General features: G+C 64.3%; 49 protein-coding genes and 2 pseudogenes (2 of these 51 only partly in view). 29 read left to right on the forward strand and 22 right to left on the reverse strand.

Features of this window, described 5'->3' with window-relative positions; all coding sequences use genetic code 11:
• The 3 genes from GWK50_RS13375 to GWK50_RS13380 all read left to right on the forward strand — a co-directional run.
• Positions 1-4,629, forward strand: partial view of a DEAD/DEAH box helicase gene (locus tag GWK50_RS13375; protein ID WP_162016923.1) — the 3' portion only. The gene continues 432 nt to the left of window position 1, outside the view; 4,629 of the gene's 5,061 nt are visible here — the last part of the coding sequence; the start codon falls outside the window, past its left edge; its stop codon occupies positions 4,627-4,629.
• A gap of 552 nt (positions 4,630-5,181) precedes the next feature.
• Positions 5,182-5,358: a hypothetical protein gene (locus tag GWK50_RS19655; protein ID WP_197905015.1), complete on the forward strand. Its 177-nt coding sequence runs from the start codon at positions 5,182-5,184 to the stop codon at positions 5,356-5,358.
• A 2-nt stretch (positions 5,359-5,360) separates the two neighbouring features.
• Entirely contained in the window at positions 5,361-5,585 is a 225-nt protein-coding gene (locus GWK50_RS13380; RefSeq protein WP_063460634.1) for a hypothetical protein, read from the forward strand.
• On the opposite strand, the gene GWK50_RS13385 is transcribed toward GWK50_RS13380, so the two are convergent.
• Complete coding sequence (locus tag GWK50_RS13385; protein WP_060984120.1) at positions 5,556-5,786, reverse strand: hypothetical protein; 231 nt, start codon at positions 5,784-5,786, stop codon at positions 5,556-5,558. The two genes, GWK50_RS13380 and GWK50_RS13385, sit on opposite strands and share 30 nt — an antisense overlap.
• Before the next feature lie 122 nt (positions 5,787-5,908).
• Between GWK50_RS13385 and GWK50_RS13390 the strand changes: the two genes are divergently transcribed.
• A complete protein-coding gene (locus GWK50_RS13390; RefSeq protein WP_108498253.1) occupies positions 5,909-6,421 on the forward strand; it encodes a hypothetical protein in 513 nt (170 codons plus the stop codon).
• A gap of 91 nt (positions 6,422-6,512) precedes the next feature.
• Here GWK50_RS13390 and GWK50_RS13395 read toward each other — a convergent pair whose 3' ends face one another.
• Positions 6,513-6,725, reverse strand: a complete 213-nt coding sequence (locus tag GWK50_RS13395) for a hypothetical protein (protein WP_060984118.1) — start codon at positions 6,723-6,725, stop codon at positions 6,513-6,515.
• A 641-nt stretch (positions 6,726-7,366) separates the two neighbouring features.
• Here GWK50_RS13395 and GWK50_RS13400 point away from each other — a divergent pair.
• Complete coding sequence (locus tag GWK50_RS13400; RefSeq protein WP_108497751.1) at positions 7,367-7,675, forward strand: hypothetical protein; 309 nt, start codon at positions 7,367-7,369, stop codon at positions 7,673-7,675.
• Between the two features lie 50 nt (positions 7,676-7,725).
• Here the strand turns inward: GWK50_RS13400 and GWK50_RS13405 are convergent, their stop codons facing one another.
• Positions 7,726-10,194: a DNA repair protein gene (locus GWK50_RS13405; RefSeq protein WP_108497750.1), complete on the reverse strand. Its 2,469-nt coding sequence runs from the start codon at positions 10,192-10,194 to the stop codon at positions 7,726-7,728.
• A 204-nt stretch (positions 10,195-10,398) separates the two neighbouring features.
• Between GWK50_RS13405 and GWK50_RS13410 the strand changes: the two genes are divergently transcribed.
• Positions 10,399-10,800 (forward strand): DUF6088 family protein, encoded by a 402-nt coding sequence (locus GWK50_RS13410; protein WP_108497749.1) that lies wholly within the window; start codon positions 10,399-10,401, stop codon positions 10,798-10,800.
• Positions 10,797-11,762, forward strand: a complete 966-nt coding sequence (locus tag GWK50_RS13415) for a nucleotidyl transferase AbiEii/AbiGii toxin family protein (RefSeq protein ID WP_108497748.1) — start codon at positions 10,797-10,799, stop codon at positions 11,760-11,762. Before GWK50_RS13410 ends, GWK50_RS13415 begins: the two co-directional genes overlap by 4 nt.
• 18 nt (positions 11,763-11,780) lie before the next feature.
• Here GWK50_RS13415 and GWK50_RS13420 read toward each other — a convergent pair whose 3' ends face one another.
• From GWK50_RS13420 to GWK50_RS13445, 6 genes are all read right to left on the reverse strand, one after another.
• Entirely contained in the window at positions 11,781-13,046 is a 1,266-nt protein-coding gene (locus tag GWK50_RS13420; RefSeq protein WP_108497747.1) for a metallophosphoesterase family protein, read from the reverse strand.
• A gap of 11 nt (positions 13,047-13,057) precedes the next feature.
• Positions 13,058-14,350, reverse strand: coding sequence for a hypothetical protein (locus GWK50_RS13425; protein ID WP_162016924.1), 1,293 nt, complete (start codon positions 14,348-14,350; stop codon positions 13,058-13,060).
• A gap of 140 nt (positions 14,351-14,490) precedes the next feature.
• Positions 14,491-15,918: a DUF1173 domain-containing protein gene (locus GWK50_RS13430; RefSeq protein ID WP_233250267.1), complete on the reverse strand. Its 1,428-nt coding sequence runs from the start codon at positions 15,916-15,918 to the stop codon at positions 14,491-14,493.
• Positions 15,919-16,018: 100 nt separating this feature from the next.
• Positions 16,019-17,563, reverse strand: a complete 1,545-nt coding sequence (locus GWK50_RS13435; protein WP_347339525.1) for a MarR family transcriptional regulator — start codon at positions 17,561-17,563, stop codon at positions 16,019-16,021.
• Positions 17,564-17,633: 70 nt separating this feature from the next.
• Complete coding sequence (locus tag GWK50_RS13440) at positions 17,634-18,584, reverse strand: site-specific integrase (protein WP_158276409.1); 951 nt, start codon at positions 18,582-18,584, stop codon at positions 17,634-17,636.
• Between the two features lie 316 nt (positions 18,585-18,900).
• The gene (locus GWK50_RS13445; protein ID WP_162016926.1) at positions 18,901-19,101 is read right to left on the reverse strand and encodes a hypothetical protein; all 201 of its coding nucleotides are present in this window, start codon (positions 19,099-19,101) and stop codon (positions 18,901-18,903) included.
• A gap of 295 nt (positions 19,102-19,396) precedes the next feature.
• On the opposite strand from GWK50_RS13445, the gene GWK50_RS13450 reads away from it, so the two are divergent.
• Entirely contained in the window at positions 19,397-20,437 is a 1,041-nt protein-coding gene (locus GWK50_RS13450; RefSeq protein WP_162016927.1) for an AraC family transcriptional regulator, read from the forward strand.
• A 159-nt stretch (positions 20,438-20,596) separates the two neighbouring features.
• Here the strand turns inward: GWK50_RS13450 and GWK50_RS13455 are convergent, their stop codons facing one another.
• The 4 genes and pseudogenes from GWK50_RS13455 to GWK50_RS13470 all read right to left on the reverse strand — a co-directional run bounded on the left by GWK50_RS13455 (position 20,597) and on the right by GWK50_RS13470 (position 25,866).
• On the reverse strand, positions 20,597-21,193 hold the full coding sequence (locus GWK50_RS13455; RefSeq protein ID WP_108497103.1) for a TetR/AcrR family transcriptional regulator: 597 nt from the start codon (positions 21,191-21,193) through the stop codon (positions 20,597-20,599).
• 456 nt (positions 21,194-21,649) lie between these two features.
• Positions 21,650-22,684: a zinc-binding dehydrogenase gene (locus tag GWK50_RS13460; RefSeq protein WP_108497102.1), complete on the reverse strand. Its 1,035-nt coding sequence runs from the start codon at positions 22,682-22,684 to the stop codon at positions 21,650-21,652.
• A gap of 113 nt (positions 22,685-22,797) precedes the next feature.
• Positions 22,798-23,667, reverse strand: a complete 870-nt coding sequence (locus GWK50_RS13465; protein ID WP_108497101.1) for an NmrA family NAD(P)-binding protein — start codon at positions 23,665-23,667, stop codon at positions 22,798-22,800.
• A gap of 638 nt (positions 23,668-24,305) precedes the next feature.
• Positions 24,306-25,866, reverse strand: a pseudogene (locus GWK50_RS13470) (long-chain-fatty-acid--CoA ligase).
• A gap of 220 nt (positions 25,867-26,086) precedes the next feature.
• Between GWK50_RS13470 and GWK50_RS13475 the strand changes: the two are divergent.
• Positions 26,087-26,317: a hypothetical protein gene (locus GWK50_RS13475; RefSeq protein WP_162016928.1), complete on the forward strand. Its 231-nt coding sequence runs from the start codon at positions 26,087-26,089 to the stop codon at positions 26,315-26,317.
• A 306-nt stretch (positions 26,318-26,623) separates the two neighbouring features.
• Here GWK50_RS13475 and GWK50_RS13480 read toward each other — a convergent pair whose 3' ends face one another.
• Positions 26,624-27,307, reverse strand: coding sequence for a TetR/AcrR family transcriptional regulator (locus tag GWK50_RS13480; protein WP_108497099.1), 684 nt, complete (start codon positions 27,305-27,307; stop codon positions 26,624-26,626).
• 344 nt (positions 27,308-27,651) lie between these two features.
• Here GWK50_RS13480 and GWK50_RS13485 point away from each other — a divergent pair, with 344 nt between their 5' ends.
• From GWK50_RS13485 to GWK50_RS13495, 3 genes are all read left to right on the forward strand, one after another.
• Complete coding sequence (locus GWK50_RS13485; protein ID WP_108497098.1) at positions 27,652-28,434, forward strand: enoyl-CoA hydratase/isomerase family protein; 783 nt, start codon at positions 27,652-27,654, stop codon at positions 28,432-28,434.
• 198 nt (positions 28,435-28,632) lie between these two features.
• Positions 28,633-29,604, forward strand: coding sequence for a nitronate monooxygenase family protein (locus tag GWK50_RS13490; protein ID WP_108497097.1), 972 nt, complete (start codon positions 28,633-28,635; stop codon positions 29,602-29,604).
• Positions 29,605-29,958: 354 nt separating this feature from the next.
• The gene (locus GWK50_RS13495; protein WP_108500050.1) at positions 29,959-31,362 is read left to right on the forward strand and encodes an aldehyde dehydrogenase family protein; all 1,404 of its coding nucleotides are present in this window, start codon (positions 29,959-29,961) and stop codon (positions 31,360-31,362) included.
• A gap of 71 nt (positions 31,363-31,433) precedes the next feature.
• Here GWK50_RS13495 and GWK50_RS13500 read toward each other — a convergent pair whose 3' ends face one another.
• Positions 31,434-32,204 carry an SDR family oxidoreductase gene (locus tag GWK50_RS13500; protein WP_108500051.1) on the reverse strand — a complete coding sequence of 257 codons (771 nt, stop codon included), beginning with the start codon at positions 32,202-32,204 and terminating at the stop codon, positions 31,434-31,436.
• Between the two features lie 264 nt (positions 32,205-32,468).
• On the opposite strand from GWK50_RS13500, the gene GWK50_RS13505 reads away from it, so the two are divergent.
• From GWK50_RS13505 to GWK50_RS13585, 17 genes and pseudogenes are all read left to right on the forward strand, one after another.
• A complete protein-coding gene (locus GWK50_RS13505; protein ID WP_242455375.1) occupies positions 32,469-33,512 on the forward strand; it encodes a helix-turn-helix domain-containing protein in 1,044 nt (347 codons plus the stop codon).
• Positions 33,513-33,566: 54 nt separating this feature from the next.
• Positions 33,567-34,712 (forward strand): acyl-CoA dehydrogenase family protein, encoded by a 1,146-nt coding sequence (locus GWK50_RS13510; RefSeq protein ID WP_162016929.1) that lies wholly within the window; start codon positions 33,567-33,569, stop codon positions 34,710-34,712.
• The gene (locus GWK50_RS13515) at positions 34,709-35,782 is read left to right on the forward strand and encodes a CaiB/BaiF CoA-transferase family protein (RefSeq protein WP_108498580.1); all 1,074 of its coding nucleotides are present in this window, start codon (positions 34,709-34,711) and stop codon (positions 35,780-35,782) included. The genes GWK50_RS13510 and GWK50_RS13515 overlap by 4 nt, the downstream gene beginning before the upstream one ends.
• A complete protein-coding gene (locus GWK50_RS13520) occupies positions 35,779-37,446 on the forward strand; it encodes a long-chain fatty acid--CoA ligase (RefSeq protein WP_162016930.1) in 1,668 nt (555 codons plus the stop codon). Before GWK50_RS13515 ends, GWK50_RS13520 begins: the two co-directional genes overlap by 4 nt.
• A gap of 42 nt (positions 37,447-37,488) precedes the next feature.
• Positions 37,489-38,670, forward strand: a complete 1,182-nt coding sequence (locus GWK50_RS13525; protein ID WP_042919595.1) for a thiolase family protein — start codon at positions 37,489-37,491, stop codon at positions 38,668-38,670.
• Positions 38,667-39,467 carry an enoyl-CoA hydratase-related protein gene (locus GWK50_RS13530; RefSeq protein ID WP_108500011.1) on the forward strand — a complete coding sequence of 267 codons (801 nt, stop codon included), beginning with the start codon at positions 38,667-38,669 and terminating at the stop codon, positions 39,465-39,467. The genes GWK50_RS13525 and GWK50_RS13530 overlap by 4 nt, the downstream gene beginning before the upstream one ends.
• 30 nt (positions 39,468-39,497) lie before the next feature.
• Positions 39,498-40,280: an SDR family NAD(P)-dependent oxidoreductase gene (locus GWK50_RS13535; RefSeq protein WP_108500010.1), complete on the forward strand. Its 783-nt coding sequence runs from the start codon at positions 39,498-39,500 to the stop codon at positions 40,278-40,280.
• A 58-nt stretch (positions 40,281-40,338) separates the two neighbouring features.
• A complete protein-coding gene (locus GWK50_RS13540) occupies positions 40,339-41,070 on the forward strand; it encodes a glutathione binding-like protein (RefSeq protein ID WP_162016931.1) in 732 nt (243 codons plus the stop codon).
• Positions 41,067-41,675: a 2-hydroxychromene-2-carboxylate isomerase gene (locus GWK50_RS13545; protein ID WP_016452535.1), complete on the forward strand. Its 609-nt coding sequence runs from the start codon at positions 41,067-41,069 to the stop codon at positions 41,673-41,675. Before GWK50_RS13540 ends, GWK50_RS13545 begins: the two co-directional genes overlap by 4 nt.
• 55 nt (positions 41,676-41,730) lie before the next feature.
• Positions 41,731-42,921, forward strand: coding sequence for an ABC transporter substrate-binding protein (locus tag GWK50_RS13550; protein WP_162016932.1), 1,191 nt, complete (start codon positions 41,731-41,733; stop codon positions 42,919-42,921).
• Between the two features lie 16 nt (positions 42,922-42,937).
• Positions 42,938-43,705, forward strand: coding sequence for an ABC transporter ATP-binding protein (locus tag GWK50_RS13555; RefSeq protein WP_108497942.1), 768 nt, complete (start codon positions 42,938-42,940; stop codon positions 43,703-43,705).
• Positions 43,702-44,418 (forward strand): ABC transporter ATP-binding protein, encoded by a 717-nt coding sequence (locus GWK50_RS13560; protein WP_233250342.1) that lies wholly within the window; start codon positions 43,702-43,704, stop codon positions 44,416-44,418. Before GWK50_RS13555 ends, GWK50_RS13560 begins: the two co-directional genes overlap by 4 nt.
• A 17-nt stretch (positions 44,419-44,435) precedes the next feature.
• On the forward strand, positions 44,436-45,308 hold the full coding sequence (locus tag GWK50_RS13565; RefSeq protein ID WP_108497940.1) for a branched-chain amino acid ABC transporter permease: 873 nt from the start codon (positions 44,436-44,438) through the stop codon (positions 45,306-45,308).
• Positions 45,309-45,310: 2 nt separating this feature from the next.
• Positions 45,311-46,312 carry a branched-chain amino acid ABC transporter permease gene (locus tag GWK50_RS13570; RefSeq protein ID WP_197905016.1) on the forward strand — a complete coding sequence of 334 codons (1,002 nt, stop codon included), beginning with the start codon at positions 45,311-45,313 and terminating at the stop codon, positions 46,310-46,312.
• A gap of 105 nt (positions 46,313-46,417) precedes the next feature.
• A complete protein-coding gene (locus GWK50_RS13575) occupies positions 46,418-47,206 on the forward strand; it encodes an enoyl-CoA hydratase/isomerase family protein (protein ID WP_108497939.1) in 789 nt (262 codons plus the stop codon).
• 29 nt (positions 47,207-47,235) lie between these two features.
• Positions 47,236-47,547, forward strand: a pseudogene (locus GWK50_RS19915) (AMP-binding protein); the annotation flags it as partial.
• 164 nt (positions 47,548-47,711) lie between these two features.
• Positions 47,712-47,903: a hypothetical protein gene (locus tag GWK50_RS13585; protein WP_108497937.1), complete on the forward strand. Its 192-nt coding sequence runs from the start codon at positions 47,712-47,714 to the stop codon at positions 47,901-47,903.
• 83 nt (positions 47,904-47,986) lie between these two features.
• Here the strand turns inward: GWK50_RS13585 and GWK50_RS13590 are convergent, their stop codons facing one another.
• From GWK50_RS13590 to GWK50_RS13620, 7 genes are all read right to left on the reverse strand, one after another.
• Complete coding sequence (locus tag GWK50_RS13590; RefSeq protein ID WP_108497936.1) at positions 47,987-49,678, reverse strand: electron transfer flavoprotein-ubiquinone oxidoreductase; 1,692 nt, start codon at positions 49,676-49,678, stop codon at positions 47,987-47,989.
• Between the two features lie 26 nt (positions 49,679-49,704).
• Positions 49,705-50,637, reverse strand: a complete 933-nt coding sequence (locus GWK50_RS13595) for an electron transfer flavoprotein subunit alpha/FixB family protein (RefSeq protein WP_108497935.1) — start codon at positions 50,635-50,637, stop codon at positions 49,705-49,707.
• Positions 50,638-51,387: an electron transfer flavoprotein subunit beta/FixA family protein gene (locus tag GWK50_RS13600; protein ID WP_108497934.1), complete on the reverse strand. Its 750-nt coding sequence runs from the start codon at positions 51,385-51,387 to the stop codon at positions 50,638-50,640.
• Positions 51,388-51,488: 101 nt separating this feature from the next.
• Positions 51,489-53,270, reverse strand: a complete 1,782-nt coding sequence (locus GWK50_RS13605; RefSeq protein ID WP_108497933.1) for an acyl-CoA dehydrogenase — start codon at positions 53,268-53,270, stop codon at positions 51,489-51,491.
• A gap of 24 nt (positions 53,271-53,294) precedes the next feature.
• Positions 53,295-54,662 carry an MFS transporter gene (locus GWK50_RS13610; RefSeq protein ID WP_108497932.1) on the reverse strand — a complete coding sequence of 456 codons (1,368 nt, stop codon included), beginning with the start codon at positions 54,660-54,662 and terminating at the stop codon, positions 53,295-53,297.
• Positions 54,663-54,990: 328 nt separating this feature from the next.
• On the reverse strand, positions 54,991-56,616 hold the full coding sequence (locus tag GWK50_RS13615; RefSeq protein ID WP_162016933.1) for a methyl-accepting chemotaxis protein: 1,626 nt from the start codon (positions 56,614-56,616) through the stop codon (positions 54,991-54,993).
• 103 nt (positions 56,617-56,719) lie between these two features.
• Positions 56,720-57,671, reverse strand: the end of a protein-coding gene (locus GWK50_RS13620) for an MMPL family transporter (RefSeq protein ID WP_162016934.1). 1,394 nt of this gene lie beyond the right edge of the window; only the last 952 of its 2,346 coding nucleotides appear in the window; its start codon lies beyond the right edge, outside the window — the gene reads right to left on this strand; the stop codon is at positions 56,720-56,722.

Here is a 57,671-nt window from a genome sequence, read left to right on the forward strand (position 1 = left end):
GGCTGGGGCAGCCTACCCGCCGCCTTCAACCTCGAAGGCACCGATCTGGCCTGGCGCCGCCGCGCCGAGGAACTGCAGGCGCTGCTGCCCGCCGAGGACTACGAGTCGGCCCGCGCCTCGGTCAACAACAGCCACTACACCGAGGTCCATGTGATCGAGGCCATGTGGCAGGCCGTGGAGCGCTTCGGCTTCACGGGCGGGCGCGTGCTCGAGCCCGCAGCCGGCGTCGGCCACTTCCTCGGCGCGATGCCGCGCGCGCTCGCCGAGCGCAGTTCGGTCACCGCCGTCGAGATCGACCAGTTGTCCGGCCGGCTCCTGCAGACGCTGTACGCACCGCACGGTGCCGACGTGCGCATCGCGCCCTTCGAGAAGGTGGCGCTGCCCGAGAACTGGTTCGACCTGGCGATCGGCAACGTGCCCTTCGGCAACTATCCGGTCGCCGACACGGGCCCAAAGCCTTACGCGCGCTTCCGCATCCACAACTACTTCTTCGGCCGCGCGCTGGATCTGGTCCGCCCTGGCGGGCTGGTGTGCTTCATCACCAGCACCGGCACGATGGAGGCGCGCGCGGACGCTGTGCGCGAATACGTCGCGTCCCAAGCCCAGTTGCTGGGCGCGATCCGGCTGCCGCAGGGCGCGTTCGCCGGCCTCGCGTCGACCGACGTTCAGACCGACGTCCTGTTCCTGCGCAAGCGCCGCCCCGGCGAAGCCGTGAGCGGCGCCTGGCTGGAGCGCGTGATGGTGCCCGATGCACTGCGGCACCCGCGCTGCGCGCAGAAGTACCTGCAGATCAATGCCTGGTACGCCCGGAACCCCGACTTCTGCATCGGGCAGGTCACGCAGGAGAGCAATGGCTACGAGGAAGTGCCGACCGTCGTGTTCGAGGGCGACCTCGAGCCGGCGCTAGCGGAGCGCATCGCGCTGCTGCCCAGTGGCGTGTATGAAGCGGCCAAGCCAGTGGCGTTGGCGTCCGTCCGGGCAACCGTGCCTGCCGAGCCTGGCGCGCGCCCCGGAAGCTACTGCGTCCATCACGGGCGCGTGCACCGGGTCGAAGGCACCGAGCTGGTCGACCTGCATGACAGCCTGAACGCCACGCAACGCGCCCGCATCACGGGCCTGTGCGCGATCCGGGACCATGCCCGGGCACTGCTCGACGCACAGCTGGCGCAGGACGGCGACGAAGGGCTGGCCCATCTGCGCGCCATGCTCAACGGTACCTACGACCGCTATATAGCGCGCCACGGCTGCCTGAGCACCCGGGCCAACGCGCTGGCCTTCCGCCGCGACCCGGACTACCCGCTGCTGCTCTCGCTGGAGCACTACGACGAAGAGTCGGACACCGCGCGCAAGGCGGCGCTGTTCACCCAGCGCACGCTGCGCCGGGTATCGGCGCCCACGGCGGTCGGCGAACCAGCCGAGGCGCTGGCCACCTCGGTCCAGTGGCGCGGCCGGGTCGATCCGGCCTACATGGCGCAGTTGCTGTCGGCGCCCGAGGAGGAGGTGCTGGCCGCGCTGTCCGAAGCCGGGCAGATCTTTCCCGATCCGGCGGACGGTGCTTGGAAGACCTCCGACGAATACCTGTCGGGCAACGTCAAGGAGAAGCTCAAGCAGGCGGCACTGTCCGGCCCGGCCTTCCGCCGCAACGTGGAGGCGCTGGAGCGGGTGCAGCCCGAAGACCTGCAGCCTGCGGCCATCGAGCCGCGCCTGGGCGCGGTGTGGATTCCGGCAGGCGACGTAGAGGGCTTCATCCATGAGGTGCTCGAACTCAAGGACTGCCAGGTGTCGTACTCGGCCGAGGCCGGCGCCTGGTCGGTGACCTACCCGGAGTGGAGCGCGCGGCACAACGTCAAAGTGACTCAGGAATGGGGCACCACGCGCATGAACGCCATCGAGCTGGTGCAGGCCGCGCTGAACGTGCAGGTGCCGACGGTGCGCGACCGCCATCCGGCCACGGACCGCTACCACGTCAATCCGGAGGAGACGCTGGCGGCGCGGGAGAAGCTCGGGGCGCTCAAGGACCGCTTCGCGGCCTGGGCCTTCGAGGACACCGAACGGCGCGAGCGGCTGTGCCGGGTCTACAACGACCTGTTCAACGCCACGCGGCCGCGGCATTTCGACGGCTCGCACCTGAAGCTGCCGGGGTTCTCGCAGTGCTTCGATCTGCATCCGCACCAGCAGGATTCGGTATGGCGTGTGGTGCAGACCGGCAACGTGGGTCTGTTCCACGTGGTCGGCGCCGGCAAGACGGCGGTGTGCGTGATCGCGAGCATGGAGATGCGCCGCCTGGGCTTTCTCGCGAAGCCCTGCCATGTGGTCCCGAACCATATGTTGGCGCAGTACACGGCCGAGTTCGTGCGCCTGTATCCGCAGGCGTCGGTCTTGATGGCCGGAAAGGAGGATCTGGAAGGCGACCGCCGGCGCGAGCTGGTGTCGCGCATCGCCACGGGCGATTGGGATGCGGTGGTCATCACGCACTCGAGCTTCGAGCGCATCCGGATGTCGCCGCAATTCACCGAGGACTACATCGCGGAGGTGATCCATGAGATAGAGATGGCTGTGCGCGCCGAGAACAGCGATGACCGGAGCAACCGGATCATCAAGCAACTCGAAGCGCAGAAGAAAAGCTGGAAGGTGCGCCTGGAGCGTCTGGCCGCCGACAAAAAGAAGGACGACCTGCTGACCTGGGAGCAGTTGGGCATCGACGGCTTGTTCGTCGACGAGGCCCACCTGTTCAAGAACCTGTACCGGTTCACCAAGATGACGCGGGTCGCGGGCCTGCCCCTGTCCAACTCGGAACGCGCGTTCGACCTGTACCTGAAGACGCGCTACACGATGAAGCTGCACGGGAACGCGCAGCGCGGCGTGGTCTTTGCGACGGCGACGCCAGTGGCCAACACCATGGCCGAGATCCACACGATGCAGCGCTACCTGCAGCCCCGGCGGCTGGAGGAGTTGGGCCTGCAGCAGTTCGATGCCTGGGCGGCCACCTTCGGCGAAAGCGTCACAGCGCTGGAGATCGCGCCGGACGGCAGCGGCTACCGCATGCACACGCGCTTCGCGCGCTTCATCAACGTGCCGGAGCTGATGTCGATCTTCGGCGAGGTCGGTGACATCCGCACCGCCGAGATGCTGAACCTGCCGGTGCCGAAGCTGCGTGGCGGCAAGGCGCGCACGGTGGCCTGTCCGGCCAGTCCGGCACTGAAGGCCTATGTGCAGACGCTGGTCCAGCGTGCCGAAGCGATCCGGAATGGGCATGTTGATCCGACCGAAGACAACATGCTCGCGGTCACGAACGATGGCCGCGCGGCTGCGCTGGACTTCCGGCTGGTCGCGCCGACGGCGAAGTTCGATCCGGAGGGCAAGGTGGGTGCCTGCGCCCGCGAGGTGCTGGCGATTTGGCAGCGCACGGCGGACTTCCGCGGCGCGCAGATGGTGTTCTGCGACCTGTCCAGCCCCAAGGGCGGCAAGGTCTTCAGTGTCTACGAGGACCTGAAGCAGCGGCTGATGGATGCCGGCATCCCGGAGCGCGAGATCGCGTTCATCCACGACGCCGAGACGGACGTCCAGAAGGCTACGCTGTTCAAGGCGGTCCGCGAGGGCCGCGTGCGCGTGCTGCTGGGTTCAACCGGCAAGATGGGCGTGGGCACCAACGTGCAGACCCGCCTGGTGGCGCTGCACCATCTCGACGCGCCGTGGCGTCCCTGTGACGTCGAGCAGCGCGAGGGCCGCATCCTGCGCCAGGGCAACGAATGCGAGGAGGTCGAGATTTTCCGCTACGTGACCGAACAAAGCTTCGACGCCTACATGTGGCAGACGCTTGAAACCAAGGCGCGCTTCATCGCGCAGGTCATGCGCGGCGACAAGGGCCTGCGGGCCATCGAGGACGTGGAACTGGCCACGCTGAGCTACGCCGAGGTCAAGGCCCTGGCGTCGGGCAACCCGATGGTGATCGAGAAGGCTGGCGTGGACGCGGAAGTGGCCAAGCTCTCCACCCTGTTCTCGGTCTGGCGCAACCAGCGCTGGACCAACGAGAGCGAGGTGGGACGGTTGCCGATGCTGATCGCGTCGCTGGAACAGAAGGCCGCGTTGCTTGCCGCAGATGCCGAACAGGTCGAGCCCCAGACCATGGGGCAGATCGCCCTGGAACTGGGAGGCCGGCGGATCGCCGGACCTGACGCGGTGGGTGACGGCTTGCGCGAACTGGTGAAGACCGCGAAGGCAGCGGCCCGCACCAGGCCATCGGTGAGCGACCAGCTCGTAGGCCGTTTCGGCGGCTTCGATCTGGGCCTGCAGACCATCGGCGGAGAAGCCACGCCAACGTTCTATCTCGCGGGGCGCTGCCGCTACGACGCCGAGCCCTACCAGACGGGACCTGGCATCGTGTCCGCGCTGCTGGCAGCCCTGGCGTCCGTCGCCGAGCAGCAGGCGAAGACCAGTGAGCAACTCGTCGTACGGCGCAAGCGGCTGGAAGACCTGCAGATCGAGCTGGTCCGCCCCTTCGAGCACGAGGGCCGGCTGACCGGGCTGTTGGTTCGCCAGCGCGAACTCGTCAAGGCGCTGGACCTCGACAAGGACGTGGCTGGCAGCGCCAGTCTGGATGGAGAGGCGGCGGCACGCCAGGCCGCATGAGTTCGCGCCCCACTACCGCAAGGTGGTGGGGCGCTTTTTCTTGCCCTGATGCACATCACCGCGAACAGTGGCGGAAAAACCTGCGCGATCCGACAAGGTGCCGCCGTTGAAAACGGCCCTGCCCAGCTGGGGGTTTTGGGTGGCGAACCGCGCCAGTCATCCCGACGCGAATCGGATTTCGCCATACTGGAACGGCTTCCCGTGGGCATCGCGTCCACAAAGCCTTCATCGACCGCCTTGGCTGTCCTGAAGTCCAGCCTCGCTGGCGTCGCAGTCGATACCTGCCCTCGAGTTCCCCGGCATCGTCCGGGATGGCTGCCTTGGCAGCCATGAGTTCCGGTCGGCCTTCGGGCTGACGCATGCACATGGTCGACGGCCCCTGAGTCGCCGGCCACCGAGCGAAGGTCCTTGCCGCAAGGCACCGGGCCTTCACATCCCACGTCAGCCCCAAGGCTGGCGCCAAGCCGCTTCGCGTCCGCGAGGCATACCCGAACGGGGACCCCAGTCCCCGCCAGGGTTGGGCGTTCCCCTTTTTCATCGAAGGAGAACGCCATGTTCGCTGCCCTTGCAGCCAGAGAGTCGCACCGCGTTCCGGTGCTGTTGGGTGGATCGGGCCTCACCCGCCCGGCCCCCTTGCCGCAGCCCAAGCTTGCGGTACTGCTGCGTCCCCTGCCCTGCCTCGGCAAGTGCGGGGGCCGCCCGTGTGCGGACTGCCGCGAGGCAGCTTGACCATGCCGGTCGATCTGTACCGCCGGCGCATCGCCGCCACCGTGGTCGAACTGGCCCGGGAGGATCCCTTCCTGGTCAAGGAGGTCATCGCCCGTCTGCGCGCAGCGGGCGAAATCGAAGCCGACGATCTGGTCTACCTGGACCGGATCGCCGACCGCTGGATCGGCATCGCCGAAGCCAACGCCCGGCAGGAAGCCTCAACGCACGCGCGTCAAGCGCGCGGGTAGCGAGGCACCCTTCGCCTGGGCCATGGCCGAGGCGATCTTGTCCAGCAGTTCCGGACGGTCCTCGGCCAGCGTGCCGGCCCATCGGGCCAGCGCCTGGTCGAGATCGTCCTGCGTTCGCGCCCCATCGACGTCGATACCGACTCTTCGGAGTTCCTCGATTTCGGTGGGCGTGAACCGGAGTGAATGGCCTGCACGAAGCATGTGTGGGCTTTCGAAAGCGGTGGAATGCCAGCTTAGCAGGCCAACACATCGCCACAACCCTGGGAGACTGACGCCTCCCACTGGGGCATGGCGCGTGCATCCCGCAAGCAAGGAGAAAAACCATGACCGTGAACACATCCCGCGCCAAGCCAAGGCGTAGTGCCATCGGCATCGAGGAAGAGCGCGCCTGGGTATCCTTCTACCGGCGTGCCGGCAAGGATCCCGCGATCGCGGCGGAAGTGCTGGCCCAGTTGGACAGCGATCCCGAGATGAAGCGCGAGCATCTGGCACTGTACCTGTGCTGCCGCGAGTCGCTGCGCCTGCGCCAGGCGCGCGAGGCGCGCAATCAGCGGTTCGGCCGGTTCGTGCGCTGGCTGCTCGGCGGCCTGTTCATCCGGTTTCCGGTAAATGTGCGGCGCGCATTGGGACGTGGAAGCGACCTCGCCGCAGCCTGCCTGCCCGAGGAGCATTCCGAGCCTGCCACGGCCCAGATCCAGCGTCTGGGGAAAAGCCCGAAGGTACGTGCCGCCCGCGCGGCATTCAAGGCACCCTCCATCAGCGAGATACCTGCCTCCCCATCGGCGGATTCGGCAATGGTGGATTCGGCGCCCCGAGCAGCTCAAGCCACTGGCTGAGCCATGCATCCCATTCCCCTGGCCGCGTGGCTGGGGGAATGCGGTGCTTCGCCCCATGGGCAGGCTAACGGCCCTACTTCTTGGGGCAGGCTCACGCCGCCAGGCAACGCGCAACCTCCCGGTCGATCATCCAATGAAGGAACTGCGTATCCTGCGAAACGCCCCAATAGTGCGCCTTGCACTTCGCCACATACGCATCCAGATCCGCACGCGTGCGGATACCGGCAGGCTCGATGTCTGTCAGCCAACGGAAATACTCGATTTCCTTCTGCGTCAAACGGATCTGGGAACCCAGGCGGATCATGGAGAAACCTCTTGATGGTCACCATGCTGACGCAAAACAACGTGCTTGAGGACAAATTAACGGGCCCTGATCAAAAAATTTCCTGAGTGGCAGCAGAGTAATTTTCGAGTGTCACGGGACTGCCATATGCCATGCCTCCGGCTTTCCAGATGTTGGCGAATGGCCACGTTTCGGCGCATTTCCCATCCGGCCCCGCGAACAAACGCCCGCCACCGCCACGATTTCCAGCCGACACAGGTTTTCCCCCTTGTGATGCGGCAAACCCAGGGGCACAGTCCCAATACCGGTCGAGGGCCTGATCAGGGCCTCCGGTCGCTTGCTCACGTCACAGCCCATCCAGCCAAGACCATCGTGCCGGCAGCCGTTGCGCACCTCCATCAAACCGCGGACGCCATCCCCTCGGCGACCGGCGCTGCCCTGCATTTCGATCCAGGAGAGCGATGTGGGAAACGCGCTCACAACCTCCTATCCGCGCATAGCACTGCTGGGTGCGCCGTGCATCTACCGCTTCATCGCCGCGAGCAACTCTCGGCGCCTCGCATGGGAATCCCGTCGGATTCTCTTGTATAGCGGCATGGTATTTGCGAAGCCCACAAGGCATCCCAGAACCCGTGTCGGCATTGCCACACAAGGAAGGAAACATGCACACCCATTGCATTGAGCAATTGCGCGGGCTCGCCGAGCCTCTGGCGGCTCTCTCGCTGACCCACCTGACACCCACCACCCGACAAAAGTTGCACGCAGACGATCTGTCCGTCAATGCCTACCCCACCGACTTTGGAGGCTTCGTATACGTAGGCTCGCCGCGCTACCGCATGCCTGCGGAGTCCGATCTTGCAAAGATCTTCGAGGCTGCAGAGCAAGCTGGCATCGTCTGGCTCAAGTTCGACAGCGAAGCGCCGACCGTCAAGGGCCTGCCGACTTTCACGCCCCAAGACACTATCCTCTGAGGCCCCGCGACGCCAGCGCACTGCGTCCGGGGCGGACACCTTGACCTCTGTCACTCCATGGGCAAGGCGTCGGCATCTGCCCGCAAAGCCTCCAGATCGATCACCGCATCGGCCATGCCGGCCAACTCGGGCGTCTGAGAGACGAAGAACTCCCGGTGATAGCCGCCCAGTCGCAGCACCTCGCGCTTCATCGCCCCGAACATGCGCTTTCGGTCCGGGTCGAGGGCCCCGTCTGCTTCATCCGAGAACAGGGTCTCGTAGCGCCGTTCGCCAGCCTGCGCCAAATACAGTGCCACCGCCCGCACCAGGCATTCGTTGATCCAGACCCGCTCCCCTCCACTCATCAGCCGCACACTCTTGCTCTCCCCTGAATCGGCGTCATGCACCAGGATGTCGAAGTCCTCCCGTTTCTCGCCCTTGGCCGTCTCCCCCTGCGTGAGGATGGAGACCGTGAAGCGCGGGCCGTAGCACGCCAGCAGCAAGTCGTTCGCCAGTCCCGACAAGGCCGGCCCCGCATCGTCGATCGCCAGCGCAATCAAACCATCATTGCTCATGCACCGCGCCAGCAGGGCCCAGTCGCCCATCGCGCTCTCGATCCGCAGGGCACGCCGATGCGCCGCAGCCCGACGTTGTGCCAGGGCATCCAGCTGCTGACGCAGCGCCGCCAGGCTCTCCAACTCCTTCAAAGCGTCTACGTGCGAGCCCTGTGCATTGCCATGCGCGGCGATGGCGCGATCGCGTGCCGACTCGGCAATGACCAGCTGCTGGGGATCAAAGGGTTCCGGCAAAGTGCGCAGGACGGCATCCAGCCGGGCCAGCGCCTGCTTCAGCAGGTCGGACTGCTGCGTCCGCCGCGCGTCGATGGCCTGCATGGCGGCGGTAATGGCATCCCGCTCCTCCCGCTCGGCAACCGCTTCGGCCGAGGAATCGTCCCTCTCGGGATCTCCAAGGCCGTCCAGTTCGGCCTGAACCTCGGTCAAGCGCTGGCGCGCGACCTGAATCTCTTCCGCCTTCGCCGCCAGCAGGGCAAGTCGCGATGCGCGGCTGCGAGCGCGCTCCTGGCGATGCTCGGCGGCTTCCAATTGGCCGCTCGCGGCTGACAGCGACTGGACACGCGCCTTGACGGCCCGGCCCTCCCGCTCGACCTCCGCCTTCTCGTCGCCCAAACGCCGCAGCACCGCATCGGCGCTGGGAATCAGCGCCTGCGCCTCCCGTGCATCGGCCAGCAGTTGGCAAGCTCCCTGCAGCGGCATCCCGGCGCACGGCACCTCGGCGGTCAGGCCCAAACGGCGCCTGAGTGCCTGCGCCTGCAAGACAGCCTGCCCTGCCTCTCGTTCGATACCCTGAACCCGCTGCACAAGGATGCGCAACTGGCCCTTGGCCTGCTCCCACTCCGCCACCTGGTCTCGGCGATGACGCGCACGCTCGGTGCGCAGTTCCAGCAACTGCTCTGCCAGCGGCAAACGCCGCAATGCGTTGTGCACCAGGTGCTCCCGCTCCAGCAAGGCATGGCACCGGCTCCGTACGTTCTCCAGCCGTTCTCGGCGCTGCAGGGCCTGCGCCCCCCGCTGCGCAACACGGCGCATGAGCCGGTCCAGCCGCTGGCGCGCATCCTGTTCGCGCCCCGCCAGGTCCTGCAGAACCACTCGGCCCGCTCCCTGCGCAGCTTCCCGCTCCTGCAACAACTGGCCCCGCCGCGCGTCGGCCTCGCGCGCCTGCTCGCGCTGTGCCGCGGCCCGGGCGTGGGCCTGGCGCGCCTCCTCCAGCGCCGACGCCGCCGCTGCCACCGCCGCCTGCGTCCGGGCGGCACGCGCCGGCGCATCGGCGGCATCGGCCCGCGCGCGGGCGAGCCGTTCTCCCTCGGCGTCCAAGGCAGAGGCCTCCTGGCGCAGCGCTACCAGCCCTGCCTTCAACAGCTTGGCGGTCTCACCGGCCTTGCGCCCCAGCTCGCGGATATGCTCCTGCCCCAGCAGGTCGGCCAGCAGCGTTTTGATCTCCGCGTTGCGGTAGTCGCTGAGCTGACGCTTGCACTGGGCTCCGAAGACCGACGTGAAGAAGGTATCGGCGCTGCCGCACAGGTGCTCCACGCAACGCGTATAGGTGTCCACCTTGCCGTCCGACACCGTGCCATCCTCCAGTGTGACGGGGCGCCATGCGCCCGCATCGGAGAGTGCGAACAGGAAGGCCTCCGTCCGGCGCCGACCGTTGGGACGGATCACGATCTGGGAGCGATAGCTTTGGCCTTCGAGCGCCCAAACCAGCTCCTTCTCGTTCTCCGGAAGGTAGACATGGTCGTAGTAGCTGAAGCCGCCCGCGCCCGCTGCGGACGCACGCGAGGGCATCGTGAGGTACGGGTGCATGTTGTCGAGCACCGTGGTCTTGCCGCGCCCGTTGGCACCCGCGATGGCGACCAGCTCGGCCCCATCGCACAGTGCCTCGAAGTCCAGCGTCAAGGCATCCAGGCCCAGGCCATCCCGGATCCCGCGAAAGCCCTTGAGGGTCAGGGAAAGTAGTTGCATGGCGAAGTTCTCCATGGGTTTGACGCACCCAGTTTCCCGTGAAAGCCCGGGGAAGCAAGGGCTTGAGCGCCGTGGCCGCCCCTCTCCGGCACTCTGGCAAGAGGATGATCGAGTCATGCTGCAAAATTCCTTTTTCGTTCAATGGCTTATCGAAATCGACAAGAGAGGTAAAATCGTCCGTCAAGGATCCTCCCTCCCACCGCCATGAACACGCTCAATCGCATCAAACGCTCCGTCGCCAACCGCAGCGACGATGTGCTGCTGCGCAGCGAGTTCGACCAGTTCGGCAGTGCCGCGCAGGTCGGCCGCGCACTGCGCGAACTGGTGCTGGACGGCACGCTGGTGCGCCTGGGCCTGGGCGTCTATGCCAAGGCCAAGCCAAGCGTGCTGACGGGCAAGCCGATTCCGGTGCGGCCGCTGGAGGTCCTGGCCCCCGAGGCGCTGAACAAGCTGGGTGTGACCGTCATGGCCAGCCGCTTGACCGAGGCGTACAACGCCGGACACAGCACCCAGGTGCCTGCGGGCATCGTCTTCAACGTCGGCCGACGCCGCATCGCCCGCAAGCTGGGCTTCAACGGCAAGGCGATCCAGTACGAACACGCATGAGGGTGCTGGCACCGCAGCGGCGGGAACTGATCGAGGCGCTCATCGCGGAAGCCACTTCCGGCGGAATCACTGCGGGCCTGCTGGAAAAGGACGAGCACCTGACCGATGCGTTGCGGGCCCTGTTCGCCTTGAGGCTTGAGGGTATGCAACTGGTGTTCTGTGGTGGCACCAGCCTGTCCAAGGCCTACGGGCTAATCGAACGCATGTCCGAGGACGCGGATCTGAAGGTGGTGCTGCCGGATGCGGGCCAAGTCCCCCGCGCCGAGGTCCGCCGCCGCCTTTCCGCGCTGAAGGCCCAGGTGGCCGAAACGCTGGCCGGGATCGGCCTGGTCGAGGACAAGGGCAAAGAACTGGCCTTCAACGAGAACCGGTACTTCTGCAGTGAGTGGAGCTATGCGCGGCACTATGCATCCGCCGCGGGGCTGCGCCCTCACCTGCAGATCGAATTGACGGCACGCACTCCGGTTTTGCCTCCACAGGTGCGCCGTATCACCACGCTGGCCGACCAACTCGCCGGCCGCTCCGATCAAGCCTTCGAGGTCCCGGTGGTCGCCGTAGCCGAAACGGTCGCGGAGAAAGTCCTGTCATTCCTGCGCCGCTACGCACAGCATCGCGCCGGGCTCATGCGCCAGGCCTGGGACACGGCCCTGGTCCGGCATCTCTACGACGTGCATTGCATCCGCCAACGCCAGCCTGAGATGCTGAGCGCAGCGCAGCGGGCCTTTCCTGCGCTGGTCGCAGGTGACCAAAAGGAGTTCGGCACCCAGTTCCCGGACTTTGCCACGGCCCCTCGTCAGGTGCTGAGCGGCGCGCTGCGGCAGGCCCGTGCGGACGCGAAGATCCAGGCGGAGTTCACCGGCAACCTGCTGCCGCTGGTCTATGGGGGCGGCACACCGGCATTCGCGCAGGCTTTCGGCGACTTCGACGCGGTCGCCGAAGCGCTGCTGGAAGTGCTGCCGTAGCCCTGCCCACCGGACGCGTCAGGCCGCCAGCCGCATGGGTTCCAAGGGCTGGTCTTCGGCATCCCGCTCGCGCAATAGATCCGCTGCAATGTCCTCGGGTGTCGCTTCCTCCAGCGCGGCAAGGCATCTCAGCAGCGGTTCGGGGTTGACCTCGGACACCTGGGCCCAGGCGCGCAGCTTGTCCTCCATCCTCGCCATGCGCGAGATGCCGGCCATGCGCGTGCGCACCACGGGCACGATGCGGCCCTCGAGCTTGGTCTCCGCGGCGTCGGCAAGGATCCGTTGGATGGCCCCGCGATCCACGGATCCCCGATCCTCCTCTGCCACGGTCCAGCGCACGCGCACGCTGGCACCGGCGATGTCCTGCCGTGCAACCGCTTCGCGCAAGGCCTCGAGATCCGGGCGGCCCTCGAACACGATATCCATGGTCCGGCGCGCCGGAGTGGGCTCCAGGGTGCAGCAGGCCGAATCCGCGCCCACTTCCCACAGCAGAAATCCCTTCTCCCCCTCTTCTCCATAGTGAAAGCGGCCGATGGAACCCGCATAGGCGATCAATTGCGCACCCGCAAGCCCCTGCTGCGCCCAGGTCTGGTGCCGATGGATATGGCCGAGCATGAAAGCCTGGGCCTCGGCGGCAAACAACGCCCCGGTCGTGAACTCATGATCGAAACCAGCCATTGGCACGCCGTGCTCGCTCACGCAACCGAACACCGTGCCGTGGGACACGCCGATGGTGGGCAGTCCTCGGCTGCGCGCGATCCGGTGTGACGGCGCAAAGCCGCAGAGCAGCCGGGCGAGTTGCTCTCCCACAGCCTGCGCCGCGTGCGTCGCCCCGGCGGTAGCCGCCACGGTCGCCTTGTTGACAGTGGGTAGACAGGAGAACAGCGCTACCGCGCGATCCGGTAAAGCGCCGAAATGCCATTGCGGGGAAGCGATCCAGTCGCCCTCACGGGTCAGGGCCACCTGCTGGATCCGGTCGGCCACGTGAATCGGGTGGCGCCCACCGACCGAGCGGAAGATGTCCAAGGTACCCGGGGGCTCGTGCGAGTAGGTACCCTGCAACAGCAGCACCGGGCAATGATCGGCCAAGCGCCGCACCCGCTCCACCAGCCGCGCTGCGGCGGGCGAATGCAGGTCCAGCGCGTGATCGGTCGCGTCCCCGGACATCACGGCGGCCTGCGCCCCCTGCGCCACGGCCCGCTCGATGGCAGCGCCGAAGCAGCGCTCGGCCTCGGCGAGTGTCCTTGTTCCATAGTGCAGGTCGGAAAAGTGTGCGATGCGCATGGTCTTCTCCTTCAGGCACCCAGGCCCAGTTCGGCGTCGATCTTGTCGAGGTAGCCTTCCGGGTCTTGGGCGTACCTGTCGAGCTCGTCCCACGCACGACCGCGGCCGTGGGGGTTGATCCGCCAGCCATGGCCCCAGCGCAAGGCCGCGTATGCGGAGTAGCGCTCCGTATCACCGCCCATGGCCCGGACGCGCGCCAGCAGTTGCGCGAGCGTAGGTCGCGCCTGCTCCAGACGCGGATGGCCGGCACCGGCGGGCGCATCGGCAGTTTCGCCTCCCCCGGCCTCCTCGCCCGTTCCTGCGTCCTGATGCGCCTCGGGCTGCCCTTCGAGCACCTGGGTTGCAAGATGGGCCTGCTGGATCGCCGTCTCTTCATCCTCGTGCTCGCGCAACAGGGCCGTCACGTCCACGGGGGCCTCCAGTTCGATGATCCACTGGGGCACGCGCACCGCCCGCCCCTGTTCGTCGATGTGCGGCACATCCCTGAGCACCTTCGTGAGGAAGAACGTCGCGCGATCACGTCCCAGGAAGCCGGAGATGCGTCCGCCGCGCATCATGGCCATGGCCTGGAAGCGCTGGATGGCCGCGCTCATCGCATAGAAGCTCGTGGTGGGAAGCTCCAGCGCGCTAATGGAACGGATGCCGGGAATGAAGAACAGGAACCGGCCCGTGAGATTGCACTGGCGCGCCTGGTACTCGGGGCAGGATTCCGGATCGCAGAGGCCGCCGTTTTCTTCGCGCAGCACGGTCTTGCGCCCGCCAAAGATACGGATCGCGCGCCGCCCCGTGTCGTCCACCGGGACCGGTGCATGGCGCATGCAGTGGCGCACCAGGCCATCGGGCGAGTACTGCGACCAGAACCGCTTCTCATGGGTACCCCAGGCCGCCAGCTCGTGCGGCATCACGGTCTGCCAGTGGTCGGCGGGGAAGACGACGGGAAAGCGGTAGAGACGGTGGCCCTGGCCTCGGTCTTCGCCGTAGGCATCGAGGATCTCCCGGGCGGTCTCCGGGTTCGCGAAGTCCGACGCTCGCACCGTGAACCAGGGCACGTTGCGCGGCACCAGCGGGGATTTGAGCTGCGGTATCGCCTGCGCCAGCCGCCGTTCGATCTCCTCGAAGGACCGGCCCTCGTCCACGCCCTGCCTGTAGATGGCCTTGGCCTCTGGATGCTCGGCGGCCTTGCGGGTCAGGACCATGATGCCGGGGCGGATCTTTCCCCCGGTGGGGATGCGTGCCGGGGCCTGGCCCAGCAGGGTGTGCAAGGCGACCGGCCCGCCCTGCACCGAAACGACAGCGTTTGCCATGTGGCGCTCCTTCATGAAACGTCGGGGTTGCGACGCTTCATGCTCTCGCGTGATGCCAAGTGTTCAACCCCCGGCAGCAAGGCTTCCAGCCGACTGCCCCGTCCGGTCATGCGCTGCCGGGAGCACAAAAGGCAAGCGAACTAAGCCGCCGGTGATGGCAGCGCGGGCATGGGCTGCTCAGTCCGCCACGCCCAGCATTCACCGTTGGCGACGGCCTTCTCCTTGGCGGTACGCTCCTTGGCCCCGGCAAACGCACTCACAATGTGCAGTGGAATGGGCGTGGCACCGCCGTCCAGCAACAGCGCATTTGGAAAGACTCCACCCTGCGGCGCGTCGTAGCGCAGCGGCTTGAGAAAGCGCCTTTCCTGTCCGACAAGCGCATCGATCAAAGGGCACTCGTGGACGCCCTCCAGCGGTATCCATTGATCGCTTGCCAGCATCAGGCTGGCCGAATCGATCTCGTAGGTCAATTCACGGCGGGCGCGTATCAACGCCGCGATCATGAGCCGGATCCGACGTCCGGTGTCGGCGTCGCGCGCCTCCAGCAAGGAAGCGTGAACACGCGCCAGGCGCTCCCAACTCTTGGTGGGCATCAGCAACGGCGCATCGGGCATGTGGCGGATCCAGATCCGGCAGGCGTGATCCGCACGATCGCAGGCCTTGAACTCGCCGATCACCAACGCCAATGGCGCATGCCCATCGTGGGGCTGCAGGATGGCCAGCTTTTCCCGTCGGCGCTGGGCGGTATCAGCTTTGGTGGATTCCTGGAATGGCTCGGGGACATAGAGACGCTCGGCCAGTGGGATGCCCTTGACATCGATGTCGGCCGCCGCAGCGAGCAGGTACTTGCACAGGACACCCTGGTTGCGCTTTCCGGCCATGGCGGGCGTCCACCGGTTGAAGCCGGCACGCTCGAAAAGAAAATGCATCACGGCGCGAAGCGACATGCGCCGTCTCGGAACCGTGATCTCTGCCGGCGCCAAGGACTCGCCCCTTGGCAGGGCGTGGCCCTGGGTCCTGGTCCATGGAAAGTCCACGCGCAGTTCCACTCGACCTGGCTCAGGCTCCAGCACGGCTTCTCCCACGAGTTCGCCCAGCCCGGAAAGCGCCGCGTCGGGTTCATAGGAGGGGCAGGAGGGGTGATGGTCCTTACCGGTTTCGGGCATGCGTTTGACCACGTACTTGCGATGGCGGGCCACATACATCTCCACACCACCGGCGACACACAGGCAACGCGGCCGCTCAGCGTCGTCATGGATCGACGCAAGCGCCAACTGGAGGCCCGGATCCGTGGCTGCAAACACACGGCCGTGGATTGAGAAGTGCTGCACAGGGAACACCGGGAGGCCGCCGTCGCCACTCGTTGCCGCCGCACCTGGTTGCAAACCATTTCTTCCTGGACCATCGAAGAAAATCTGCTCCTGCATGCTGCCTCCCCCTTCTGAGGACAATGCCACGCACGCATGCTGGGCCATCGTTCCGCTACAGGCCAGCCGAATTCGTAACGGAATCAGCAGGTTTTCGGCATTGATGGCACAGAACTTTGCCATGGTGAAGGACGAACCCATCCCATCGCCTCATTGATAGGCCACCGCTCCGCCAGGCCGCGGCCAGCATGCCAACTGCACGCAGTGGACAGGCCGCACAAAGCCCGTGGTTCTCTCGCATTCAGCCGACCAACGCATCCGCGCTTTGCATCGCCTTGCCGTTCTGCAGCATCCGCCTAAGGTAGCCCACCAAGATCCGCCATTCATGGCGCGAGAAGTCTGCCAAATGAGCGTTCTGCACCGCGGCCAGAATGGCTGGCACCTCGGCAACGGTGCTCTCCCCGGCCTCCGTGAGCTGGACATGGATAACGCGCCGATCCTCGACACTTCTCACACGCTTGCAGAGGCCCTTCTTCTCGAGTCGATCAAGAGCCCGCGTCACGCCGCCCGCGTCCATTTCGAGATCTTGAGCGAGTTCCGCCACCGTTGGCCGTTGGCGCGCCTTGATCTTCACCAGCGGCCCCCATTGAGTGCTGGTCAGCCCGTGCTGATGGAGGCGTATGTCGGTGTTCCGCACTATCGACGCTGTGACGCGGCGCATCAGGTAGCCGATGGTCTCTTCCTGGTAGTAGCCAGAGGCTTCATAGAATTCAATCGGCACAAGGTTGTCTTCCATGCGAGGAAGGCCGCGGCCGAACTGATCTGCATCCACGTACAACGGACGACAAGTTTCACCATGCGGCGAAACGTTCGGTTGCACGCTCGTCTCCAGATCCGCGCCCCCAAGATCGTCGTCCGGGCCGATAGCACCGACGACTTCATCCCAGTCAGAGTCCAGCAGATACCGCCGTGCCACCAACAAGATCCGCTCCACTTCATCCTCGCCCCGCATGCCCCCGCGGACGGTGCTCGCGAGCGATTGCAGCTGTGCCAACGCCGTCTTGCCTCCGAGGGATGCCGTATCGACGATCTCCATGAGTTTCAAAGCCAGTCCACGTTCGCGGCTAAGCCGCTCTTCCAGACAGGACAGAACCTCGGCGAGTTCCGGCTTGCGCTTCCGCAGCACCCCATGCAAATACAGCTCTCCATTGACGCACAGGAGGTAGCGCGGGAATTGCTGCACGCATAACCGGATTGCCTCGAAATCAACGCTCGACCGATCGGCACCGTCGGCGTCAACCGGTGCCAGCAACCCAAGCATGCCAATGGCAAGCGCACGATGCGAGCGCAGTATGGCGGCGACGGCTCGATCCTGTGCAATGGGAGCATCACTGGATCGAACGCCCGTGAAGAGCAGCGCAGCCGACGCGTCCCGAAGAACCTGCTCCGCGCGGGACTGGAGACTCCATTCCTGGGCAACAGGGCACCGTTGCGACGCCATCACGATGACGTCGCACCCCTGGATCCTGGCGGCCGCACCAACGGCTTCCGCAAGGTGGCACGACACCAGGGCCAAAGACGCGCAGCGAATGCCACGTGCCGCCGCGCTCGATTTCGCGTTTGACAACACCACGTCGGAATCGCCGAAGGCTGCGCGATGCAACGCACAGGCCAAGGCCGTTGGGGGTACGTCGACGCCCCTCATCGCGGCCGGATCTGGAAAGGCATGAAGGAAGGTAATCTTCGCGCCCAGCCGCTCCGCCAATTCGATCGCGGCGGTCATGTTCTCATCCGATGCCGACGTTCCATCAACAGGTACCAAAAAATGCTCATACATACTGGGCATCCATCAGACGAGACTCCAGAAGGAGTAGCCTGGGCCGCGGCGCTGAATCGGCTTCATCAATCTCCCCTGCTTACACCAGATCGCGCGTCAGCTCTTCCATCGCGTGCTGTCGGCGTGGAAACTGTTCTCTCACCGCGCTACGTTCGGCGATTCCCAACAGCAGGCCCACCTGCGCCTCATCCGCACCTCTGGTGTAAAGGCGATCGGCCACCGTATGCCGCGCAGTCAGCGCTGTGACCTGCTTGAACTCAGCGTAGCGGAACAGCTTGCGATAGGTTTCCTGGATGCCGCGGCACAGAAAACGGCGCTGCCCAGCCTCGCCATACGGCGTGATTTCGAAGCCCTTGCCGCTGGCGGACAGGAACAGGCGGCTACCCGGAGCCAGGCCGCGATATTGACCTTCGACTCCGAGGCCAGCCCCGCGCCGAATCCGATCCGCGAGATAGGCGTCCAAGGCTTCGTCCAGACGTGCGCTGTGAAAATACAGGGGCCGCGCACGCGAAGTAATAGACACATCCTCACGCAGCACTGAGACCCTGCGCACGCCGCCTGCAAGATCCAAATAGTCCCGAATCTCCAGACGCGCGATTTCAAGTGGCCGGGCACCGATCGCAAACAACATGTAGTACAGCGCCAGATCCTCCAGAGGGTGCTGGCTGCGTCCCCGGATTCGCAACGCTCCTGCCGCGATCTCCATTTCACTCAGAATCGGGATGTTCCTGGCCACTGGCTCGGCAGGAGGCTCAAGGCAGTCAAGCGCCGACAGCAGAGCGGCACGATGCAGACGCAGTCTCCGAACGAACGCCGCGCCATCCTCGTTCAGCCCATCAATTCCTGCGTTGCTGGCGAGGTGGGTCGCCACAGATTTGATGCGTTTCTCAACCGCCGTGCGGGACACTTCGTGCAGCGCCGCCACGGCATCATAGGTCGCGCCATCGAGCACGGCGCGCAGCATCGCAATGGACAAGTCCCACGATGGACGCGGATGCCGGAGATCGTCGGAGAGTTCCTGCTCTTGCACGCCGCGCGCCCCTTTCAATGCGACAGTTCCATGAACGCATCCTGACGCTCCACGGCGTGCCACGCCAGCCGAAATCGCATTGGAGTCCAGGGGATTTCGACTCTAAGCACTTGAGCCCTGCTCACTCCGGTAATCCGATCAACGAATCCTGGACACCCGGAACAGAGGCCCTGCCAAAGCTTCGTCGCCGACAGACTCCGCCTGCCACTGCCAGTCTTGAACCTCTCTGAGAGGTGCTGCGAAGCGCATCGCTCAATACAGAGCCTATAAGCCGCTGCTCTGGACATGGCGGCTGAGCACTCGAAAACGGTTTACCTCAACGAACTAGCGGCACCTTGCCGACGATCGGAGGTACGTTGAGCAACTCACCATACTTCGCCAGGACTGATGCATCAACTTCATCGGTCTCGGTGAAGTGGGCAGACAATGCACTTGATACCTCTCGGTTACTGCAATTTGCTGTTCGCGCCGCAAGGGCCGCGCGAAGCTCAAACAGGCAAAGGCGAAGCAAGGCCATAGCTCTGATCGGCTCAGACAGCTGCCACTATCTCGGACATGGTCACGACCTGATCAGCGCGGTGCCATGCGAATGGCGCCATCTACCCGGATGTGGCAGCATGAGCGTGTCTCCTTGTATGTTGGCTTCCGACCCCGCACCTGGCGTTCCGCACAGCGCCACTGCCGAAGTGTTTGGGGAATGCGACAATCGTAATAATTGGCCCCTGCAAGGGCGATGACGGATTGCCTCAATCAACTGATAAATAACTTCTTTCGGCCCGTGCGACCGGCGTTGGCCCCTTCGATCACACGCCATGCTGCAACCCGTCTTCACCGCTCCCATCTTTGCCGTGCATGGCCTGCTGGACGGGGCACGCGGCAAGGGGCTGGCCACGCAAGAATGGCTGGAGGGCGTGCTGGGGCGCGCAGGCATCAGCGAATCGCTGCTGGAGCTTGAGGATTCGCGCGTCACCGTGGAGCAGTTCAACGCGCTGTTTATCGCCGTCAAGGACAGCCTGAACGACGAGTGCCTGGGCTACCTGCATGGGCGGCCCATGCTCCCGGGCAGCTTCGCGCTCATGGTGCGCAGCGCGTTCACTGCCCATTCGTTGTCATACGCCCTGCGTCGCCTGAGCGAATCCTTCGCCCTGCTGCAGGACGACGTGGCGCTGGTGCCGGTGACCGAGGGCACGCTGGGGGGCATCGCGCTGGAAATGCGCGGCGGCCAGGGGGCGCATGCCGACTTCCTGCACGCACATCTGCTGCGCGTGTTCTGGCGCCTCCTGGTGTGGCTGCACGGCGGCCGACTGGTGCCGCAGCGATTCGACTTCAATTTTGCGCCGCCGCTCCATGCGATGAGCTACGGGCGCATCTTTTCCGGCACGCTGTGCTTTGGACAGCCGCGCACCGCCGCCTGGTTCGACGCCGACGCCTTCACACAGCCGGTGCGGCGCGATAGGGACGCGCTGCAGTCCTTCCTGCGCGCTACGCCCGGCAACGTGGTGGGGCCGTACCTGAACGAGCGCAGCGCCAGCGCGCGGGTTCGCATGGTGCTGCAGCGGGCCAGCCCCGAATGGCCCGACCTGGCCGTCACCGCGCAGCGCCTTCACATGTCGGTGAGCGCGCTGCAGCGGCACCTGGCCTCCGAGGGCACTTCCTTCCAGGCGCTCAAGGATCAGTTGCGGCGCGACATGGCGATCGAGCGCCTGACCAGCAGCGAAACCTCGCTCGTCGCCATCGCAGCCGACCTGGGCTTCACCGACAGCACCGCCTTCCAGCGCGCATTCAAGGTCTGGACCGGCAGCGCGCCGGGAGCTTACCGTGCCCGCTCGCGCAGCGGACAGCGCCCTGCATAAAGGTATCTGACCAATTCCGGCACGGCCACGGAACCGTGCAAGTCGCAACTACTCACCCGTAAGCGACGCGGCACTCCGTTGCTGGCCAAAAAACCTCCGTCAATAACCCCATGAAAGGACCTTGCTGCAAGGTCTGGCAGATGCGGCAGGCTCCATGCACTACCTGCCCTCTATCGTCAAGCGAACGCCCTCGTTGAGTTCATCTCGAAGTTGTTGGGTGGTGATGTCCCCGGTACGCCAGCTCGACAGGTTCCATGCAGTCACTGCGGTCAGGATGGAGATGATGCCCTCTGCATCCCGTTCCGGGACACCATGCAAAGCGCCTATGAAAAGTTGCCGAAGACGTTGCTCAAAATCAAGCCGCATGGTGAGGATTGCGGGTTGCTTCAATGCGCGCGTGACCAGATAGGCGTCCCACATATGCGGTGCCTGTTCAAACACGTCACAGAAGACGCCCATACCCGCCCTCATCCTGGCGCTATTGGTACGAGCCCTCTTCATGCTTGCCTCGAGCGCTGCGATATAGCCGGAATGCCAATGCAGATATGCGGCGGAGAAGAGCACTTCTTTAGAGCCGAAATAGCGATAAATAGTGGCCAACGAGACATCGGCTGCGTCCACCACATCCCTGACTTCCACTGCACCAGCGTTCTTCAACAGAAGGTCTAGCGTTACATCGACAATCCTCTGGCGTCGCTCTTGTTGATAGGAGGGAAGACTTTCAACGTCCGGTACCGTGCGCTCACTCTGATTCATTCAATCCCCATCCTGTTCACTGTTGACACCTTGAAAGGCACGCTGAGCATTGTGCCGCGCATTGAGTTTAGATGTCAGGACTTACGCAGCCGTCATTCCCGCGAAGGCGGGAATCCAGCGGCAGCACTGAAGCGGAGAACTGGATTCCCGCCTTCGCGGGAATGACGAGGTGCTTATTGCGTAAGTCCTGGAGGTATTCGATTTCATTGGCCTCTTGCCCGCCAGATTGAGCACGTCCAACCGCAGCAGCGCATGGAAGCCGTCACGAGCCGCCCGTCGCTGCTGATGGAGGTGAGCCAGGCGGCCACGGTGGCTCATGTTCATGTACATGACCGTTCATTCGCTGGAACGCGCGAGCAGCCCGCCGTTCGCACGAGTGAAGAGATGAAAACGGGGCGAGGGGTTCTGGGGGCTACCCGAAACCCTCGCCCCGTTCTGTGGCGGCAGCGCCTGGCGTCAACCGCGATTGAGCTGCAGCAGGACGTAGCCCAACGTGCCATTCTCAACCAGCGTCTGCGCCTCGACGACCTTATCGAGCGGGAAGGTCGTACCGATCCGCGGGCGCAGCTTGCCCTTGGCCATGAGGTCGAGAACGGCCTCGGAATGGGCCTTCATCTCGTCTGGAACCTCGCCGAGACCGATCGCGCCGAAGTAGCGCACGGCAGGCCACCGCTTCGAGTACACGACGGGCTGCAGCAGATCGACGCCGGCGTCACCCTTCTCCAGGTTCAGCACCAGGATCGTCCCGAAAGGCGCGAGAGTCTCGAAATACTTGCCGAATTCGTCGCCCCCGATGTGATCGACGATCATGTCGACACCTCGGCCGTTGGTCAGCTCCAGCACCCGGGCATGCACGTCCTCAGTGCGGTAGTTGATGGTGTGGTCCGCACCCGAAGCCCGTGCAAACTCCGCCTTCTCATCGCCGCTGACGGTACCGATGACGGTGATGCCGAGCGCTTTGGCGACCTGGACGAAGCCGGTGCCAAAGGCGCCGGCCGCGCCAATCTGAAGGAGCGTTCCGGGCAACGCACCGGGGTGCTTCTGGTCAGCGCGCGGCTTGCCGCCATAGCCCTCGCGGAGCGCGCACCAAGCCATCGCGTAGTAACCAGCCGTCGCGGCATCGTCGAGATCGACGCCTTCCGGAACCACGACGAGCTTATGGGCGGGAACGACGAGCTTCTCGCGACCGAACCCGCGGCCCTCGTCACCAGGGCTGGTCAGCATCGTCACCAAGTACACCGGCTGGCCGACCGACACATTCGTGACGCCCTCGCCCAGCTTCTCCACGACGCCAGAGCCTTCCCAGCCAGGAACGGCGGGCAGGAACTGCGGCCAGGGGTAGAAGCCACGGCGGTAGTTGACGTCGGCTCTGCCGATGTCCACCGCATGGGTGCGGACGAGCACCTCACCCGGACCGGGTACCGGATCGGGCACTTCGTGGATCTTGATGACGTCGGGTGTCCCGAGCTCTTTGAAATATGCTTCTTTCATAGCGATAGTCCTCTTTTGGTGTTCAAGGTTCGCGGTAGATCGCCGCGCAGCCAGTGCTCATCAGTATGGTTTTCCGACTGGGAAGGTGCTTGTGCCTGAAATCCCAGGACTTCTTACTTGAAGAAACCGATGAAATCGTCAAGAAAGTCATTGATAGAACGCGGCGGGTGACCGGTCATCTTTTCGACGCCATCGCCGGTGTCGTTCATATCGCCCCGCTCGTACATCTGGTAGAGGCCGCGCAGCGCCTTCGCGCCGTAAGCGTTCAGTCCAACGTCGCGCAGATCCTGTTCCGCTTCTTCGAAGGTGTTCTTGACGTACGTGATCGGTCGACCGAGTCGCTGCGAGAGCAGCTCAGCGAACTGTCCGTACGAGATCGGTGCCGGGCCCGTGATGAAAACGATCTCGTTCTTGTGCTGGTTTTTGATCAGCACCGCTGCCGCCGTGTCGATCACATCACGCCCGTCAACGTACGCGATGGTGTTCGTCGCGGTCACCGGGGCCACGATCTTCGAATCCTTCTTGACCATCTCGCCGAACTTCAGGATCAGCGTCTGCATGAAGGTGCATGGGTAGAGGAGTGTGTAGGGCACGCCGACCTTCGCGAGGTACCGATCGGTAGCACCGTGATCCTGAGACAGCAAGCTGATCTCATCGATGTGGTCGGCCGTGTAGCCCGAGAGCTTGGTGATGCCGCGAATCCCGGTCTCTTTGGCCACATCGATGATCTGCTTCTGCAACTCAACCATCTCGGCCACCACCGGAGTCACGATGAACAGTTGATCGCAGCCGGTCATGACTCGGCGAAGATCCTCGCGGTTGGTCATGTCGCCAACGACGATTTCCACTCCGGGAACTTCACGCCGCAGGATCTCAGCGCTTTTTTCGGTGTGTGCGAGGCAGCGGACGGATTGTCCGGCAGCCACGAGTTGCTTGGTCATGGGGAGGCCAAGCTGGCCAGTTGAACCCAGAACACAGATCATTGCTTGCTCCTTTTAGAACTTTACGTGAACGGTCGCCGCCGGATGCGGCAATCAGAGGCTATGCACTTCTAGGTAGTGCATTTTTCAAATAATACAGAATCAGATTCTTGTTATGATCTGGTAGAAACCCTTGCTGACTTCATGTCAGCAGCAACGATGCACCGACGCTGCCTCCTGTATTCACGGTCAACATAGAGAAGGTGGCGTGCGCCAACTTCGGTACCATTTGTCGCTACTTCGGGACACTGCGATGCTGCCGCTCAGATTCATCGAGCACTGGTTTCGCAGCTTGCACTGGCATGTCATCGATCCGCTGACGGACGAGAATCCGAGCCGTTCGCGAACGCCTTGCACGCTTCGATGACGCGAGGTTTCCCGTTCTGTGGGAAGCGTCGAATGTTGTGAGGATCGTCTAGTTCAGCGAGCTACTCGACCGATGGAGCGCGCCCCAACCTTTCATCGGTGAGAACGCAAGAAAGCGCTACTGTGCGGCTTCAGCAGTGGGCAAGAACGCGGCGAGCTCCGTACGGACATTCCAAGCGTTGAACTCCCCGGGTTTACTGCCGCTGCGACAAGTAAGTCTTGCATCTTGGTTTGCACCAAGAAAAGGTCGAGGAGATGCGGCCGAGGACGGCGATTCACGCGACCTTGCGCTCGCTCCCCGCCCAGAATGGCTCGCGCAGCGCCGTCTTGAGGATCTTCCCAGCGCCCGACAAAGGCAGCGCATCACGGAACTCGACACTGCGCGGGCACTTGTAAGGGGCAATCAACTGTTTGCAGTGCGCAATCAGTTCTTCGGCCTCGATGGATTGCCCCGGCTTGTTGACCACCACGGCATGAACGGACTCTCCCCATGCATCACTGGGTATGCCGATGACGGCACAACTGGCAACGCAGGGATGCTGGGCCAATGCGTTTTCAACCTCAGCGGAGAAAATGTTCTCACCGCCACTGATGATCATATCTTTGAGCCTGTCGGCAATGAAGATGAACCCGTCGTCGTCCATCCAGGCGCCATCGCCGGTATGCATCCATCCGTCGCGCAAGGCTTGCGCAGTGGCTTCGGGCTTGTTCCAGTATCCCTGCATCACGTTCGGCCCGCGCGCGATCACCTCCCCCACCGTGCCACGAGGCACCTCAGTCCCTGCGGCATCCACAATGCGTAATTCGACACAAAATCCTGCGCGCCCTGCCGCGCGCAGTTTGCCCAGATTGCGCCCCTCAGCGCTGTGGTAGTAAGCCGGATTGATAGTGGCCAAGGGAGAGAGTTCTGTCATACCGTAGGCCTGCGAGAAACCCACGCCGGGCAACGCCTCCATGGCACGATCCAAAACGGCCTCCGAAATCGGCGATGCCCCGTATGTGACCGACTTCAAGGAGCTCAGATCACGCATCTTCTTCATGGTCGGATGATCGACCATCATCTGGATCATGGTGGGCACCAACACCGCATGCGTGACGCGACAGCGCTCGATGGTGTCCAGCACAAGCTCCGGACTGAAAGCGGGCACGATCACATGAGTGTTTCCCTCCAGCCAATGCGCCATGGCCAGCCCCATGTCCGCCAAGTGGAACATGGGGGCTGCATGCAGATAGACGCTTCCTGGGTCGGCCATGCCTGCGGCCCGCACGGCCAAGCCCGAACTGCACATGTTCGTATGACTCAGCATCACCCCTTTGGGAAATCCGGTCGTGCCCCCCGTGTAGAAAATTCCGGCCAAGTCCTCTCCGCGACGCACGGCGTCGGGCACGGGCATGGATTGGGCCAGCAACTGCTCATAGCCCATCATTCCATCAGGCACCGATCCTTCGCCGCAGTAGATTACGTCACGCACTACCAGCGCCTCTGCCCTAAGCTGCTTGACCATGGGCACGAACATGTCGTCGACCAGCAAAATGGTAGACCCGGAGTCATTGAGCGAATAGGCGATCTCGGCGGCAGACCAGCGTATGTTGCAAGGATTGAGCGCGCCGCCCCCCCCAGGGCACCGCCATCTGGTATTCGAGGTAGCGATCGGAATTGAGTGCCAACATGGCCACCCGATCGCCCGTTTGCATGCCCATCTGCTGCAACGCTCCCGCCAGCCGTGCGACGCGACGGATGAATTCACGGAACGTATGTTGCCGCTCGCCGAATTGAACGGCGATTCGGTTGGGATGCAGCTGCGCTGCACGGTGTAGGGCTTGCGTCAAGTACATAGATCTGTCTCCTGGTGGCCAGCATGGTTCATGCCTTTTCTTGTCGAGAGAAGCCTAGTAGTTACCGCCAATCGAAGCGATTGCAAAACACGGCTATCGGCTGACAGTTCACATCAACTTGCAGCACCCGCCTCCCCCATGAATGCCTTGCCATTCATGATTTCCATCATCCTTGTGGACAACAAGTTGTAAGGCGCGCGAACGAGAAGATTGAAGGTCGATGCGTTCTTGGACGATGCCGGGATCGCGCCAGAAAGTGGCGCGCGGCGATCAGTTCGGTTCGTTGCTGCGCTTCACCGACCCCACGGCACAATGGCCCTACTTTCTGACAGAGCTGTTGTTGCGCATCCCCTGGAGGCTGGTGGTCGACTGGCCGACGAAAAGTTGCCTGTCGAGCGACTCGACTTTGCCAACGGCCAGACATGTCCACGACGGCTGCCGCGATGCATAGCCTCAGATGCGACCGGCGGCCGAAGGAGCATCATCCCAAGCACTGCAGGAATCTTTGCGTCGCGACGTGAGCGTCATGCGGCTCAATCCACTGCCGACTCGCTGGCTCAACTGGTTCTACTAGATGAGCCCGTGCCGCGCTCCTTTGCTTCCGCCTGATGCGAGAGTGCAGCCAACGCAGCTACAGCCCGACGCGCCAGCCGTGTCAGGCAATGGAGCTCAGCTGCCGACATGAAGTGAAGTGTCTACACAATGGCTGGACTACCAGTCAAGCTTGACAGTCACATACGCCACGTTACGGCGAGAACTAGTCTTCTCCCTGGGGTCGAATGCCTCTGGCCAGAAGACTGATGAACACTTCTGCAACTTGATCACCTGTCAGTGTTCCATCGGCGTGGTACCACTGTGAAATGGAACCGATCGCCCCCATGAACCAGAAGACAGCCAATCTAGCATCGCAGGGGACGATCGAGCCATCTTCCACCCCCTCCTCAAGAATCTTGCGAAGCTGAAGATCGAACTTCCGGCGCCTCAGTGTGATCTTTTTTCGGTCTGCAGGTGTCATCGCAGAGAAATCGTGCAAGATCGCCGGAGCCCCCATCTGGTCCGTCAAGTGCGAGATGTAGTTCTTCATGAACGCAATGATCCGACCGTACCCAGTAGCCTCCGAGGCGATAGCGTCCTTGAGCACCTGATCGCCAATCTTCATTGCCAGTTCATGACACTCGTAGATCAACTCCTGCTTGTTCTTGAAATAGTAGTACAGCGCAGGTTTGCTGACATTCAATGCCTTGGCGATCTCGTCAAGTGACACGTTTTGGGACCCATGGCGGCCAAAGGCCCTCGATGCCTCGGCGATCACGGCCTGCCTTTTCAGCTTGTGCTGCTCGTTAGCGCTGCTGACTGCGTTATTCCACCTAGCGACTTTGGCGGGTCGTGTGGTGCCTACACGCGTCTGCGACTTCGGCTCGGCGTCGGTGGACTGACTCATAAAGATTGGTTTTTTTGCCTTGCGGAAAGGGCAAAGTTACTTAAAGGGGCATGATAGCAAGAGGGCAAGACGCGAACACTTCGCCGCACCCGCACCCTCATCACCAGGCTCCTTCAGCGTACTGCCTCTTCCTTCTCACCCATCGGGTGAGTTTGCTTGATCAGATCCAAGCCTCGCGAGCCATGACATTGCAGCCCGTCAGCTCGAACCAGCTACCGCCATCGATTCTATTTTACTTTAGAGTCAACTCTTTTTCCGTCCAGTAAGGGAAATTACCAGTTCTCACCCTGGACATCGAGAAGAAGAATCCGAGGGTTGCAAAGAAATGCCTGTGAAGGAGAGAGATGCCAGATCCAGTGGTGGTTTCCGAAGTGCGGAATCGGTCTCTGTGGATCCGATTGAACCGACCGGAGGCAATGAACTCGCTCTCGCCGTCAGTGCTAAAAGCTGTCGACAAGGCGCTGGACGAAGCACTTGAACAAGCTGATGTCATGACGGTAGTGCTCACTGGCACCGGTCGTGCCTTCTGCGCAGGTGCCGACCTCAAGTACATCAACGACCAACTGGGCGATCGCGGCACTAGTGGGTTTCTGGAAAGCGTCCAGCGCACCACGAATCGCTTGGATCGATTCCCCAAGCCCATCATCGCCGCGCTCAACGGATTGACTCTTGCCGGCGGCCTTGAGCTTGTGCTGTGCTGCGACTTGGTCATTGCAGCCCGCAGCGCGAGGATTGGCGACGCGCACGCCAACTACGGCCTACTTCCCGGTGGCGGCGCGTCGGTTCGCCTCCCCCGAACCATTGGCCTCACACGCGCGAAATATCTCCTTTACACCGGCGAGTTCGTGACGGCCGAGGAAATGCGGGAGGCCGGTTTGGTCAACCGGGTCGTGGACGATGCGCAACTGGAAGCGACAACCCAAGAAGTCGCGGACTTGATAGCCACCAAGAGTCCACTGGGCCTGCGTCGCATGAAGGCGCTGATAGATGATGGACTCGACCAGCCCGAGGACACGGCACTTCGCCTTGAATCGCTGGCCTCCGAGGTTCACACCCTCAGTTCCGACTTCCGGGAGGGACTGCAGGCTTTCGAGGCGAAACGTCCGCCCCGGTTCACCGGCAAGTGACCCCGCAGCCTAGTCATGAACATGCACCGTAGATACGAGGCACTTCAATGTCTTTTATTCGACGCCTATCGGCTGGTACCAGTTATTCGGACTGTTCCTTTCCGCGCTGCATTGACCCGATTGGCTCATGACTGCCCCGTTCAAGCACGGGCCATAGAAACGACTACTCCATCCCCTCTTACTTCAAGCTAAACCAAAATGAATCTGCAGCAACTCAAGGCGCGTTTGCGCCTACCAGTGATCGCATCGCCGATGTTCATCGTGTCCTATCCCGAACTGGTCATTGCCCAGTGCAAGGCTGGCATCATCGGATCCTTCCCCGCGCTCAATGCGCGTCCCGCGCATGTACTGGACGAGTGGCTGAACCGCATCACCACCGAGTTGGCCGAATACGACCGCCTGCATCCCGAGCAGCCTTCAGCGCCCTTTGCAGTCAACCAGATCGTGCATAAGACCAACGAGCGCTTGCACCAGGACATGGAGCTGTGCGTCAAATACAAGGTGCCGCTGGTGATCACCTCGATGGGTGCGCAGACTACGGTCAACGACGCGGTGCATTCCTACGGGGGCTTGGTGATGCACGACGTGATCAACCAGAAGTTTGCCCGTAAAGCGATTGAAAAAGGCGCCGACGGCCTGGTTCTGGTGGCCACGGGCGCGGGTGGCCACGCTGGTCGCCAGTCGCCCTTCGCCTTGGTTCAGGAGACACGCGCCTGGTTCGATGGTCCGATCGCGCTATCGGGCTCCATTGCCCACGGCTCCTCCATCCTCGCAGCCGAAGCCATGGGTGCCGACTTTGCCTATATCGGTTCGGCGTTCATTGCGACGCAGGAAGCCCATGCGCAGCCCGAGTACAAGAAGGCAGTCATCGAAGGCAGTGCTGAAGACATCGTCTACACCGACTTCTTCACGGGCGTTTGGGGTAACTACCTTGGCCCGTCCATCGTCGCCGCCGGCATGGATCCGCAGAACATGCCAAGTGCTCACCCTTCCGACATGGATTTCGGCGGCCCGGAAGGCGGTCCCAAAGTCAAGGCATGGAAGGACGTCTGGGGCTGCGGTCAGGGCATCGGTGTGCTGCACGACATCCCGTCGGCAGGCGAGTTGATCCAGCGCTTTGCCGATCAGTACCTTGCGGCCCAACAGCGCCTCGACCGACGGGTCGCCTGAGTCACTGTACAACGCCGAAGTCATTCACGAAGACCTTGTTGGGTCAAAGACTCGAATGAGTCATGCTTGACCTTCTGATCGATAGAGGGTGGCACCCATTTTTCCGCTCAACAACCCTCCCGCGAAAGAGTCCTGAACTGCCTAAGCGTAACCCAATCTGCCTCCCGCCTTTATTCCACCTTGGCTGAATGCTATGAATTCAAGAGCATTTGGCAACGCCAGGAAATTGAGGTCTTTTGCCAGCCCAGCGAGACGTTCCGTCATTGTCCCGTTGGAGACCGGGTTGTAGCATTTCTGTGCTGAATACGCATGCATTCCATATTCCGCACAACACTGCAACAACAGGAGACAAATATGGCGAATTACAAGCTGCTCATCAACGGTGAACTGGTCGATGGCGCTTCCACCATGGAAGTCATCAACCCCGCAACCGAAACGGTACTGGCCCTGTGCCCCCGCGCCGACGAGGCGCAAATGGAGGCCGCCATTCAAGCGGCAAAAGCCGCCTTTCCAGCCTGGTCTCGCCGCCCCATCGCGCAGCGCAGGGAAATGTTGCTGAAACTCGCTGACGCGATGGATGCGCAACAAAACGATTTGGCGCGCGTGCTGACCCAGGAGCAAGGTAAACCGCTCGGCGAAGCCACGACCGAGGTTTTATGGACGGCTCTATTCATCCGTGGCATTGCCAGCCAGGAACTGCCGGTCAAGATTCTTGAAGACAACGAGACCATGCGCGTTGAGCAGCACCGGCTACCGCTGGGTGTGGTGGGCGCCATCATTCCCTGGAATTTCCCACTGCTGCTGATGGCATTCAAATTGCCCGCCGCCCTGCTGGCTGGCAACACGATCATTATCAAGCCAGCCCCCACCACGCCTTTGGCCACCTTGAAGATTGGCGAGATCATGGCCGGCATTTTCCCGGCGGGCGTGGTCAACGTCGTCACCGACCAGAATGACCTGGGCGGCTATCTGACCCAGCACCCGGACGTGGCGAAGATCTCGTTCACAGGCTCATCCGCCACTGGGAAGAAAGTGATGGCATCCGCCGCAACCTCCCTCAAGCGCCTGACCCTGGAGCTGGGTGGGAATGATGCCGCCATCGTCCTGCCGGGCGCTGACCCGGCCAGCGTTGCCCAAGGCATCTTCAATGGGGCCTTTTTGAATGCCGGGCAGGTCTGCATCGCGGTCAAACGCGCTTATGTGCATGAATCAATTTATGACGATGTGGTTGACCGCCTCGCAGCCCTGGCAAAACAGGTGGTGGTCGGCAACGGATTGGACCAGGGCACCACGATGGGGCCCATACAAAACCGCATGCAATATGCAAAGCTCAAGGAATTCCTGGAAATAGCCAGGAAGGATGGCCGTATCGTGGCAGGCGGCGAAGCCGAGGGCCAAGCCGGATTCTTCATCCGTCCAACCATTGTGGCCGATATTAAGAATAGCTCGCGCCTGGTTCAGGAAGAGCAGTTCGGACCGGTCTTGCCTGTCATCAAATATTCCGACCCTGAAGAAGCACTGACCAGCGCAAACGATTCTCCCTGGGGTTTGGGCGGTTCCGTCTGGGGAGCGGATAGAGAAAAAGCGCGCGAGATTGCGTTGCGGATGTATTCAGGCACGACCTGGATCAACAAGCATCTTGATATTGGCCCCGCAATTCCCGTTTGCGGCGCCAAACAATCTGGAATGGGCGGAGAGCTGGCCGAGGAAGGATTGCTGGAATTCACGCAGCTTCATATCATCAACGAAGCCCGCTGATTTTCATGGGTTGAACCTGGGGATTCTCTCTACGAATCCCCAGGACGCAGCGCTACTTTGGCCCGCCGCCCTCAAAGCGATGAGCACAAATGCCCGCCGTCCACCGGCACGCAGGCGCCGGTCATCCACGACCCGGCCTCGGTCGCGAGCAGCAGGAACAGGCCGTTCAGCTCTTCCGGTTTGCCCAGGCGGCGCATCGGGACGCGCTGGATGAGCGCCTTGCCATAGGCGGTGTCCCACATGGCGTCGGTCATCTCGGTGCTGATGTAGCCCGGCTCGATGGCATTGACACGGATGCCGTGGCGCGCCCATTCGAGCGCCAGGCTCTTGGTCATGTGTACCACTGCGGCCTTGGACGTGGCATACAGCATGGCGCCCGGCATCACGCGCTCGCCCAGGATGGATGCGATGTTGATGATGGAGCCGCCCCGCCCGGCATCCACCCAGCGCTGCGCGGCACGCGCGGCCACCAGCCACACGCCGCGCACGTTGGTCGCCATCAGCGCATCGAAGTCGGCGGCAGGCAGCGTGAGCGACAGGCCGTCGTTGGCAGCCCCGGCGTTGTTGACCACCACGTCGAGCGTGACGCCCAAGGCGTCCAGTTCGGCAAAGGCGCCGTCGATGGACTGCTCGGAAGCCACATCCATTTCCAGCACCGTGACTTGCAGCGCACCGAGTTTTTCGAGTTCCAGCGCGAGCTTGTCGAGCCGGGCCTTGCGCCGCGCCGCGATCACCACCTTGGCCTTGCAACCGGCGGCCAGCCGGGCAAAGTTTTCGCCCAGGCCCGACGAGGCCCCCGTGACCAGCACCTGCTTGCTGGCCAGCATTGCACCCAGATCCATAGCGTCTCCTCTTCAGCGTTCACCATCGATGTCGCGAGGTTAGCGCAGGGCCCTCCGGCTATGGGGATGCCGCCTGCCTGCATCCGTCAAAAGAGGCTTCTTGTCAGCCGATAGAGACGATCCGTCATTGCCGCACCAAACACCGTTTCCTACGATCGCCTGCATCCCTTGAGGCACCCGGAGCGTCGCACAAAAGCACGCCACGGTGCCGACGCTCCGGCCCGATGGGCCAAGGCGTTGAGGGGCAAGTTCTGGAGACAACAAATGCTGCAACAGTCCGCCATGGAGTTGTCCATCGGCCATGTAGATGTGATGGAAACGGTCCTTGAAGGCCGCTTCCAGCACTGGGATCTTTCTTCCCCGGCAAAGCCTGCCGCAGTCCAGGCGACGCTGCAACGGCACGAATTCGCCGGGGCTTTCCTTGTGCATACCGTGACCGAACCCGGCGTCGGCCAGCTTCTGTCTGGACATTCGCCATTCGATGAGGTGCTCTGCCTGGGGCTGCAGCTGAACCTGAGCGGCCGGGTGCAGTTGCAGCAGTGGGATGCACCGGTTTGCGAGGGCGAAATGTTCCTCTGGCGCACCGACCAGCGGCAGGACCATGAGGTGCTGGAGCGCACCCACAGCGTGTCGCTGATGATTCCCTGGCAGCTCATGCGCGAGCAGCTGCCGAGGCGCAAGCAGCCGCCGACAGCCTGCCGCATGGATAGCCGCACAGGCGTGGGGGCGCTGTTGAGCCAGCACCTGATGGGGCTGGCCAAGGAGCTTGGCGCCATGCCGCCCTCTGCACACCTTGCCCTGTGCCGCACGGTGATAGGGCTGCTGGATCTTGCGTTGCCAGAGCCGGAGAGCGCCACCCGGTTCACGGCCATGGCCGCGTTGCGCGAACGGGCGCTGGCCTACATCGCCCAGCATTTGCACGAGGATGACCTGAGCCCGGCACGCATCGCCGCCGCGCTCGGCATTTCGCGGCGCTACCTGCACGCGCTGTTTGCGCAGGGCGACACCACGGTGGTCGGCCACATCCTGGAAAGCCGGTTGCAGGCGTGCTGGCGGGCACTGATTGACCCGGCCTGCAGGCACCAGCAAATCTCGCAGATCGCCTTCCACTGGGGCTTCAACTCCACCAGCCACTTTTGCCGCGCATTCAAGCAACGCTTTGGGATGCCGCCCAGCGATGCGCGCGGGATGGGAGTCCATGGCCCGGCCATGGGCCAGGCCCGGCCAGCCGGGTTTTCCCTTGTGCACGCAAAGTCACTCGCCATGCGCTGGCGGGCAAGACGTGCATGGGCTGAATGCCGACGATAGGCCAAGTCTTCCACCCTTCACCTTCACAGCACCCACTTTCCGAGGAACGCCCCCATGCTGCCGCAACTGCACCGCCAACCCTGGATGGACAGCGACATCGAGACCTTTCGTGACCAGGTTCGCCGCTACATCGCCGCCGAGATGGCTCCGCACCTGCCCGTCTGGCGCGAACAGGGCTACATCCCGCGCGAGGTCTGGCGGCCCTTCGGCGAAATGGGTTTCATGCTGCCCGAGCTGCCCGAGGAATACGGCGGCGCCGGGGCCAGCCTCGCCTACCAACTGGTGGTGCAGGACGAACTGACCCGGGCCGAGATGCCGAACAACGTCACGGTGCACAGCATCGCCTCGCACTACATCATGGACTTCGGCACCGAGGCGCAAAAGCAGCGCTGGCTGCCCAAGCTGGGCAGCGGCGAGATGCTGGTCGGCATTGCGATGACCGAGCCGGGCTGCGGCACGGACTTGAAAGCCATATCCACCCGCGCACGCCGCGATGGCGACCACTATGTGATCGACGGCGCCAAGACCTTCATCACCAACGGCTTTACCTGCAATCTGCTGATCGTGGTCGCGCGCACCGGCGAGGCAGGCAGCCGGGGGCTGTCGCTGATCGTGCTGGAGACAGAAAACCTGCCCGGATTCCGCGTGGGCCGCCTGCTCGAAAAGATCGGCATGCCCGCGTCGGACACGGCGGAACTGTTCTTCGACGGGGTGCGCGTGCCGGCCGATCAACTGCTGGGCGGCGTCGAAGGGCATGGCTTCAAGCAGTTGATGGGCCAGTTGCCCTACGAGCGCATGTCCATCGCCGTGCCGGCCGCAGCCGTCATCGACCGGGCGCTGGAGCTGACCATTGAATACACCAAGGAGCGCAAGATTTTCGGCGCGCCGCTGTTCGACATGCAGACCACGCGCCACAAGCTGGCCGAGCTGGCCACCATCGCCCACGTGGTGCGCACCTTCGTCAACGACTGCACCCAGCGGCTGCTGGACGGCACGCTGGACGACGAGGCCGCGTACATGGCCAAGTGGTGGTGTACCGAGCAGCAGTGCCGCGTGACCGATGAATGCCTGCAGTTGTTCGGCGGCTATGGCTTCATGGCCGAGTACCCGATCGCGCGCATGTACGCCGCCTCGCGCGTGCAGAAGATCTACGGCGGCGCGAACGAGGTCATGAAAGAACTGATCGCGAGGAAGCTGTGAACGCTGCGCACACGCTGCAAAGGCCGCTGCACGGCGTCCGTGTGGTGGAGTTCGAGGGCATCGGTCCAGGCCCGTTGGCCGCCATGATGCTGGCCGACATGGGCGCCGAGGTGACGGCGCTGGCGCGGGCCGAGCAGGCCGCCGGGGCGCAGTCGCTGGGCGGGGCGGCGGCCAACCCGCTGCACCGGGGCAAGACGGTCGAGATCACCGACCTGAAGTCGCCCGGCGGCAAGGCGCGCGCCCTGGATCTGATCGCACAGTCCGACGTTTTGATCGAGGGCTTTCGCCCCGGTGTGATGGAGCGGCTGGGCTTCGACCCCGCCGAATGCGCGGCGCTCAACCCCCGGCTGGTCTATGGCCGCATGACGGGCTGGGGCCAGGACGGCCCGCTTGCCCAGGCCGCCGGCCATGACCTGAACTACGTGGCGCTGACGGGCCTGCTGTCGCTGTCGGCGCACAGGGGGCAAGCGCCCATCGTGCCGCCCTCGGTACTCGGGGACGGTGCCGGGGCGCTGGGCATGGCTTTTGGCATCGCCTGCGCGCTGGTCGATGCACGGGCCACTGGTCGTGGCCGGGTCGTGGACGCCGCCATCATCGACATCGTGGCCATGCTGGGCACGCTGGTTCATTGGATTCGCGCCAACGGGCAGATCGACGGCGCACAGCCCAGCCCGTTCCACGATTCGCCGTTCTACGACGTGTACGCCTGCGCCGACGGCGGCTTCATCAGCCTCGGCGCGATCGAGCCGCCTTTCCACGCACTGCTGCTGTCCAGGCTGGGCCTGACGGACGTGAACCCCGCCGACCAGTACGACACGGCGACCTGGCCAGCGCTCAAGGCGCGCATCGCAGCCCTCATCCGCAGCCAGCCCAGGGCGCACTGGTGCGCATTGCTCGAAGGCAGCGACGCCTGCTTCGCACCCGTGCTCAGCCTCGCCGAGGCGGCGCGGCATCCGCACAACGCGGCACGGGGCATCTACCAGACCACCCCTTCCGGCGCCATCGAAGCGGCCCCGGCCCCACGGTTCCAGGCACTCAACGCAACCACCACCCAGGAGACAAAGAAATGACTGCTAACACCCACATCGTCCGCGGCTGCCCGTCCACCACCGGCAACGAGCGCCAGCTCAACACCACCACGCTGATCCGGCACGCCGCGCGCACCCACGGGGACCAGGAGATCGTCTACCGCACACCCGATGGCGGCTGGGACCGCTACACCTATGCCGACTGCTACGCCCGCGTCTGCCGCAGCGCCAATGCCCTGCGCGCGCTCGGTGTCGGGCCCGGCGACCGCGTCGGCATCCTGGACTGGAACAGCCGGCGCCATTTCGAGCTGTACTGGTCCATCCCCGGCCTGGGTGCCGTCATGTTGCAGATGAACCTGCGCCTGGGCGCCGAAGACCTGGGCTACGTGGTCGGCCACAGCCAGGTGTCCTACGTGTGCGTGGACGAGACATTGCTGCCCATTGCCGAATCCATTGCAGCGAATTCGCCCCAGATCAAGGGCTGGATCGTCATGACCGACAAGCCGCTGGATCAGATCAAGACCACGCTCAAGCCGCTGCTGCACTACGAAGACCTGCTGGCCGCCGCCGACACGAAGATCGACTGGCCCGAGATCGACGAAACCTCGGCCTACAGCGCTTGCTATACCACTGGCACCACGGGCCGGCCCAAGGGCGTGTACTACTCGCACCGCGGCATCTACATGCACTCCACGGGCATGGCCACCAACCTGGGCATGACGCTGGACGACTGCGTCATGCTCATCACCCCCATGTTCCACGGGCAATGCTGGGGCCTGCCGCAGGCCGCCACGCTGCTGGGCGACAAGATCGTGCTGCCGGGCCGCTACGCCGCCGAAGACACCAAGCCGTTGGTGGATGCCATGATCGCCGAGGGCGTGACGGTCACCAACGGCGCACCGGCCATCTTCCAGCCCATGCTGCAGTACATCGAGACGATGCCGGTCAAGCCGGACTTCAGCCGCATGCGCATGCTGTCCGGCGCGAGCGAGCCGCCGCTGTCGATGATGATCGGCTTCTATGAACTCACCGGCGCCGAGGTGGTGCATGGCTACGGCGCCACCGAAGCCACGACGCTGGTGACGATGAACCGCCTCAAGTCCACGCTCAGGAAGCGCCTGACCGAGGAAGAGCGCTGGAACCTCAAGCGCAAGCAGGGCCTGGTGCTGACCGGGGTGGACATCCGCATCGTCGATGCCGACGACAAGGACTTGCCGCACGACGGAAAGTCGGCGGGCGAGATCTGCGTGCGCGGCCCCTGGATCACGGCCAGCTACCACGACATGCCCGATTCCGGCGACCGCTTCCTGGAAGGCGGCTGGTGGCGCTCGGGCGATGTGGGCACGGTGGACGAGAACGGCTACCTCAAGGTCACCGACCGCATCAAGGACGTAATCAAGAGCGGCGGCGAATGGATCTCTTCCATCGACATGGAAAACCTGCTCATGGGCCACCCGGCCGTGCGCGACGCCGCGGTGGTCGGGGTTCCGCATCCGAAGTGGCAGGAACGGCCGCTGGCCCTGGTGGTGCTGAGGCCCGGCCAGCAGGCGACCCAGGAGCAATTGCAGGAACACCTGACCAGCGCCTTCGCAAAGTGGCAGTTGCCGGATCAGATCCTGTTCGTCGAGACCATCCCCAAGACCAGCGTCGGCAAGATCGACAAGAAGCGCATCCGCGCCGAGCAGGCAGACCGCTACGCCGAGTGACACCACTGTGCGCGACACCCACTTTCTACCCTGGAGAACCCCATGAACGACCATGAACCCGTAATCGTCGGCGCGCTGCGCACCCCCGTGGGCAAGCGCGGCGGGCGCTTGCACAAATGGCATCCCGTCGATCTGATGGCCGAGACGCTGCGCCAACTGGTCGAGCAATCCGGCGTGAACCCGGCAGACCTGGACGACGTGATCGTCGGCTGCGTGCTGCAGTGGGATCAGCAGCACGGCAACCTGGCCCGCCATGCCGTGCTGGCGGCGGGGCTGCCCGAATCCGTCCCGGCGGTGACGGTGGACCGGCAATGCGGCTCCGGCCAGCAGGCGGTGAGCTTTGCAGCACATGGCATCCAGGCCGGTGCCTACCAGTTGGCCATTGGCGGCGGGGTGGAGTCGATGTCGCAGGCGCCGCTGCCGCCGTCGTTCAAGCCCGGCGCGCCGCTGGGCTCGCAATACAGCCCGCGCGAACTGGCGCGCTACCAGGACAACCCGCTGATACCGCAAGGCGTGTCGTCGGAGTTGCTGAACACGCGCTTCGGCCTCACGCGCGAGACCCTGGATGCCTCCGCCGTGCGCAGCCACAAACGCGCCGCCGAGGCGATTCAGGCCGGTCGCATCAAGGATCAACTGGTGCATCTGACTGAGGATCCGGCCGACCCGAACAGCCCCGTCGTCGCCGCCGACGAGGGCGTGCGCCCCAACTCCGACCCCGAGAAGCTGGCCACGCTGAAAGCCGTGTTTGCCGCCGACGGCGCCACCACTGCCGGTAATTCGTCGCAGATCAGCGATGGTGCCGCCGCGCTGCTGATGGCCAGCCGCGCCTATGCCAAGAAGCACGGCCTGAAGCCGCGCGCGCGCTTCGTCAGCACGGCAGTGGCCGCCGCCGACCCGGTGATCCAATTCACCGCCGTGCTCGACTCCACCCGCAAGGCGCTGAAGGAGTCGGGCCTCACCATCAACGACATCGACCTGTTCGAGGTCAACGAAGCCTTTGGCGGCGTGCCGTTGATGTTCCAGAAGGAATTCGGCATCCCCGACGACCGCCTGAACGTCAACGGCGGCTCGATGGCCATCGGCCATCCGCTGGGCTCCACCGGCGCGCGCATGCTCACCGACCTGTTGTACGAACTGGAGCGCCGGGGCGCCCGCTATGGCCTGCAGACCATCTGCGAGGCGTCGGGCACGGCCAACACCACCATCATCGAGCGGCTGGCATGAGCGGGGCCACCATGAGCGAAACCAGCGAAGTGCTCGTCAGCCGCGAAGGCGCCGTCGTCACCCTGACCATCAACCGCCCGCGCGCGAAGAACAGCCTGAACGGCGCGGTGTTTGCGGGCCTGTCCGCACAGTTGGCGCAACTGCGCGACGACGATGCCGTGCGGGCCGTCGTCATCACCGGCGCCGAGGGCGTGTTTTGCGCCGGTGCCGACATCACGGCGTTTGACGTGCTGCGCGCCACGCCGCTGCTGGGCGACCGCTCGGCGACGGGCTGGGACTTCTTTGCGGCGCTGGGGCGTTTTCCCAAGCCCGTCATCGCGGCGGTGGAAAAGCTCGCGCTGGGCGGCGGCACCGAACTGGCGCTGGCCTGCGACATCGCCATCGCCGGCGAGTCCGCCAAGTTCGGCGTGCCGGAAGTCAAGCTGGGCGCCATCCCCGGTGCGGGCGGCACCCAGCGCCTGGTTCATGCCATCGGCAAGTCCAAGGCCATGGCCCTGCTGCTGACTGGCGATTTCATGGACGCCCGCAAGGCTTGCGACGTCGGCATCGTGGCCGAAGTGACGGCGGACGGCCAGGCCCTGCCGACGGCGCTGGCGATGGCCCGCCGGATTGCGGCCAATTCGCCGCTGGCCGTGGCGCTGGCCAAGGATGCGGCCCTGGCCAGCTTTGAAACCCCGCTCGCCCAGGGCCTGGAGCATGAGAAGCGCAATTTCGTCGTCGCCTTGCGTTCCGCCGACAACCTGGAAGGGCAAGCCGCATTCCTGGCCAAGCGCACCCCCCAATTCACCGGCCAATAGCGCCCGTCCGTCACCTCACAAGGAAAAACCATGCAACTCAATTCCGACATTTCCGCCGTCATCACCGGCGGGGCTTCCGGCCTGGGGTCTGCCACGGCCCGGCGCCTGGCCAGCCATGGCGTCAAGGTCGCCATCTTCGACATGAACGAAGCCGTCGGCCAGGCGCTGGCCAACGAGCTTGGCGGCGTTTACTGCAACGTGGACGTGACGTCCGAGGAGCAGGTGGACGCCGCCTTCGCCAAGGCCCGCGCCGCCATCGGGCAGGAGCGCATCCTGGTCAATTGCGCCGGCACGGCCGACGCCGCCAAGACCGTCAGCCGCGACAAGAAGACCGGCGAAATCCGCCCGAGCCCCACGGATCGCTTCAACCGCATCGTGCAGATCAACCTGGTGGGCACCTTCCGTTGCATCGCCAAATCAGCCGCGGGCATGTTGACGCTCGCGCCGCTGGCCGACGGTGATCGCGGCGTCGTGGTCAACACCGCTTCGGCGGCCGCCGTGGATGGCCAGGTCGGCCAGGCCAGCTACGCCGCCAGCAAGGCCGCCGTCATGGGCATGACCCTGCCCATCGCGCGCGACCTGATGGACGAAGGCATTCGCGTCAACACCATCCTGCCGGGGCTGTTCGGCACGCCCCTGCTGAAAAGCCTGCCCGACCCCGTCCAACAGGCCCTGGCCGCTTCCGTGCCCTGCCCCAAGCGGCTGGGCGAGCCCGACGAGTACGCGCAGGCGGTCGAGTTCCTGGTCACTTGCGGCTACATGAACGCTGAGTCCATCCGCGTGGATGGCGCCCTCCGCATGGCGCCGCGCTGACGCCTTGAGCCGTTGAAGAGCTGCGGATAGCCGTCGCACGCCGTCGTGAGCACTCGCCATGATTGACCTGCATTACGCGCCCACACCCAATGGCTGGAAGATCTCCATCCTGCTGGAGGAACTGGAGCTTCCCTATACGGTGATTCCGGTCAACATCCGCGCTGGGGAGCAATTCAGGCCGGAATTCCTGGCGATCAGCCCGAACAACCGCATTCCGGCCATCGTGGACCATGCGCCGCTCGACGGCGGCGGCCCGCTGTCGGTGTTCGAGACCGGCGCCATCCTGGTCTATCTGGCCCGTAAAGCCAACCGGTTCCTACCCACGGATCTGCGCGGCTTCACCCAGACCATGCAATGGGTGATGTGGCAGGTGAGCGGGCTGGGACCCATGCTCGGCCAGCATGGCCACTTTGCGCTGTATGCACAAGAAAAGATCGCCTACGCCATCGAGCGCTACCGCGACGAAGCGGCACGGCTGTATCGCGTGCTCGATACCCAGCTCGGCAAGACCGGCGCCTATGTCGCTGGCACCGAGTACGGCATCGCCGACATCGCCTGCTTTCCCTGGGCCATGACCCACAAGGCGCAAGGCTTCACGCTCGACGATTTTCCCCACGTCAAGCGCTGGTACGCCAGCGTGCGCGCCCGGCCGCAGGTGCAGGCGGGGCTGGCGGTCGGCAAATTCGAGAAGGAGCCTCTGGACGACGAAGCAAGAAAGAACATGTTCGGCCAGAAGGCCAAGGAGATGGCACACCGCATGTCGCCCAACAACCAGCGAGAAACACCATGATCGAATTCTTCTTCGACTGCTCCAGCCCCTGGACCTATCTCGCCTTCCACAACATCCAGCCGCTCGCCGACGAACTGGGCGTCGAGGTCACATGGCGGCCCATCCTGGTCGGCGGCATCTTCAACACAATCAATCCGACCGTCTACGCCTCGCGCGAGACGCCGGTGCCGCAGAAGGCCCGCTACCTGAAAAAGGATCTGGCAGATTGGGCCCGCTCGACGGGGCTTGCGATCAAGATGCCGCCGACGGTGTTTCCCGTCAACAGCGTGAAGGCGATGCGCGGCTGCGTCTGGCTCGGCAACGACATGGTGCCGTTTGCCCGCGCCATATTTGAAGCCTATTGGGGCGAGGACCAGGACATCTCGCAGGATTCGGTGCTGACCCATGTGTGCCAGCGCATTGGCATCGATCCCGCCCCATTCTTTGCAGGCATCGGCGAGCAGGCGATCAAGGATCAGCTCAAGGCCAACACCGATGAGGTGGTCGCGCGCGGCGGCTTTGGCTCGCCGACCATCTTTGTGGACAAGACCGACATGTATTTCGGCAACGACCGCATGCCGCTGATCCGCGAAGCCGTGCTGCGCCTGCAAGGGAAGACGGCCTGATACCGCAAGCAGGGTTCACCCATCCATTCATCTCACCACCACCACAGGAGACATCATGCAAAAAAGACAATTCATCACCATGCTTTCCGGCGCCATGCTGACCGGCGTTTCTGGCCTGGTCCGCGCGCAGGGCGCAGGCACCCCGGGCGTGACGGATCGCGAGATCAAGATCGGCTCGACCGGGCCGCTCAGCGGCCCGGCCGCAGGCTATGGCGTCGTCGGCAAGACCATGTCTGCATGGTTTGACCTGGTCAACGCCGAGGGCGGCGTGAATGGGCGCCAGCTCAAGCTGGTGCTGGCCGACGATGGCTACAGCCCGCCGAAAACCCTGGAGCAATCGCGCCGCCTGGTGGAGCGCGATCAGGTGGCTTTTCTCGCGGCGCAGATAGGCTCGTCCACTGGGCTGGCGTCGCGCAGCTATCTCAACAACGCCAAAGTACCGCAACTCTTCGTTTCGTCCGGCTCTGCCACGTGGCTGGATGATGCGGCTAAGTTCCCCTGGAGCATGGGCTGGCTGCCCCTGTACACCGACGAAGGGCGCATCCTGGCCAGGCACATCCTGCAGACGCGGCCCAACGCGAAGATCGCCATGTTCTACCAGAACGACGACGCCGGTAAGGATGTGCTGCGTGGCGTGAAGGAGGGCCTGGCCGCTGCCGGGAAGCAGCTCGTGCGCGAAGATTCGCACGAGGTGTCGGATCCGACGGTGGACTCGCAGATCGTCTCCATGCAGGCCTCGGGCGCGGACGTGCTGGTGGCGTGGGGTTCGCCCAAAGCCACCCTCCAGTCGCTGCGCAAGGCCCATGACATCGGCTGGAAGCCAGCCATCTACATCAACCCGAGCGCATCTTCGGTGCCTGCGGTGCTGACCCCGGTGGGGCTGGACAAGGTCAAGGGCGTCATGAGCGCCGCCTTCCTCAAGGATCCGAGCGATCCGACCTGGAAGGACGACCCTGGTACCTTGGCCTGGAATGCCTTCATGGACAAGTACAACAAGGGCGCGGCCAAGGAGTACCTCGCCGTGCTCGGTGCCAGCGTTGGACAAACGGTGGTTCAGTTGCTCAAGCAGTGCGGCAACGACCTCTCGCGCGAGAACATCATGCGCCAGACGCGCCGCCTGGACATGGAGCTGCCCATGATGTTGCCGGGCCTGCGCATCAAGACCAGCGATGCTCGCCCTCACCCGATACCGGACATGCGCATCCAGCAGTTCGACGGCACGAGCTGGAAGGTGATGCCGTCCTGACGGGGCGAGCGCAGCGATGGAACCCATTCTTTCCGTACGCGACCTGACGATCCGCTTCGGCGGTGTCGTCGCGCTGGACGCCTTCTCGATGGACGTGCCCGAGGGCAGCATCTTCGGCCTGATCGGGCCGAACGGTGCTGGCAAGACGACCTGCTTCAACTGCATCAGCGGCTTGTACCGGCCCACACACGGCAGCGTGCGCTTCGCAGGCACCGAACTGACGCGCCTGCCGCGCCACGGTGTCGCCCGGCTGGGCCTGAGCCGCACGTTCCAGAACGTGGCGCTCTACCCCTCGCTCACGGTGCGCGAGAACGTGATGGTGGGCGCGCATGCGCGGCTGCCGGTGTCGATGCTGGGCGCCGCGCTGCGCACGCCCGCCGTCCGCGCCGCCGAGGAAGAAATCGCGCACTCGGCTGACGCGGCGCTGGCCACGCTGCGGCTGTCCGCGTATGCCGACCGGGGCGTGGCGGAGCTGCCTGTGGGCATCCAGCACCGCGTGGAAATCGCGCGGGCGTTGGTGACGCGACCCAAGCTGCTGCTGCTCGACGAACCTGCCGCTGGCCTCACCGCTGGCGAGGTCGATGAACTGCGCGAGGTGCTGCTGCGCCTGCATGAAGAGTTGAAGTTGAGCATGGTGGTCGTGGAGCACAACATGCGCTTCGTGATGAAAACCTGCTCCGACCTCGCGGTGCTGAGCTTTGGCCGCAAGCTCGCCCAGGGCTCGCCCGAGGAGGTGGCCAACAACGACGCCGTGCTCGATGCCTATCTGGGAGGTGTGCTGTGACCCAACGGCTTGAAATCCGCAACCTCGCGGTGGCCTATGGCCGCACGGCGGTGGTACATGGCATCGACCTGCACGTGCAGGCAGGCGAGATGGTGGCGCTGCTCGGCGCCAACGGCGCGGGCAAGACCTCCATCCTGCGCGCCATCAGCCACCAGCAGGTGACGGCCACGGGCACGCTGCGCTTCGAGGGCCAGGACATCATCGGCATGGCCGCGCCCGCCATCGCCTCGCTGGGCATTGCCCACGTACCGGAAGGGCGCGGCACCTTTGGCGACCTGACGGTGCTGGAGAACCTGCGCGTGGGCGCCATCCACCGCCGCGACAAGGACGGCATCGAGCAGGACATCGCCCGCATGCAGACGCTGTTCCCCAAGCTGTCCAGCCGCGCGAAGCAGGCGGCGGGCACGCTCAGCGGCGGCGAGCAGCAGATGCTGGCCATCGCCCGCGCGCTGATGATGCGCCCCAAGATGCTGCTGCTGGACGAGCCCTCGTTCGGCATCGCGCCGCGCGTGACGCAGGAGATCTACGAACTCCTGCACCAGTTGCGCGAAACCGAGCACCTCACGGCCCTCATCGTGGAGCAGAACGCCCAGGTTGCGCTGAACCTGGTCAACCGGGCCTATGTGCTCGAAAGCGGACGCATCACCGCCCAGGGCACCGCTGCCGAGCTGCGCGAAGACGACGCCGTGCGCCGCAGCTACCTCGGCCACTGAACAAACAAAGGTTCACCATGCAAGCATTTCTTCACCAGATAGCTTCGGGCCTGGCGGCGGGCGGCATCTATGCCAGCTTGGCCATCGCGCTCGTGCTCATCTACCGCTGCACTTCGTCCGTCAATTTCGCGCAGGGCGAACTGGCGATGTTTTCCACCTACATGAGCTGGGCGCTGGTTCAGGCTGGCGCGTCGTGGTGGGTAGCCTTCGCCGTCGTGGTCGTGGGTGCCTTCCTGCTCGGGCTGGCGCTGGAGCGGGTCATCTTCCAGCCCCTGCGGCACAAGCCGGTGCTCTCGGTCGTGGCGGCCAGCATCGCGCTGCTCATCATCTTGAACAGCCTGGTCGGCTGGCTGTTCGGGCATGAAATGCTGGAGTTCGCCACGCCTTTCGGCGGTGTCCTTGGCCGTGCCGAGCCCTATCTCTCGGCCCATGAGGTCGGCGTTCTGCTCGTCACCCTGGCCGAACTGGCGGCGGTGTTCGTGTTCTTCCGCTTCACGCGCTTCGGCCTGGCGATGCGCGCGGTGGCGGTGAATGCGCCGTCGGCGGAACTGTCGGGCATCAGCACCAACAAAGTGCTGGCCGTGGGCTGGGGCCTGGCTGCGGTGGCTGGTGCCGTGGCGGGGCTGATGGCCGCGCCCATCGTGTTCCTGGAGCCGTCGATGATGATGGGGCCGCTGATCTACGCATTGGCGGGCGCGCTGCTGGGCGGCATCGCCAGCCCCGTGGGCGCCGTGGCCGGGGGCTTTGCCATCGGGGTGCTGGAGAACCTGCTGGGTGCCTACGTGGTCGGCAACGACCTCAAGCTGACCTGCATCATGCTGCTGATCATCGCGATGCTGGTCTTGCGGCCTGCGGGCATCTTCGGCAAGACGGCCCAGGTGAGGGTGTGAGCATGAGCACCGTGAACACCCCCCTCACCCCCCGCTCGGCGCCAACGCCCGCCTGGCTGCGCTGGGCGGCCCCGGTGGCCGGACTCGCGCTGCTGGCCTGGTCCTTCGGCTGGCAAAGCTACCCGCTGTACGTGATGACCCAGGTACTGATCTACGGCATCGCCATCATGGGCCTGAACCTGCTCACCGGGTACACGGGCCAGATCTCGCTCGGCCACAGCGCCTTCTTCGCCATCGGCGCCTATGCGGCGGCGGTGCTCTCGCACCAGTTGGGCTGGCCGTTCTACGTGGGCGTGCCGGTGGCGGCGCTGCTGTGCTTCGGGGCCGGCTTCCTCTTCGGCTTTCCTGCGCTGCGGCTGCCCATGCTCTATTTGGCGCTGTCCACCTTCGCGGTGGCGGTGGTCACGCCGCAGGCGCTCAAGTGGAAGAAGATCGAGTGGCTGACCGGCGGCGTGGCGGGCATCGTGCTGGAAAAGCCCGTGTTCCCAGGCATGCTGGCCGACCGGGCGGACTGGGCCATCATGGCCTGCGCCGCGGCCTGCGCGCTGTGCGCCTTCCTGCTGGCGCGGCGGATCCTCGGCGCACAGTTCGGCCGCCTGGTGGACGCCTCGCGCGACCAGCCACTCGCGGCGGCGGCGGGCGGGCTCAACATCACTGCCCTGCGCACGCAAATGTTCGGCCTCAGCGCGGCGTTCACCGGCCTGGCCGGTGCCCTGAGCGTGGTGGCAGGCCAGTTCGTCGCGCCCGAGAACTTCCCCTTCCTGCTGTCGGTGTCCCTGCTGGTGGGCAGCTTCGTGGGTGGGGTGCGCAGCCTGTGGGGCGCCTTCCTGGGTGCTGCCTTCATCGTGCTCACGCCCAACCTGGCCGAGAGCGTGTCGCAATCCGCCCCGTGGATGATTTTTGGCTTCGCGCTGCTCGCGGTGGTATTCCTGGCACCCAATGGTGTGAGCGGCTGGATTACGGCCCTTTGGCGCAGCCGAGCAAGTTCTTCTTCATCCGCCTGACCGTAAGCGCTTTCCCAGTGTTGGCGGCGACCACGGCGCCGTTGTCAGCACCGCTTCGGTCGCCGCGCTGGCGCCTGAAATCGTGACCCATCAAGGAACGTCAACATGTCTGGAAATCCGATCCTTCTCGAAAAGGATGGCGCTGTTGCGACCATCACCCTCAATGCGCCCCAGAAAAAGAATGCGCTGAGCAGGTCGGTCATCAACCTGCTCGCTGGCGTCATTGCGGATGTCGAACGCGATGCCTCGATTCGGGCGTTGCTGCTGCGCGGCGAGGGCCGGATGTTCAGTTGCGGCGGCGACATCGACGAAATGGTGGCCGCAGGCGATGCGTTGTCCACCCTGGTCGATGACGAGTTGAGTGTGGCCGAAAGCATGATTCCCCAATTCGCCAGCCTGCCGTTCCCGGTGGTCTGCGCCGTACAAGGCGCGGTCGCCGGGGGCGGTCTCGCGCTGGCCTTGGCGTCTGACTACCTGATTGCCGCCCATGGAACGAAGTTTGTGGCGGCCCATACCGGCCTTGGATACCCAGGGGATCTTGGCATCAGCTGGCTCCTGCCGCGCGCAGTGGGCGGGCGGCGCGCACGCGACATGATCCTGACCAATCGCGCAGTGACTTCGGACGAAGCCCTGGCCTGGGGATTGGTCGAGAAAGTGGTTCCCGGCGAGAGCCTGCTGGAGGAAGCGCGGCGCATGGCGGTGCAATTCTCGGCCGGCCCGACGCAAGGTTATGCGGGCGCCAAGCGCCTGCAACTCGCGGCCTTCCAGGGTGATCTGGCGGCCTCCTTGAGGCTGGAGGCGGCCGAGATGCACCGGGCCTCGAAAACTGCGGATTCTCTGGAGGCAGTTCGCGCCTTCGTCGAAAAGCGGACGCCGCAGTTTATCGGGCGCTGACCGGTGTGAATCACACGCAGCATCGTCCTGGTAAGTCAGCCATCCTCGCGCGCTCTGAGGCACGGGACGGACTGGACGCAGTGTCCTGGGACGAGTTGCGCCGCCAGGTCGCGGCCATGGCTGCGGGGCTGCGCCGGATGGGCGTCGTCGAAGGTGATCGGGTGGTGGCCTACCTGCCCAATATTCCCGAAACCATCGTGGCCTTCCTGGCTTGCGCCAGCATCGGCGCGATCTGGTCGATGTGTTCCCCTGACATGGGCACGCACAGCGCGCTGGATCGGGTCCATCAGATAGCGCCCAAGGTCTTGCTGGCCGTTGACGGCTACCGCTACGGCGGCAAGGTCGTCGCCAACCCTTCCGGCGGCCTGCTCTCCAAGGCCCACCCCCTGGGCGCCACAGGCTTGGCGCAATGCAACGAACTGGTCGAGCAACCGCGCGGCACGGCCGACGCACGCCAGGTTCAGCCCGCACGCTTGCAGGCGCGACGACCCTGTACCTGACGCCCATGCATGCCCAGCGCAAGCTGCTCAAACGGCTGATCGCCAATGTGGGCGCGGCTTTACGCCATGTTCGGGCAATTGCGGAGCAGTTCAGGGGCAGCGACCCCTGGGCTGCATTGGTGCGCTACGTCAGCGAGCGCATCGCACCGGGCAGCGGCCCGCAGCCGCCTCCAACGGCGCTCGCAGGGGACGGGTAACTGCGGTTTTTAGGTTCAATTGCCTTCCCGCGCTTATGGGTCCTGCGCTGGCAGCTACTGAATCCGTAGCGAAGTGCAGCCGCTCACATCCCCGCGTAATTCGGCCCGCCCCCGCCCTCAGGCGTCACCCACACGATGTTCTGCGTCGGGTCCTTGATGTCGCAGGTCTTGCAATGCACGCAGTTCTGCGCATTGATCTGCAGCCGCTCGGTGTTGTCGTCGTTCTTCACGAACTCGTACACACCCGCCGGGCAGTAGCGGCTTTCGGGACCTGCGTACTTGGCCAGATTGATGTTCACCGGCACGCTCGCATCCTTGAGCGTCAGGTGCGCGGGCTGGTTCTCCTCATGGTTGGTGTTGCTGATGAACACGCTGCTCAAGCGGTCAAAGGTCAGCTTGCCATCGGGCTTGGGGTACACGATGGGCTTGCACTCCGCCGCGGGCTTCAAGTACTGGTGATCGGCCTTGTCGCGGTGCAGCGTCCAGGGGATGTGGCCGCGCAGCACGAACTGCTCGAAGCCGTTCATCAGCGTGGCCGTGGTCAGGCCGTACTTGAACCAGTTCTTGAAGTTGCGGTCCTTGTTCAGTTCGGTGTAGAGCCAGCTTTTCTCGAAAGCCTCGGGGTACGCTTTCAGTTCGTCGTGCTGGCGGCCTGCGGTGACGGCGTCGTAGATGGCGTCCGCCGCCAGCATGCCGGTCTTGATGGCGGCATGGCTGCCCTTGATGCGGCCCACGTTCAGGTAACCCGCATCGCAGCCCACGAGCGCGCCGCCCGGGAAGATGGTCTTGGGCAGCGCATTGATGCCGCTGGCGTTGATGGCGCGTGCGCCGTAGGACAGGCGCTTGGCGGTGATCTCGCCCTTGTCGTTCTCGAAGTAGTAGCGCACGTTCGGGTGCGTCTTCCAGCGCTGGAACTCCTCGAAGGGGCTCAGGTACGGGTTCTTGTACCCCAGGCCGGTGACGAAGCCCAGGGCCACCTTGTTGTCGTCCAGGTGGTACAGGAAGGCGCCGCCGTAGGTGTCGTTCTCCATGGGCCAGCCCGCGGTGTGCATCACGAAGCCGGGCTGGTGCTTCTTGGGGTCGATTTCCCACAACTCCTTGACGCCGATGCCGAAGCTCTGCGGGTCACGCCCTTCGTCCAGGTGGTATTTGGCGATCAACTGGCGGCCCAGGTGGCCGCGCGCGCCCTCGGCGAACACGGTGTACTTGCCCAACAGTTCCATGCCCAGCTGGAAGTTCTCGGTCGGCTCGCCGTTCTTGCCGATGCCCATGTTGCCGGTGGCCACGCCCTTCACCGAGCCGTCATCGTTGTACAGCACCTCGGCGGCGGCGAAGCCGGGGAAGATCTCCACGCCCAGCGCCTCGGCCTGCTCGCCCAGCCACTTGGTCACGTCGCCCAGGCGCACGATGTAGTTGCCGTGGTTGTGCGCGAAGGGGGGCAGGAAGACGTTGGGGACGCGAAAGCCCGATTTCTCGGACAGGAAGATGTAGGCGTCGTCGGTGACGGGCTGGTTCAAGGGGGCGCCCTTGGCCTTCCAGTCGGGGATGAGTTCGGTCAGCGCCTTGGGGTCCATGATGGCGCCCGAGAGGATGTGCGCGCCGGGCTCGGAGCCTTTTTCCAGCACCACCACCGATACGTCCTGGCCTTTCTCGGCTGCCAGTTGCTTGAGGCGGATCGCGGTGGACAGGCCCGCCGGGCCGCCTCCGACCACGACCACGTCGTATTCCATGGATTCGCGCGGGCCGTACTGGGCGAGGATTTCTTCGTTCGTCATGGGGGGTCCACGGTGACAAGCGCCTCTTACAGCGCCTTGACCAGTTCCGGCACGGCCGCGAACAGGTCGGCCTCCAGCCCGTAGTCGGCCACGCTGAAGATCGGCGCCTCGGGGTCCTTGTTGATCGCCACGATCACCTTGGAGTCCTTCATGCCTGCCAAGTGCTGGATGGCGCCCGAGATGCCTGCGGCGATGTACAGCTGCGGCGCGACGATCTTGCCCGTCTGGCCCACTTGCAGGTCGTTGGGGGCATAGCCCGCGTCCACCGCTGCGCGGCTGGCGCCGATGGCCGCGCCCAGCTTGTCGGCCAGGGGGGTCATGACTTCGTCGAACTTCTCCTTGCTGCCCAGTGCCCGGCCGCCGGAGACGATGATCTTGGCGGCGGTGAGTTCGGGGCGGTCGCTCTTGCTGACTTCGCGGCCCACGAAGCTGCTCTTGCCTGCGTCGGCGACGGCGGCTGCGGTTTCGACGGCTGCGCTGCCGCCGGTGGCGGCTGCCGGGTCGAAGCCGGTGGTGCGCACGGTGATGACCTTGGTGGCATCACCGCTTTGCACGGTGGCGATGGCGTTGCCTGCGTAGATGGGGCGCTCGAAGGTGTCGGCGCTGACCACCTTGGTGATGTCGCTGATCTGGGCCACGTCGAGCTTGGCGGCGACGCGGGGGGCGACGTTCTTGCCGCTGGCGGTGGCGGGGAACAGCAGGTGGCTGTAGTTGCTGGCGATGGCCAGGACTTGCGCGGCGAGGTTTTCTGCCAGGCCGTCCTTGAGGCTGGCGCCGTCGGCGTGGATGACCTTGGCGACGCCTGCGATTTGTGCGGCGGCAGCGGCTGCGGCGCCTGCGCCTTCACCGGCTACCAGTACATGCACGTCGCCGCCGCAGGCTGCTGCAGCGGTGACGGTGTTGAGGGTTGCGCCCTTGATGGATGCGTTGTCGTGTTCAGCAATGACGAGTACGGACATTCAGATCACCTTCGCTTCGTTCTTGAGTTTTTCGAACAGGGCGGCCACGTCGGCCACCTTCACGCCTGCGCCGCGCTTGGGCGGTTCGCTGACCTTGAGGGTCTTGAGGCGCGGGGCGACGTCCACGCCCAGATCCTCGGGCTTGAAGGTGTCAAGCTGCTTCTTCTTGGCCTTCATGATGTTGGGCAGGGTGACGTAGCGCGGCTCGTTCAGGCGCAGGTCGGCGGTAACGACGGCGGGCAGGGTGATGGAGAGGGTTTCGAGGCCGCTGTCCACTTCGCGGGTGACGGTGGCCTTGCCGTCGGCCACTTCCACCTTGCTGGCGAAGGTGGCCTGGGGCAGGTCGGTGAGGGCGGCGAGCATCTGGCCGACCTGGTTGTCGTCGCTGTCGATGGCCTGTTTGCCCAGGAAGATGAGGCCGGGCTGTTCCTTGTCCACCAGGGCCTTGAGCAGCTTGGCGATGGCCAGGGGCTGCAGTTCGGCGTCGGATTCGACGAGGATGCCGCGGTCGGCGCCGATGGCCATGGCGGTGCGCAGGGTTTCCTGGCACTTGGCGTCGCCGCAGGAGACGGCGATGACTTCGGTGACGGCGCCCTTTTCTTTCAGGCGCACGGCTTCTTCGACGGCGATTTCGTCGAAGGGGTTCATGCTCATCTTCACGTTGGCGATGTCCACGCCCGTGCCGTCGCTCTTGACGCGCACTTTGATGTCCTTATCGACTACCCGCTTGACTGGGACGAGAATTTTCATGGGAGGGTTTCCTTTCGGGATTCAAGCTACCAGGGGCACGGTTTGTTGTTCGCGCGCGGCAACGTCGTAGCCGTCCTGGTCGTTCATCTTTTCTTTCACGCTCAGAGTTGATCGTCCGCCAGGGCCAGCGTGCTGTCTGCGCCATGCATGACGATGTCGCGCAGCATCGGCGCCTGCACCAGGACGTGCGCAGCGTAATGGCTGGCCGTGGCGCGCTTGGCACCGAGAAAGCCCGCGTCGCCCGCACCCGCCGTGAGCTGCGCCGTGGCGGCCTCGGCCATGCGCGCCGACAGCCAGCCGCCGATCACGGTGCCCGCCAGCCGCAGGAAGGGCACGGCGCCCGCCGCGCACTGCGCGGGTTGAGCGTCGTGGGCCAGCAGCCAGTCGGTCGCCTCTTGCAGCGCACGGGCCGAAGCCGCCAGGGCACTGCCGATCTGCGCCAGCACGGCATCGGGCGCCTCGGCCAGTCGGCGCGCATCGCCGTCGATGCGGAACAGCAGCGCCTTCAGCGTGCGCCCGCCCTCGCGTGCCAGCTTGCGGCCGATCAGATCGTTCGCCTGGATGCCCGTGGTGCCTTCGTAGATGGTCGTGATGCGCGCGTCGCGCATGTGCTGCGAAGCGCCGGTTTCCTCGACGTAGCCCATGCCGCCATGCACCTGTACGCCATCGGACGTGATGCCCTGCGCGCTGTCGGTACACCAGCCCTTGACCACCGGTATCAGCAGGCCGACCAGAGCCTGCGCCTGCGCGCGCTCCTGCGCGTCGGCGTGGCCTGCGGCGCGGTCCATCTGGCCCGCACAGAAGTAGGCCAGCGCGCGCATGGCCTCGGTGCGGGCCTTCATGTCCATCAGCATGCGCCGAACGTCCGGGTGGCCTGCGATGGCGGTGCTGCCACTGAGCAGCGGCTTGCCCTGCACCCGCTCCAGCGCGTAGGCACGCGCACGCTGGTAGGCGCGCTCGGAGATGCCCACGCCTTCCAGGCCCACGTTCAGCCGTGCGTGGTTCATCATGGTGAACATGCAGGCCAGCCCCTGGTTCGGCTCGCCGACCAGATAGCCGATGGCACCGCCGCCGTCGCCAAAGCTCATCGACGCCGTGGGGCTGCCGTGGATGCCCATCTTGTGCTCGATGGAAGTGCAGGCCAGGTCGTTGTGTTCGCCCAGGGTGCCGTCGTCGTTGATCAGGAACTTCGGGCACAGGAACAGCGAGATCCCCTTCACGCCCGGCGGCGCATCGGGCAGGCGCGCCAGCACGAGGTGGACGATGTTCTCGGCCATGTCGTGCTCACCCCAGGTGATGAAGATCTTGTTGCCGCTGACGCGGTAGTGGTCGCCCTCGGGTACGGCGCGGCTGCGCAGCGCGGCCAGGTCGGAGCCTGCCTGGGGCTCTGTGAGGTTCATGGTGCCCGTCCAGCGGCCTTCGACCATGGGCGCCAGGAAGCGGCGCTGGAGTGCGTCGCTGCCATGGTGCGCAATGGCTTCCACCGCGCCCAGCGTGAGCATCTGGCACAGGCTGAACGCGAGGTTGGACGACTTCCACATCTCCAGCACGGCGGTGGACACCAGCGTGGGCAGGCCCTGGCCGCCCCATTCGGTGGCAGCGGGCATGCCGTTCCAGCCGTTCTCGCAGAAGCTGGCCCAGGCATCGCGAAAGCCGTCGGCGGGCGTGACCTGACCATCGTGCCAGCGCGCTCCTTGCACGTCGCCGGGGCGGTTCAGCGGGTCCAGCACGCCAGCGGCGTAGTTGGCTGCCTCCTGCAGGATGGCTTCGACCAGATCGGGCGTGGTTTCTTCATAGCCGGGCTGGGCGCAGATCGCGTCCAGGCCGCCGACCTCCTTCATCGTGAACAGCATTTCGCGCAAGGGCGCGGTGTAGACAGACATAGTGAATTCCCATAGTGATGACAATCAGGCGCTTTCCGGGGTCAGCTGCGACGGACGCAGTTCTCGTGCAGTCTCTTGCGGAGCCGCCAACGTAGGGCCGCCGTGCTTGATGAACGCCAGGGCGATGGCACCGAGGACTCCGAAACCGCCAATCACCACGAAGTTCTGCTCCAGCGGCAGTTCCAGCGCGACGATCTGGCCGATCAGCAGCGGCGCAGCGATCGCGCCCAGGCGCCCTACGCCGGAGGCCATGCCGATACCGGTCGAGCGGATGGACATCGGGTAAAACTGCCCGCAGAAGGCATAGGCCACCAGTTGCGCGCCGGTGGTGCAGGCGCCGACCGCGCCGATGATCAGGTAACGCACCTCGGTCGAGGTCTGGAAGGTCATCAGGTACAGCAGCACGCCGCCCAGCGCATACATCGCCACCAGCACCCACTTGATGTTGAACTTGTCGGCGAGCCACCCGCCGCCCACGGCACCGACGATGGCACCCACGTTCAGCGCGATGACGAAGCTGAGGGCAGACCCCAGGCTGTAGCCAGCCATCGCCATCAGCTTGGTCAGCCAACTGCTGAGCGCATAGACCATAAACAGGCCCGAGAAGAAGGCGACCCAGAACAGCACCGTGCTCAGACCCCGCCCGTCCTGGAACAGGCGAGCAACAGGCGCACCCGCCACGCGGTCGGCAGAGGGCACGACAAACTGCGTGCCCGCCGGGTACTTGACCCCTGGCTGGAGACTATGGGCCACTTCGGCCAATTCGTCGTTGCGTTGGCGCGAGATCAGGTAGGTCATGGACTCCGGCACGAACTTGAGGACGAACGGAATCAGCAGCACGGGCACCCCCGCTGCGATGAACACGGCCTGCCAGCCGTACTCGCCGATCAACTGCTTGCCCAACACTGCGGCCAGGATGCCGCCCAGTGCATAGCCCGAGGTCATCAGCGCCGTCATCAGGCTGCGGATCTTCTTGGGCGAGTACTCGACCATCTGCGCCACGATGACCGGCAGCACGCCACCAATCCCCAGGCCCGCGATGAAGCGCACCACGCTGAAACTGACGGGGTCCTTGGTGAACCCAGTGGCTGCAGTGAATACGCTGAACAGCATGATGCCGATGGAGAGGGCCCAGCGTCGGCCGATGCGGTCCGACAGCGTGCCCAGAAGCATGGCGCCGAACATCATGCCGAACAAGGCCGAGCTGGCCATGAAGCCAGCGGTTGATGCGTTCACGCCCATCTGCTGCATGATGGACGGCAGGGCGATGCCGACCACGGCGATGTCATAGCCGTCGATGATGAGAATCAGCAGGCACCACAAAAGTACCTTGACATGAAAGCCGTTGAATTTGGCCTCGTCGGCGAGCGTCTGCATATCGATCTGGTGCATGTTTGTCTCCTTTATTTGGCTGGCCCTGGATCGTGGATGCAGCGGTCGTCGCCGCACCGCTCCATATCGTCCGGAGCACGCAAGGAATCGTAGGTTCCGGTGCTGCGAGCCGCGATGACGAAACACCCCGATCAAATGACCAACGGCCCCTTTCTGAGAACTTTTCAAGGCCTCCGTAGCAGGAGAACCTAGAAGGCGAGATGTCGAACTGCAGGCTAATGTGGAGTAATGAGTCCCAGCGCATCCGGTGCGTGCTCATCCGTACGACTCTAGGCAATTCGTCTGGCGAAATAGCGCAGTTGTCTTCCCGCGCGACGGCGACGATATGCTATGTCTCAAAAGTAGCGACCAACTGCGCCAAACGGCGCGACTGGTCATTGAGCGCCCGCGAAACAGCAGCCTCCTCCTCCACCAATGCAGCATTCTGCTGGGTGGCCTGCTCTATTTCGTTGAGCGAGCGCGCGATGTCCTGCACGGTGTCCTTTTGGGCAACTGCGACGCAGGAAATCGACTGGATGGCCTCGGTCACATCCTGAACCGAAGCGACGATGCCGTTCATGCGAGACGCCGCATCCTGCGCCAGCGCCCCCCCAGACGCCACACTGCTGACGGAAGCATCGATCAACCTCTTGATGTCATCGGCAGCCGATGCCGAGCGGCGAGCCAGACTCCGAACCTCTTCCGCCACCACAGCGAATCCACGCCCCTGCTCGCCCGCGCGTGCCGCCTCGACGGCAGCATTGAGGGCCAGGATATTGGTCTGAAAGGCGATCCCGTCAATGATGCCGATGATCTCCTTGATCCGTTGTGCCTTCGCGTTGATTTCCCGCATGCTCAGCATCACCTGGTCGACGATCTCACGGCCCTCCCCGGCCGCGCCAGCGGCACTGCGGACCATCTCGTCGGCTTGGCGGGCGGACGATGCCGAATCGGATACCGCACTGGACAGCATGTTCATGGAGGCAGTAGTGAGCTGCAGTTGGCTCGCCACCGTTTCGGTGCGCCGTGATAAATCCGCATTGCCTGCGGCCACCTCATCCGAAGCTGTTTCGATAGCTGCGGCACTCGTGACCACGTCGCCAACCAAGCGGCCAAGAGAAGCCTGCATCTGCGCCAAGGCATCCATCAAGGCAACAATCTCAGTGCTCCCCTGGCCTCGGGGGATATTGGCCGTGAGGTCGCCCCTGGCCACCCGCTTCGCGATCGACACTGCCCTACTCAAAGGCCTCGCGATACCGCGTGCAATGATCCACGCCGCAGTGACCCCGATCAGGGTTGCCACCACGGCAATCCCAAGCTGCACCACGCGAGCCAGCGATGCCGTTCGCTCAGCCTCGGCATAGCGGGAGCGCCCGGCAGCCGTGCTCGCGTCCACGGCAGCGTCCACGCTTCGCGCCCACTCGTCGAAGCTCATTTTCACGTTGGCAGTGAACCCACCAACCAGCACGGTATCAATTTCGGCACTGCCATCCGCCGGCAGCACGGCCTTGCGAGTCAGGACCTGATCGACAAACTCCAGTGCGGACTCGGAATCCGCTACCTTGTCCATCACTTGAGCCAGTCCGGGAACATCAAGAAATCGACCGGTTGCCCCTGACAATGCGCTCTTGGCCTGGCCGTATTCTTCGCGCGCACGGCGGACGGCCTGGATATAGAACTCGGCATCATCCTGCTGGGTCGCCAAAATCACCGACAGCGCATTGATGTAGATGCCGTCAATGCTTTTGCGCATCTGGGCCGCCTGGGCTGCGACGTCGGTGTAGGACGTCAGCGCTAGCCGCGAATCTCGCTGCATGGCGTGCATCTGCCAGAACGTGACGAGAGTACTGCCGATCAGCAATGACAGCACCAGCCCGAATCCCAGTGCCAGGCCAGCCGCAACGCCTCTCCTGCTCCAGGTGCGCGGCTTGCTCCGCCAATTGACGGACGGCAGCCACGCAGCCAACTGACTCATAGACAGTCCCCCAAATCGCCACAGTTCGTGGCACTAAAAATAGACAATGGAACGCTACTGCTGGATCCGGCTCTGGAGCTCGCAACTCAGACGCAACCGTCTGTCATGTCGCATCGGATCTGTACCGTGGAAGGATGAAATATCCCAATGCAGGAAGCAGTATCAGCGCGCCCAGCATGTTCCACAGGAACATGAAGGCCAGCAAAATCCCCATGTCGCCCTGGAACTTGATGTCCGAGAAAGCCCAGGTGGCCACACCTGCAGCCAGGGTGACGCCCGTGAGAATCACGACCTTGCCTGTGAAGGTCAGCGCGCGGTGATACGCGACCGCCAGGGAGTCCCCACTGCGCATGCACGAAAGCATGACCGTCAGGATGTACAGCGCATAGTCCACGCCAATGCCCACGCCCAGCGCGATCACGGGCAGTGTCGCCACCTTCACTCCGATGCCCAGCCATGCCATCAGCGCCTCAGCCAACACAGAAGTCAGCATCAGCGGCAGCACAGCCACCACCACCGCGCGCCAGGAACGGAATGCAATGAAGCTCAACACCGCCACCACGCCGTACACGAGAGCCAGCATTTGCCACCAGGCACTGCGGACCACCTGGTTGGTGGCCGCCTCGATGCCCGCGCTGCCCGCCGCAAGCTGGAAAGTGACCGTCTCGTCGTTGTAGCGCTGCGCAAAATCCTCCACTGTCTTGGCAACACGATCCAGGGTATCGGCCTTGTGGTCTTTCAAGTACACATACAGTGTGATGAGGTTGCAACTGTCGTTGTACAACTCGCGTGGCGCGCGCGAGGTGATGTTGTTGAGCATGTCCTGGCTCGTTGGCAAGTCGTACCAGCCGGGATAGCCCTCGCTGAAACCCACCATCATCTGGCGGTTGAGCAGAGCCAGCGAGTTGGTGGTCTCGACCTCTGGAATTTGGCGCAGTTGCCACTCCAGCCCATCCACGCGCTGCAGCACATCGTAGGTATTGCACAGGGTGTCCGGTGTCTTGATCATCACCGCAAAAAGGTCGCTGCTGGCACCGATTTTCTCGGTCATGAAC

Source organism: Acidovorax sp. 210-6 (assembly GCF_010020825.1).
Lineage (GTDB): Bacteria > Pseudomonadota > Gammaproteobacteria > Burkholderiales > Burkholderiaceae_C > Simplicispira > Simplicispira sedimenti.

Excerpts from the sequence above, each read along its gene's own strand:
- GWK50_RS13535 (WP_108500010.1), top strand. The coding sequence starts at position 39,498 with ATGCAACTCAATTCCGACATTTCCGCCGTCATCACCGGCGGGGCTTCC.
- GWK50_RS13395 (WP_060984118.1), bottom strand. The coding sequence starts at position 6,725 with ATGATCCGCCTGGGTTCCCAGATCCGTTTGACGCAGAAGGAAATCGAG.
- GWK50_RS13390 (WP_108498253.1), top strand. The coding sequence starts at position 5,909 with ATGACCGTGAACACATCCCGCGCCAAGCCAAGGCGTAGTGCCATCGGC.
- GWK50_RS13485 (WP_108497098.1), top strand. The coding sequence starts at position 27,652 with ATGCCAGATCCAGTGGTGGTTTCCGAAGTGCGGAATCGGTCTCTGTGG.
- GWK50_RS13530 (WP_108500011.1), top strand. The coding sequence starts at position 38,667 with ATGAGCGGGGCCACCATGAGCGAAACCAGCGAAGTGCTCGTCAGCCGC.
- GWK50_RS13610 (WP_108497932.1), bottom strand. The coding sequence starts at position 54,662 with ATGCACCAGATCGATATGCAGACGCTCGCCGACGAGGCCAAATTCAAC.
- GWK50_RS13505 (WP_242455375.1), top strand. The coding sequence starts at position 32,469 with ATGCTGCAACAGTCCGCCATGGAGTTGTCCATCGGCCATGTAGATGTG.
- GWK50_RS13585 (WP_108497937.1), top strand. The coding sequence starts at position 47,712 with ATGCATGCCCAGCGCAAGCTGCTCAAACGGCTGATCGCCAATGTGGGC.
- GWK50_RS13435 (WP_347339525.1), bottom strand. The coding sequence starts at position 17,563 with ATGCCCAGTATGTATGAGCATTTTTTGGTACCTGTTGATGGAACGTCG.
- GWK50_RS13380 (WP_063460634.1), top strand. The coding sequence starts at position 5,361 with ATGCCGGTCGATCTGTACCGCCGGCGCATCGCCGCCACCGTGGTCGAA.
- GWK50_RS13450 (WP_162016927.1), top strand. The coding sequence starts at position 19,397 with ATGCTGCAACCCGTCTTCACCGCTCCCATCTTTGCCGTGCATGGCCTG.
- GWK50_RS13525 (WP_042919595.1), top strand. The coding sequence starts at position 37,489 with ATGAACGACCATGAACCCGTAATCGTCGGCGCGCTGCGCACCCCCGTG.
- GWK50_RS13550 (WP_162016932.1), top strand. The coding sequence starts at position 41,731 with ATGCAAAAAAGACAATTCATCACCATGCTTTCCGGCGCCATGCTGACC.
- GWK50_RS13405 (WP_108497750.1), bottom strand. The coding sequence starts at position 10,194 with ATGCAACTACTTTCCCTGACCCTCAAGGGCTTTCGCGGGATCCGGGAT.
- GWK50_RS13420 (WP_108497747.1), bottom strand. The coding sequence starts at position 13,046 with ATGCGCATCGCACACTTTTCCGACCTGCACTATGGAACAAGGACACTC.
- GWK50_RS13605 (WP_108497933.1), bottom strand. The coding sequence starts at position 53,270 with ATGTCTGTCTACACCGCGCCCTTGCGCGAAATGCTGTTCACGATGAAG.
- GWK50_RS13595 (WP_108497935.1), bottom strand. The coding sequence starts at position 50,637 with ATGTCCGTACTCGTCATTGCTGAACACGACAACGCATCCATCAAGGGC.
- GWK50_RS13425 (WP_162016924.1), bottom strand. The coding sequence starts at position 14,350 with ATGGCAAACGCTGTCGTTTCGGTGCAGGGCGGGCCGGTCGCCTTGCAC.
- GWK50_RS13460 (WP_108497102.1), bottom strand. The coding sequence starts at position 22,684 with ATGAAAGAAGCATATTTCAAAGAGCTCGGGACACCCGACGTCATCAAG.
- GWK50_RS13615 (WP_162016933.1), bottom strand. The coding sequence starts at position 56,616 with ATGAGTCAGTTGGCTGCGTGGCTGCCGTCCGTCAATTGGCGGAGCAAG.
- GWK50_RS13600 (WP_108497934.1), bottom strand. The coding sequence starts at position 51,387 with ATGAAAATTCTCGTCCCAGTCAAGCGGGTAGTCGATAAGGACATCAAA.
- GWK50_RS13385 (WP_060984120.1), bottom strand. The coding sequence starts at position 5,786 with ATGCTTCGTGCAGGCCATTCACTCCGGTTCACGCCCACCGAAATCGAG.
- GWK50_RS13415 (WP_108497748.1), top strand. The coding sequence starts at position 10,797 with ATGAGGGTGCTGGCACCGCAGCGGCGGGAACTGATCGAGGCGCTCATC.
- GWK50_RS13410 (WP_108497749.1), top strand. The coding sequence starts at position 10,399 with ATGAACACGCTCAATCGCATCAAACGCTCCGTCGCCAACCGCAGCGAC.
- GWK50_RS13540 (WP_162016931.1), top strand. The coding sequence starts at position 40,339 with ATGATTGACCTGCATTACGCGCCCACACCCAATGGCTGGAAGATCTCC.
- GWK50_RS13500 (WP_108500051.1), bottom strand. The coding sequence starts at position 32,204 with ATGGATCTGGGTGCAATGCTGGCCAGCAAGCAGGTGCTGGTCACGGGG.
- GWK50_RS13475 (WP_162016928.1), top strand. The coding sequence starts at position 26,087 with ATGCGTTCTTGGACGATGCCGGGATCGCGCCAGAAAGTGGCGCGCGGC.
- GWK50_RS13445 (WP_162016926.1), bottom strand. The coding sequence starts at position 19,101 with ATGGCCTTGCTTCGCCTTTGCCTGTTTGAGCTTCGCGCGGCCCTTGCG.
- GWK50_RS19655 (WP_197905015.1), top strand. The coding sequence starts at position 5,182 with ATGTTCGCTGCCCTTGCAGCCAGAGAGTCGCACCGCGTTCCGGTGCTG.
- GWK50_RS13570 (WP_197905016.1), top strand. The coding sequence starts at position 45,311 with ATGAGCACCGTGAACACCCCCCTCACCCCCCGCTCGGCGCCAACGCCC.
- GWK50_RS13465 (WP_108497101.1), bottom strand. The coding sequence starts at position 23,667 with ATGATCTGTGTTCTGGGTTCAACTGGCCAGCTTGGCCTCCCCATGACC.
- GWK50_RS13490 (WP_108497097.1), top strand. The coding sequence starts at position 28,633 with ATGAATCTGCAGCAACTCAAGGCGCGTTTGCGCCTACCAGTGATCGCA.
- GWK50_RS13510 (WP_162016929.1), top strand. The coding sequence starts at position 33,567 with ATGCTGCCGCAACTGCACCGCCAACCCTGGATGGACAGCGACATCGAG.
- GWK50_RS13495 (WP_108500050.1), top strand. The coding sequence starts at position 29,959 with ATGGCGAATTACAAGCTGCTCATCAACGGTGAACTGGTCGATGGCGCT.
- GWK50_RS13520 (WP_162016930.1), top strand. The coding sequence starts at position 35,779 with ATGACTGCTAACACCCACATCGTCCGCGGCTGCCCGTCCACCACCGGC.
- GWK50_RS13430 (WP_233250267.1), bottom strand. The coding sequence starts at position 15,918 with ATGGGTTCGTCCTTCACCATGGCAAAGTTCTGTGCCATCAATGCCGAA.
- GWK50_RS13545 (WP_016452535.1), top strand. The coding sequence starts at position 41,067 with ATGATCGAATTCTTCTTCGACTGCTCCAGCCCCTGGACCTATCTCGCC.
- GWK50_RS13590 (WP_108497936.1), bottom strand. The coding sequence starts at position 49,678 with ATGACGAACGAAGAAATCCTCGCCCAGTACGGCCCGCGCGAATCCATG.
- GWK50_RS13455 (WP_108497103.1), bottom strand. The coding sequence starts at position 21,193 with ATGAATCAGAGTGAGCGCACGGTACCGGACGTTGAAAGTCTTCCCTCC.
- GWK50_RS13575 (WP_108497939.1), top strand. The coding sequence starts at position 46,418 with ATGTCTGGAAATCCGATCCTTCTCGAAAAGGATGGCGCTGTTGCGACC.
- GWK50_RS13555 (WP_108497942.1), top strand. The coding sequence starts at position 42,938 with ATGGAACCCATTCTTTCCGTACGCGACCTGACGATCCGCTTCGGCGGT.
- GWK50_RS13565 (WP_108497940.1), top strand. The coding sequence starts at position 44,436 with ATGCAAGCATTTCTTCACCAGATAGCTTCGGGCCTGGCGGCGGGCGGC.
- GWK50_RS13480 (WP_108497099.1), bottom strand. The coding sequence starts at position 27,307 with ATGAGTCAGTCCACCGACGCCGAGCCGAAGTCGCAGACGCGTGTAGGC.
- GWK50_RS13400 (WP_108497751.1), top strand. The coding sequence starts at position 7,367 with ATGCACACCCATTGCATTGAGCAATTGCGCGGGCTCGCCGAGCCTCTG.